The 40,936-nt window shown below is 63.1% G+C and carries 42 protein-coding genes; 28 read left to right on the top strand and 14 right to left on the bottom strand.

Annotated features, from left to right (window positions below; translation table 11 throughout):
* Nucleotides 1-121: 121 nt before the first annotated feature.
* Together preA and ACOZK4_RS02480 are read right to left on the bottom strand one after the other, a co-directional pair.
* A complete protein-coding gene (gene preA / locus ACOZK4_RS02485) occupies nt 122-1,435 on the bottom strand; it encodes an NAD-dependent dihydropyrimidine dehydrogenase subunit PreA (protein ID WP_421590239.1) in 1,314 nt (437 codons plus the stop codon).
* A gap of 11 nt (nt 1,436-1,446) precedes the next feature.
* Entirely contained in the window at nt 1,447-2,808 is a 1,362-nt protein-coding gene (locus ACOZK4_RS02480) for an NAD(P)-dependent oxidoreductase (protein WP_421590237.1), read from the bottom strand.
* A 255-nt stretch (nt 2,809-3,063) separates the two neighbouring features.
* Here ACOZK4_RS02480 and ACOZK4_RS02475 point away from each other — a divergent pair, with 255 nt between their 5' ends.
* From ACOZK4_RS02475 to ACOZK4_RS02435, 9 genes are all read left to right on the top strand, one after another.
* Nucleotides 3,064-4,017, top strand: a complete 954-nt coding sequence (locus ACOZK4_RS02475) for a sugar-binding transcriptional regulator (RefSeq protein WP_421590236.1) — start codon at nt 3,064-3,066, stop codon at nt 4,015-4,017.
* A 181-nt stretch (nt 4,018-4,198) separates the two neighbouring features.
* On the top strand, nt 4,199-5,512 hold the full coding sequence (locus ACOZK4_RS02470; RefSeq protein ID WP_421590234.1) for an ABC transporter substrate-binding protein: 1,314 nt from the start codon (nt 4,199-4,201) through the stop codon (nt 5,510-5,512).
* Between the two features lie 205 nt (nt 5,513-5,717).
* Nucleotides 5,718-6,590, top strand: a complete 873-nt coding sequence (locus ACOZK4_RS02465) for a sugar ABC transporter permease (RefSeq protein ID WP_313524363.1) — start codon at nt 5,718-5,720, stop codon at nt 6,588-6,590.
* A gap of 18 nt (nt 6,591-6,608) precedes the next feature.
* A complete protein-coding gene (locus ACOZK4_RS02460) occupies nt 6,609-7,433 on the top strand; it encodes a carbohydrate ABC transporter permease (protein ID WP_313524366.1) in 825 nt (274 codons plus the stop codon).
* Nucleotides 7,434-7,457: 24 nt separating this feature from the next.
* Nucleotides 7,458-8,459 carry an ABC transporter ATP-binding protein gene (locus ACOZK4_RS02455; protein ID WP_313524369.1) on the top strand — a complete coding sequence of 334 codons (1,002 nt, stop codon included), beginning with the start codon at nt 7,458-7,460 and terminating at the stop codon, nt 8,457-8,459.
* Nucleotides 8,456-9,229: an L-iditol 2-dehydrogenase gene (locus ACOZK4_RS02450; RefSeq protein WP_421590232.1), complete on the top strand. Its 774-nt coding sequence runs from the start codon at nt 8,456-8,458 to the stop codon at nt 9,227-9,229. Before ACOZK4_RS02455 ends, ACOZK4_RS02450 begins: the two co-directional genes overlap by 4 nt.
* Before the next feature lie 62 nt (nt 9,230-9,291).
* Complete coding sequence (locus ACOZK4_RS02445; protein WP_421590230.1) at nt 9,292-10,776, top strand: mannitol dehydrogenase family protein; 1,485 nt, start codon at nt 9,292-9,294, stop codon at nt 10,774-10,776.
* 84 nt (nt 10,777-10,860) lie between these two features.
* Complete coding sequence (locus ACOZK4_RS02440) at nt 10,861-11,553, top strand: HAD family hydrolase (RefSeq protein WP_421590229.1); 693 nt, start codon at nt 10,861-10,863, stop codon at nt 11,551-11,553.
* A complete protein-coding gene (locus tag ACOZK4_RS02435) occupies nt 11,553-13,136 on the top strand; it encodes an FGGY-family carbohydrate kinase (protein ID WP_421590228.1) in 1,584 nt (527 codons plus the stop codon). Before ACOZK4_RS02440 ends, ACOZK4_RS02435 begins: the two co-directional genes overlap by 1 nt.
* A 350-nt stretch (nt 13,137-13,486) precedes the next feature.
* Here the strand turns inward: ACOZK4_RS02435 and ACOZK4_RS02430 are convergent, their stop codons facing one another.
* Complete coding sequence (locus ACOZK4_RS02430; protein ID WP_421590226.1) at nt 13,487-14,281, bottom strand: response regulator; 795 nt, start codon at nt 14,279-14,281, stop codon at nt 13,487-13,489.
* 164 nt (nt 14,282-14,445) lie between these two features.
* Here ACOZK4_RS02430 and ACOZK4_RS02425 point away from each other — a divergent pair, with 164 nt between their 5' ends.
* The 3 genes from ACOZK4_RS02425 (at nt 14,446) to ACOZK4_RS02415 (ending at nt 16,820) form a co-directional block, all read left to right on the top strand.
* Complete coding sequence (locus ACOZK4_RS02425; protein WP_421590373.1) at nt 14,446-14,625, top strand: NepR family anti-sigma factor; 180 nt, start codon at nt 14,446-14,448, stop codon at nt 14,623-14,625.
* A gap of 8 nt (nt 14,626-14,633) precedes the next feature.
* A complete protein-coding gene (locus ACOZK4_RS02420) occupies nt 14,634-15,188 on the top strand; it encodes an RNA polymerase sigma factor (RefSeq protein ID WP_313524389.1) in 555 nt (184 codons plus the stop codon).
* Between the two features lie 126 nt (nt 15,189-15,314).
* Complete coding sequence (locus ACOZK4_RS02415; protein ID WP_421590224.1) at nt 15,315-16,820, top strand: sensor histidine kinase; 1,506 nt, start codon at nt 15,315-15,317, stop codon at nt 16,818-16,820.
* 36 nt (nt 16,821-16,856) lie between these two features.
* Here ACOZK4_RS02415 and ACOZK4_RS02410 read toward each other — a convergent pair whose 3' ends face one another.
* The 6 genes from ACOZK4_RS02410 to ACOZK4_RS02385 all read right to left on the bottom strand — a co-directional run bounded on the left by ACOZK4_RS02410 (nt 16,857) and on the right by ACOZK4_RS02385 (nt 21,801).
* Entirely contained in the window at nt 16,857-17,309 is a 453-nt protein-coding gene (locus ACOZK4_RS02410) for a hypothetical protein (RefSeq protein ID WP_313524394.1), read from the bottom strand.
* Nucleotides 17,310-17,367: 58 nt separating this feature from the next.
* Nucleotides 17,368-17,769, bottom strand: a complete 402-nt coding sequence (locus tag ACOZK4_RS02405) for a glycine zipper domain-containing protein (protein WP_421590222.1) — start codon at nt 17,767-17,769, stop codon at nt 17,368-17,370.
* Nucleotides 17,770-17,895: 126 nt separating this feature from the next.
* Complete coding sequence (locus ACOZK4_RS02400) at nt 17,896-18,684, bottom strand: heme ABC transporter ATP-binding protein (protein ID WP_421590221.1); 789 nt, start codon at nt 18,682-18,684, stop codon at nt 17,896-17,898.
* Between the two features lie 6 nt (nt 18,685-18,690).
* A complete protein-coding gene (locus ACOZK4_RS02395; protein WP_421590220.1) occupies nt 18,691-19,812 on the bottom strand; it encodes a FecCD family ABC transporter permease in 1,122 nt (373 codons plus the stop codon).
* A complete protein-coding gene (locus ACOZK4_RS02390) occupies nt 19,799-20,740 on the bottom strand; it encodes a heme/hemin ABC transporter substrate-binding protein (protein WP_421590218.1) in 942 nt (313 codons plus the stop codon). The genes ACOZK4_RS02395 and ACOZK4_RS02390 overlap by 14 nt, the downstream gene beginning before the upstream one ends.
* Before the next feature lie 14 nt (nt 20,741-20,754).
* Entirely contained in the window at nt 20,755-21,801 is a 1,047-nt protein-coding gene (locus ACOZK4_RS02385; RefSeq protein WP_421590217.1) for a hemin-degrading factor, read from the bottom strand.
* 245 nt (nt 21,802-22,046) lie between these two features.
* Here ACOZK4_RS02385 and ACOZK4_RS02380 point away from each other — a divergent pair, with 245 nt between their 5' ends.
* The 5 genes from ACOZK4_RS02380 (at nt 22,047) to ACOZK4_RS02360 (ending at nt 24,827) form a co-directional block, all read left to right on the top strand.
* A complete protein-coding gene (locus ACOZK4_RS02380; protein ID WP_421590216.1) occupies nt 22,047-22,478 on the top strand; it encodes a hypothetical protein in 432 nt (143 codons plus the stop codon).
* A 54-nt stretch (nt 22,479-22,532) separates the two neighbouring features.
* On the top strand, nt 22,533-23,429 hold the full coding sequence (locus tag ACOZK4_RS02375; RefSeq protein WP_421590214.1) for a TonB family protein: 897 nt from the start codon (nt 22,533-22,535) through the stop codon (nt 23,427-23,429).
* 410 nt (nt 23,430-23,839) lie between these two features.
* Nucleotides 23,840-24,232, top strand: coding sequence for a DUF2325 domain-containing protein (locus ACOZK4_RS02370; RefSeq protein ID WP_313524546.1), 393 nt, complete (start codon nt 23,840-23,842; stop codon nt 24,230-24,232).
* Nucleotides 24,233-24,255: 23 nt separating this feature from the next.
* Nucleotides 24,256-24,498 carry a hypothetical protein gene (locus ACOZK4_RS02365; protein ID WP_421590371.1) on the top strand — a complete coding sequence of 81 codons (243 nt, stop codon included), beginning with the start codon at nt 24,256-24,258 and terminating at the stop codon, nt 24,496-24,498.
* 14 nt (nt 24,499-24,512) lie between these two features.
* Complete coding sequence (locus ACOZK4_RS02360; RefSeq protein WP_313524411.1) at nt 24,513-24,827, top strand: antibiotic biosynthesis monooxygenase; 315 nt, start codon at nt 24,513-24,515, stop codon at nt 24,825-24,827.
* 8 nt (nt 24,828-24,835) lie between these two features.
* On the opposite strand, the gene ACOZK4_RS02355 is transcribed toward ACOZK4_RS02360, so the two are convergent.
* A complete protein-coding gene (locus ACOZK4_RS02355) occupies nt 24,836-25,201 on the bottom strand; it encodes a DUF423 domain-containing protein (protein ID WP_421590212.1) in 366 nt (121 codons plus the stop codon).
* 8 nt (nt 25,202-25,209) lie between these two features.
* Nucleotides 25,210-25,626 (bottom strand): group II truncated hemoglobin, encoded by a 417-nt coding sequence (locus ACOZK4_RS02350; protein ID WP_421590210.1) that lies wholly within the window; start codon nt 25,624-25,626, stop codon nt 25,210-25,212.
* Nucleotides 25,627-25,750: 124 nt separating this feature from the next.
* Here ACOZK4_RS02350 and ACOZK4_RS02345 point away from each other — a divergent pair, with 124 nt between their 5' ends.
* The 4 genes from ACOZK4_RS02345 to ACOZK4_RS02330 all read left to right on the top strand — a co-directional run bounded on the left by ACOZK4_RS02345 (nt 25,751) and on the right by ACOZK4_RS02330 (nt 28,638).
* Nucleotides 25,751-26,311: a TetR/AcrR family transcriptional regulator gene (locus ACOZK4_RS02345; protein ID WP_421590208.1), complete on the top strand. Its 561-nt coding sequence runs from the start codon at nt 25,751-25,753 to the stop codon at nt 26,309-26,311.
* A 38-nt stretch (nt 26,312-26,349) separates the two neighbouring features.
* Nucleotides 26,350-26,691 (top strand): DMT family transporter, encoded by a 342-nt coding sequence (locus ACOZK4_RS02340; protein WP_421590206.1) that lies wholly within the window; start codon nt 26,350-26,352, stop codon nt 26,689-26,691.
* Nucleotides 26,692-26,801: 110 nt separating this feature from the next.
* Entirely contained in the window at nt 26,802-27,587 is a 786-nt protein-coding gene (locus ACOZK4_RS02335) for a ThuA domain-containing protein (RefSeq protein WP_421590204.1), read from the top strand.
* Nucleotides 27,588-27,594: 7 nt separating this feature from the next.
* On the top strand, nt 27,595-28,638 hold the full coding sequence (locus ACOZK4_RS02330; RefSeq protein WP_421590202.1) for a Gfo/Idh/MocA family protein: 1,044 nt from the start codon (nt 27,595-27,597) through the stop codon (nt 28,636-28,638).
* 2 nt (nt 28,639-28,640) lie between these two features.
* On the opposite strand, the gene ACOZK4_RS02325 is transcribed toward ACOZK4_RS02330, so the two are convergent.
* Nucleotides 28,641-29,657, bottom strand: a complete 1,017-nt coding sequence (locus ACOZK4_RS02325) for a LacI family DNA-binding transcriptional regulator (RefSeq protein ID WP_421590200.1) — start codon at nt 29,655-29,657, stop codon at nt 28,641-28,643.
* 284 nt (nt 29,658-29,941) lie between these two features.
* Here ACOZK4_RS02325 and ACOZK4_RS02320 point away from each other — a divergent pair, with 284 nt between their 5' ends.
* The gene (locus tag ACOZK4_RS02320) at nt 29,942-31,102 is read left to right on the top strand and encodes a hypothetical protein (protein WP_421590198.1); all 1,161 of its coding nucleotides are present in this window, start codon (nt 29,942-29,944) and stop codon (nt 31,100-31,102) included.
* Between the two features lie 6 nt (nt 31,103-31,108).
* On the opposite strand, the gene arsC is transcribed toward ACOZK4_RS02320, so the two are convergent.
* Complete coding sequence (arsC, locus tag ACOZK4_RS02315; protein ID WP_421590196.1) at nt 31,109-31,531, bottom strand: arsenate reductase (glutaredoxin); 423 nt, start codon at nt 31,529-31,531, stop codon at nt 31,109-31,111.
* A gap of 129 nt (nt 31,532-31,660) precedes the next feature.
* Between arsC and ACOZK4_RS02310 the strand changes: the two genes are divergently transcribed.
* The 3 genes from ACOZK4_RS02310 to ACOZK4_RS02300 are packed head-to-tail and all read left to right on the top strand — an operon-like array spanning nt 31,661 to nt 33,446.
* Nucleotides 31,661-32,155: a MarR family winged helix-turn-helix transcriptional regulator gene (locus tag ACOZK4_RS02310; protein WP_421590194.1), complete on the top strand. Its 495-nt coding sequence runs from the start codon at nt 31,661-31,663 to the stop codon at nt 32,153-32,155.
* Nucleotides 32,152-32,832 (top strand): GNAT family N-acetyltransferase, encoded by a 681-nt coding sequence (locus tag ACOZK4_RS02305; RefSeq protein WP_421590192.1) that lies wholly within the window; start codon nt 32,152-32,154, stop codon nt 32,830-32,832. The genes ACOZK4_RS02310 and ACOZK4_RS02305 overlap by 4 nt, the downstream gene beginning before the upstream one ends.
* Nucleotides 32,833-32,891: 59 nt before the next feature.
* Nucleotides 32,892-33,446 (top strand): dual specificity protein phosphatase family protein, encoded by a 555-nt coding sequence (locus ACOZK4_RS02300; RefSeq protein WP_421590191.1) that lies wholly within the window; start codon nt 32,892-32,894, stop codon nt 33,444-33,446.
* Here ACOZK4_RS02300 and ACOZK4_RS02295 read toward each other — a convergent pair.
* A complete protein-coding gene (locus ACOZK4_RS02295; protein WP_421590190.1) occupies nt 33,443-36,691 on the bottom strand; it encodes a putative Ig domain-containing protein in 3,249 nt (1,082 codons plus the stop codon). The two genes, ACOZK4_RS02300 and ACOZK4_RS02295, sit on opposite strands and share 4 nt — an antisense overlap.
* A gap of 276 nt (nt 36,692-36,967) precedes the next feature.
* On the opposite strand from ACOZK4_RS02295, the gene ACOZK4_RS02290 reads away from it, so the two are divergent.
* The 3 genes from ACOZK4_RS02290 to ACOZK4_RS02280 form a co-directional block, all read left to right on the top strand.
* Nucleotides 36,968-38,221, top strand: coding sequence for a hypothetical protein (locus ACOZK4_RS02290; protein WP_421590188.1), 1,254 nt, complete (start codon nt 36,968-36,970; stop codon nt 38,219-38,221).
* Nucleotides 38,221-39,321, top strand: coding sequence for a glycoside hydrolase family 5 protein (locus ACOZK4_RS02285; protein ID WP_421590187.1), 1,101 nt, complete (start codon nt 38,221-38,223; stop codon nt 39,319-39,321). The genes ACOZK4_RS02290 and ACOZK4_RS02285 overlap by 1 nt, the downstream gene beginning before the upstream one ends.
* A 207-nt stretch (nt 39,322-39,528) precedes the next feature.
* Nucleotides 39,529-40,936 (top strand): GumC family protein (locus tag ACOZK4_RS02280; protein ID WP_421590186.1); only part of this gene is annotated, 1,408 nt, incomplete at its 3' end.

Raw genomic sequence — 40,936 nt, 5'->3', positions numbered from 1 at the left:
CCTCGGGCTTGAGCCGAGGATGACGGAGGAGAGGGGGCCGGCTAGGAAAAGCGCTTGTGGTTGGGAGACGATGCATTCGCTTGAATAAAAGGCCGGGACGAAAACCCCGGCCTTTTCGTTTTCACTCCGCAGCCTGCTTGGCCATCGGGTTGTTCGGATGGGTCGTCCAGTTCGCATAATTCGGATCGACTACCTTGCCGGTGCGCTGGTCGAGCGTGCCGGGCTCCAGGCCGACCATGGTGATGCAGTTCTCGACGGGGCAGACGTTGACGCAGAGATTGCAGCCGACGCACTCGTCTTCCATCACCTCGAAGTGTCTCACGCCATCGACGAACTGCGTGATCGCCTGGTGCGAGGTGTCCTCGCAGGCGATGTGGCAGCGACCGCATTTGATGCAGGCATCCTGGTCGATATGGGCCTTGGCGATGTAGTTGAGGTTGAGATACTGCCAGTCGGTGACGTTCGGCACGGCGCGGCCGCAGATGTCGTCGAGATTGCGATGGCCCTTGGCGTCCATCCAGTCGGACAGGCCCGTGATCATCTCCTGCACGATCTTGAAGCCGTAGGTCATGGCTGCGGTGCAGACCTGTACGTTGCCGGCACCGAGCACCAGGAATTCCGCCGCGTCGCGCCAGTTGGTGACGCCGCCAATGCCTGATATCGGCAGGCCGTAGGTTTCCGGATCGCGGGCGATTTCGGCCACCATATTGAGCGCGATGGGTTTTACCGCCGGGCCGCAATAGCCGCCATGGGTGCCCTTGCCGCCGACCGTCGGGTTCGGCGCGAAATTGTCGAGATCGACTGACACGATCGAGTTTATCGTGTTGATCAGCGACACGGCATCGGTGCCGCCGGCCTTGGCGGCGCGGGCGGGTTTGCGCACATCGGTGATATTCGGCGTCAGCTTGGTGATGACGGGCATGCGCGTGTATTGCTTGCACCAGCGCACGACCATTTCGATATATTCCGGCACCTGGCCGACGGCGGCACCCATGCCGCGCTCGGACATGCCGTGCGGACAGCCGAAGTTAAGCTCGATACCGTCGGCGCCCGTCTCTTCCACCAAGGGCAGGATCGCCTTCCAGCTCTCCTCCTCGCAGGGCACCATGATCGAGGCGATCAGCGCCCGGTCCGGCCAGTTCATCTTCACCTGCTTCATTTCGCGCAGGTTGGTATAGAGGTCGCGGTCCGTGATCAGTTCGATATTGTTCAAGCCAAGCAGGCGGCGGTCCGCACCCCAGATCGCGCCGTAGCGCGGGCCGTTGACGTTGACGACCGGCGGGCCTTCTTCGCCGAGCGTCTTCCAGACCACGCCGCCCCAGCCCGCCTTGAAGGCGCGCTCGACATTGTAAGCCTTGTCGGTCGGCGGCGCGGAGGCGAGCCAGAACGGATTGGGCGATTTGATGCCGACGAAATTGTTGCGAAGATCAGCCATGTCTCATCTCCTCAAGCGACGGCAACGGCCGGCTGCGCACCGGCGGCCAGCATGCGGTTGATCGAATCGGCCGCATCGCGGCCCTGGGCAACGGAGGTGACCGTCAGGTCCTCGCCCGCCTTCACGCAGTCCCCGCCCGCCCAGACATTGGCGACCGAGGTGCGGCCTTCGCTGTCGATGGCGATGCGGTTGCCGGACAGGGCGAGCGCGCCGAGGCCGGCCGCTTCGAAGGTCTGGCCGATGGCCTTGAAGATCTGGTCGGCGGTGAGAACACCCGTCTCGCCGGTGCCGACAAGCTTGCCGTCCTGCATTTCGGTATATTCCATCTCGATGCCTGCGACCTGGCCGTCACGGGCGATAACCCGCTTCGGCTGCAGCCAGTGGCGGATCATCACACCCTTTGAGGCGGCGAGGTCCTGCTCGAAGGGCGAGGCGTTCATGTGTTCCTTGCCACGGCGATAGCAGATCGTAACCTCCTCGGCGCCGAGCAGCTTTGCCTGCACGGCGGCGTCGATGGCCGTCATGCCGCCGCCGATGACGACGACACGGCGGCCAACCGGAACGGTGGCCTTGTCGGTGGCCTGGCGCAGTTCCGCGATGAAATCGACCGCGTCATAGACGCCGGGCAGGTTTTCGCCTTCCGCACCGAGCGCGTTGACGCCTCCGAGACCCATGCCGAGGAAGACGGCATCGAAATTGGCGGTGAGGTCTGCAAGCGTGAAGTCGCGGCCGAGTTTCAGGCCGTTCTTTACCTCGATACCGCCAATGGCGAGCACGTAATCGACCTCGCGCTGGGCGAACTCATCGACCGCCTTGTAGGTCGCGATGCCGTATTCGTTGAGGCCGCCAGCCTTTTCGCGGGCTTCGAAGATCACGACGTCGTGGCCTTCCACGGCCAGCCGGTGGGCGCAAGCGAGACCGGCCGGGCCGGCGCCGACGACGGCGATCGCCTTGCCGGTACGCGCGGCGCGCTCGTAGAAATGCTGGTTTTCAGTGATTGCGACATCAGTCGCATAGCGCTGAAGGCGGCCGATTTCCACCGGGCGGTGCTCGGCGGTGTTGCGCACGCAGGCCTGTTCGCAGAGCGTCTCGGTCGGACAGACGCGGGCGCACATGCCGCCCAGAATGTTCTGGTCGAAAATGGTCTTCGCCGAGCCGATCGGATTGCCCGTCGAGATCTGGCGAATGAACAGCGGAATGTCGATGGAGGTCGGACAGGCCGTCATGCACGGCGCATCATGACAGAAGTAGCAGCGGTCGGCTGCAACCAGCGCCTCATGGTCGTCGAGGCGCGGGTGGAGGTCAGAAAAGTTCGTCTCGTATTCGGCAGGCGTCAAACGCCCCCGATGGATCCCAGATTGCGTCGTTCCCATGATTATCTCCCATTCGCGTGGGCTTTTTGAATAGGAGAACGGTAACTCAGCTTTATTTTTTTATCAAACGGTAAAACTTCAGAAAAAACGCTGGTTTTTCAGGGCATGCAGCAAAAATAAACATGATAATTCTGGTTATGTTTTCCACTCGCCAAGCAAGGGCGCCGTCTTTGCCTGTCCTTGCTGCGCCATCAGATGACGTTTGACAGGGGAGGGGAAAAGATGCAGCAAATCAGGACAAAGAAGGGGAATGAAATGGCGAAGCGGACGGAGACGGCCGGGCGACTGGACGATGCGGCACGGGCCGGCTGGCTCTACTATGTCGCGGGCCGAACGCAGGACGAAATCGCGTCCGCCATGGGTATTTCCCGCCAGTCCGCACAGCGCCTGGTTTCGCTCGCCGTCGCCGAGCGTCTGATCAAGGTGCGGCTCGACCATCCGATCGCCCAATGCCTGGAGCTGGGCGAGGAGTTGCGCAAGAAATTCGGCCTCGTGCATGTCGATATCGTGCCGAGCGATTCCGGGTCGGGCTCTACGACCGTCGGTATCGCCGAGGCGGGAGCGGTGGAAATCGAACGCTGGCTGAAGAAATCCGAGCCAATCGTGCTGGCGGTTGGCACCGGGCGCACACTGAAGGCCGCTATCGACCAGTTGCCGACGATGGAGTGTCCGCAGCACCGCATCATGTCTCTGACCGGTAATATCGGGCCGGATGGTTCGGCGTCCTACTATAACGTCATCTTTTCGATGGCCGATGCGATCAAGGCGCGGCACTTTCCCATGCCGCTCCCAGTTCTCGTTTCCTCTGCGGAGGAACGTGATCTGTTGCACAAGCAGAGCCTTGTGCAGACGACGTTGCAACTTGGGCGGGAAGCAGACGTGACCTTCGTAGGTGTCGGTCAATTGGGTGAGGATGCGCCTCTGTGCCTCGACGGCTTTCTCAGGCCTGAAGAGGTGAGCCAGGTGATGGACGAGGGAGGAGCCGGCGAGATTTGTGGCTGGATCTTCGACCGTAATGGTAAATTGCTCGGGGGCAGCATCAACGAGCGCGTCGCCTCCGTGCCCTTGCCGCCGCGTGAAACGACGACGGTTATCGGCCTCGCCAAGGGCAAACGCAAATATCTCGCCCTTCTGGCCGCCCTACGTGGCCGCATGATCAACGGCGTCATAACCGACGAAGCGACGGCGCGTTACCTGCTTTCGGCCTGACCTGAGGCGTTTCCGCGTCTTCCTGAACGCGTTCTCCACACAGAAATTTCCCATGCGATTCAATGGTCGCTGCCCTGTCTTGTGCGGTGCAGCAACGATTGGTCGTTGACTCCCTGTGTCAATTTATGGGTAATTGCTCACGAGCGAAGCAAATGCTCATAACTCTTCTGGGAGGAAGATGATGAATTTGAGAACCCTTATGCTGGGCGTCAGCTCGGCTGCTCTCCTGTGCGGTTTCGCCCATGCCGAAACGCTGACCATCGCCACCGTCAACAACGGCGACATGGTGCGCATGCAGGGACTGACGGAAGATTTCACCACCAAGAACCCCGACATTCAGCTCGAGTGGGTGACGCTCGAGGAAAACGTGCTGCGCGAGCGCGTCACGACCGACGTCGCGACGAAGGGTGGCCAGTACGACATCATGACGATCGGCACCTATGAAGTTCCGATCTGGGCCAAGCAGGGCTGGCTGGTGCCGCTCGACAATCTCGGCGCCGATTATGACGTCGACGACCTGCTGCCGGCCATCCGTTCCGGTCTGACCGGCGAGGACGGCAAGCTCTATGCCGCGCCGTTCTACGGCGAAAGCTCGATGGTCATGTACCGCAAGGACCTGATGGAAAAGGCCGGGCTCACCATGCCCGACGCCCCGACCTGGGAGTTCATTGCGGACGCGGCCCGCAAGATGACCGACCGTGCGGCCGGCATCAACGGCATCTGCCTTCGCGGCAAGGCCGGCTGGGGCGAGAACATGGCCTTCCTGACGGCAACCGCGAACGCCTTCGGCGCCCGCTGGTTCGACGAGAAGTGGACCCCGCAGTTCGATCAGCCGGAATGGAAGAACACGCTCGACTTCTACGTCAAGCTCATGAACGACGCCGGCCCGCAGGGCGCTTCCTCGAACGGCTTCAACGAGAACCTGGCGCTGTTCCAGCAGGGCAATTGCGGCATGTGGATCGACGCTACGGTCGCGGCGTCCTTCGTCTCCAACCCGAAGGAATCGACGGTCGCTGACAAGGTCGGCTATGCGCTGGCTCCCGATACGGGCCTCGGCAAGCGCGGCAACTGGCTCTGGGCCTGGAACCTCGCGATCCCGGCTGGCTCGCAGAAGACGGCATCGGCCGAGAAGTTCATCGCCTGGGCAACCAGCAAGGATTACACCAAGCTGGTCGCCGAGAAGGAAGGCTGGGCAAACGTACCTCCGGGCACGCGCTCCTCGCTCTATGCGAACGAAGAGTACCAGAAGGCGGCTCCCTTCGCGAAGATGACGCTCGACTCGATCAACGCGGCTGACCCGAAGAACCCGGCCGTCAAGCCGGTGCCCTATGTCGGCGTGCAGTTCGTCGCCATCCCGGAATTCCAGGGTCTCGGCACGACGGTCGGTCAGCTCTTCTCGGCAGCCCTTGCCGGCCAGATGTCGGTCGATGATGCCCTCGCACAGGCACAGCAGGTCACGACACGTGAAATGACCCGCGCCGGTTACATCAAGTAACCAACCTCCTCCCCCAAGGACAGGCTGCCCGGAATGCGTTCCGGGCAGCCGTGAAAACGGGGTGCTTCTTCCGGCGCGGCGTGGCCCGCCGCCGCCCGCGCCGGATTATCCAAAGCAGTGACGAGATATCTGGGGTTCCATCCATGGGAGGGTGGAAAGCCTGTCCGGCGCCTGACGCGGCCGGCGAAACGGGGAGGTCACGACGATGGCGACGGAGAACACGCGCGGCTTGGCGCGGATGATGCTTGCACCCTCGGTTGGGTTGCTGTTGATCTGGATGATCGTGCCGCTGGCGATGACGCTGTGGTTTTCGTTCCAGAACTACAACCTGCTGAACCCGGCCAATGTCAGCTGGGCGGGCCTGTTCAATTACCAGTATTTCTACACCGATCCCGCCTTCTTCCAGTCGATCTGGAACACGCTTCTGATCGTGGTCGGCGTGCTGTTCATTACCGTCATCGGCGGTGTGGGCATCGCATTGCTGCTCGACCAGCCGATGTGGGGGCAGGGCATCGTGCGCATCATGATCATCTCGCCCTTCTTCGTCATGCCGCCGGTGGCCGCACTCGTGTGGAAGAACATGATCATGCATCCGGGCTACGGGGTGCTTGCTGATATCAACCGGTTCTTCGGCCTCCAGCCTGTCGACTGGTTTGCGCAATATCCGCTGTTTTCGATCATCATCATCGTCGCCTGGCAATGGCTGCCCTTTGCGACGCTCATCCTCTTGACCGCGCTGCAATCGCTCGACGGCGAGCAGAAGGAAGCGGCCGAGATGGATGGCGCGGGCTTCGTGTCGCGCTTCGTCCACCTGACGCTGCCGCATTTGGCACGCTCGATCACCGTGGTCATCCTGATCCAGACGATCTTCCTGCTCGGTGTCTATGCGGAAATCCTCGTCACGACGAATGGCGGACCGGGCTATGCCTCGACCAACCTGCCGTTCCTGATCTATCGCACCGCGCTCCTCGGCTATGACGTGGGCGGCGCCTCGGCCGGCGGCATCATCGCCGTCATCCTCGCCAATATCGTCGCCTTCTTCCTGATGCGCGCCGTCGGCAAGAACCTCGACAAGTAGGGATAGGAGGAAACCACCATGGCTAGAGCCGTTTCGACACGACGCACGGTCGTCTTCACCATCGCCGCCTGGATCGTCGCGCTGATCATCTTCTTCCCGATCCTCTACACGATCATCACCTCGTTCAAATCCGAGACCGAGGCGATCAAGGGCTTCAACATCATTCCCTCGGGCACGATCGAGAGCTATGCCGCCGTGCAGGCGCAGAGCAACTACTTCAAGTTCTTCCTGAACTCGGTCATCCTGTCGCTTGGCTCAACGCTTCTGGCGCTGCTGATCGCGGTGCCCGCCGCCTGGTCGATGGCGTTTTCGCCGACCGCCAAGACCAAGGACATCCTGATGTGGATGCTCTCGACCAAGATGATGCCGGCCGTCGCCGTGCTCGTGCCGATCTACCTGCTGTTCCGCGACTTCGGCCTGCTCGACAGCCGCATCGGTCTCACCGTCATGCTGACCATGATCAACCTGCCGATCGTGATCTGGATGCTCTACACCTACTTCCGCGAAATTCCGGGCGAGATCCTGGAAGCGGCGCGGATGGACGGCGCGTCGCTGTGGGGCGAGATCGTCTATGTGCTCACCCCGATGGCGGTGCCGGGCATTGCGTCCACCATGCTGCTCAACATTATCCTGGCCTGGAACGAGGCGTTCTGGACGATCCGCCTGACGACGACCAATGCCGCACCGCTGACGGCCTTCATCGCCTCGTTCTCCAGTCCTCAAGGGTTGTTCTGGGCGAAACTCTCGGCCGCCTCGACGCTCGCCATCGCGCCCATCCTGATCATGGGGTGGTTCAGCCAGAAACAGCTTGTCCGCGGCCTCACCTTCGGCGCCGTGAAGTAGAAACAGGACGGGGAGGATTATCGCATGGGCAAGATCATTCTGAAGAAAGTCAACAAGTCGTTCGGCGCCACGCAGGTCATTCCGGGCATCGACCTGACCATTAACGACGGCGAGTTCGTCGTCTTCGTCGGCCCCTCGGGCTGCGGCAAGTCCACGCTGCTGCGCCTCATCGCAGGGCTGGAAGACACCACGAGCGGCTCAATCGAGATCGACGGCCGCGACGTCACGGGGGAAGCGCCGGCCAAGCGCGGTCTTGCCATGGTGTTCCAATCCTATGCGCTCTATCCGCATATGAGCGTCGCCAAGAACATCGCCTTCCCGCTAAAGATGGCGAAGATGGATCAGGCGGCCATAGATAAGAAGGTGACGGAAGCGGCCCGCGTGCTGAACCTCACCAACTATCTCGAGCGCCGTCCGGGCCAGCTGTCCGGCGGTCAGCGCCAGCGTGTCGCCATCGGCCGGGCCATCGTGCGCGAGCCCTCGGCCTTCCTGTTCGACGAGCCCTTGTCGAACCTCGATGCGGCGCTGCGCGGCACGATGCGGCTGGAGATCTCCGAGCTGCATCATCAGCTGAAGACGACGATGATCTATGTCACGCACGACCAGGTCGAGGCGATGACCATGGCCGACAAGATCGTCGTGCTGAATGCCGGAAACATCGAGCAGGTCGGCTCGCCGCTCGATCTCTACAACAAGCCCGACAACCTGTTCGTCGCCGGCTTCATCGGCTCGCCGCGCATGAACTTCGTCAAGGGCGAAGCTGCGAAGCCCTACAACGCGCCCACCGTCGGCATCCGCCCGGAACATATCAAGCTCTCCAAGGAGACCGGCAGCTGGAAGGGTGTCGTCGGTGTCGCCGAACATCTCGGCTCCGACACGTTCCTGCATGTCAATGTCGCTGATATCGGCATGATGACCGTCCGCGCCGACGGCGACTTCCCCGTAACGCATGGCGATGCCGTGTGGCTCACACCAGACGCAACACGCATCCATCGCTTCGATGACAAGGGACTGGCAATCCGATGAAAAGACTTGAGGGAAAAAGCGCGCTGATCACCGGATCGGCGCGCGGCATCGGGCGCGCCTTCGCCGAGGCCTATGTGCGGGAAGGGGCGCGGGTCGCGATTGCCGATATCAATCTGGAGCGGGCCAATGCGACCGCACAGGAGATCGGCCCGGCAGCGTATGCGGTGCAGATGGACGTGACGAAGCAGGAGTCCATCGATGCAGCCATCGGTGCCTGCGTGAAGGAGGCCGGCGGGATCGATATCCTCGTCAACAATGCCGCGCTCTTCGACCTTCAGCCAATCGTCGAGATCACGCGCGAAAGCTTCGACCGGCTCTTTTCGATCAATGTCGCCGGCACGCTGTTCACCCTGCAGGCGGCGGCAAAGCAGATGATCGCGCAGGGCCGTGGCGGCAAGATCATCAATATGGCGAGCCAGGCCGGGCGTCGCGGCGAGGCGCTGGTCGGCGTCTACTGCGCGACCAAGGCGGCGGTGATCAGTCTCACCCAGTCGGCGGGGCTGAACCTCATCAAGCACGGCATCAACGTCAATGCGATCGCGCCCGGTGTGGTCGATGGCGAGCACTGGGACGGCGTGGACGCGCTCTTCGCCAAATATGAAAACCGACCGCGCGGCGAGAAGAAACGGCTGGTCGGCGAAGAGGTACCCTTCGGCCGCATGGGAACGGCCGACGACCTGACGGGCATGGCGATTTTCCTGGCCTCGCAGGAGAGCAACTACATCGTCGCGCAGACCTACAATGTCGATGGCGGCAACTGGATGAGCTGAGCGCGCAGCTCGCGCGCCCGGCACAGGCATAGACCGGAACAAACCGGAAGGGAATGGACCACATGACCACGAAACTGTCGCTCGCCACTCTTCCGGCGGTCTCGAAGACCGCCAGCATCCCGGCCTATGCACGTGAAAATCTCGCGGCGGGCATCGTCCATTTCGGCGTCGGCAATTTCCACCGGGCGCACCAGGCGATCTATCTCGACGACCTCTTCAATCTCGGCCTCGACCATGATTGGGCGCTGATCGGTGCGGGCGTTCTGCCCTCCGACGCAGCGATGCGCGAAAAACTTGCCGGCCAGGACTTTTTGACCACCGTGGTCGAGCAGGACAACAACCGCGCCGGCGCGCGGGTCACCGGCGCGATGATCGACTATCTCGCGCCCGGCAACGCGGCGGCGACCGTCGCCCAGCTTGCAGATCCCGCCATCCGCATCGTCTCGCTGACGATCACCGAGGGTGGCTACTTCATCAATCCGGCCTCTGGCATCTTCGATCCGGCCCATCCGGCGATTGCCGCCGATGCTGCCAATCCGTCCGATCCGAAGACGGTCTTCGGCCTCATCCTCGCTGGTTTGAAGGCCCGCAGGGACAAGGGCACCGCACCCTATACGGTGATGTCCTGCGATAACATTCCGCACAACGGCAAGGTGACGCATGCGGCCGTCTCCGGCCTCGCGCGCCTGTCCGATCCTGCCCTTGCCGACTGGATCGACGCGAATGTCGCCTTCCCGAACGGCATGGTCGATCGCATCACCCCGGCGACGGGATCGCGCGAGATCGGCATCGTTGCCGACGATTACGGCATTGACGATGCCTGGCCGGTGTTCTGCGAAGAGTTCAAGCAATGGGTGCTTGAAGACAATTTCCCCGAGGGCCGTCCGGCGCTGGAAAAGGTCGGCGTGCAGTTCGTGCCCGATGTCGCGCCCTATGAGCATATGAAAATCCGCATCCTGAACGGCGGCCATGCGGCCATCGCCTATCCGGCGGCGCTGCTCGACATTCATTTCGTGCACGAGGCGATGGAGGATCCCGATATCCGCGCCTTCCTCGCCAAGTTGGAACTGGACGAGATCGTGCCCGTCATCCCGCCCGTGCCGGATACGGACCTGCGCGACTATTTCGGCCTGATCGAGCGCCGCTTCTCCAACCCCAAGATCGCCGATACGATTCCGCGTCTGGCGCAGGACGGTTCCAACCGCCAGCCGAAGTTCATCCTGCCCTCGACCGCCGACCGGCTGTCGCGCAAGGAGGACGTCACCGGCCTCGCGCTCGTCTCCGCACTCTGGTGCCACTATCTCGCCGGCATGACGGACAGCGGCAAGGCGATCAGCTTCAACGACCCCAATATCGACCGCATCCACGCGGCGGCCGTGGCGGCGAAGGCCGACCCCGAGGCCTTCCTCGACCTCAAGGACATTTTTGGCGCGGTGGCGGAGTCGGATCTCTTCCGCAGGCGCTTCGCCAATGCCCTGACATCGCTGCAACAGAAGGGCACGCGGGCAACATTGAAGCGCTATCTGGAGAGCACGCTCGAAAATTAAGGAGATCCCAAAAAATCCGGGGCTTTCCATTGCGCGTGCGAGGCAGTACGACGGGGGCCTGAACACGGAATGGAGCGGAGCGCCATGGCCGCCAAAGCGACTGAACTCGTCATCTTCGATTGCGACGGTGTGCTTGTCGATAGTGAGCCTATCTCGCTTACCGTTCTGGTCGAAGCCCTTGCCGCCGCCGGCGTTGCAATGAGCGAGGCGGAAGCGCATGAGCGCTTTCTCGGCCGCAGCCTGAAAAGCACGTCGGAAATCCTGCATGATGAATATGGGCTGGCGATCGATGCAGCCTTTCTGGAGTCAATGCGAAAGGTACTCTACGAGCGTTTCCGTACGGAGTTGCAGCCGATTGATGGCATTGCCGAGACGGTAGACCGGCTTGGCATCGCCCATTGCGTGGCGTCATCGAGCCAGCCGGAGCGTATCCGTCTGTCGCTTTCCGTTACAGGCCTCATCGATAAGTTCGAACCCAATATTTTCAGTGCCAGCATGGTTTTGCGCGGCAAGCCGGCGCCCGATCTTTTTCTGCATGCGAGTGCAGCAATGGGGGTTGAGCCCGGGTTTTGCTTGGTCGTGGAAGACAGTCCGGCCGGTATTGAGGCGGCAAAATCCGCAGGCATGCGGGTCGTTGCCTTCACCGGCGGCTCCCATGCACGTACGCCGCGCCATCGCGAGACGCTGCTCGACCTGAAACCCGATGCCTTGTTTGACGACATGCGGGATTTGCTCCAGTTTGTCCGCAGCGACAAGGCGGGCGGGAAAGAGTATTGATGCGTGATCTGATCGTTGCGGTGGACATCGGCACGGGCAGCGCCCGAGCCGGCGTATTTGATCGGAGCGGTGCGTTGCTCGGCCGGGCCGAGCAGGCAATTGCGATGCGCAGGCCCAGCGCCGACCGTGCCGAGCATGATTCTGAAAACATTTGGGAAGCGGTCTGCACGGCGGTGAAGGCGGCCTGCGCTATCGCGGGCGCGCCACCGGCGCGTGTTGCGGCACTTGGCATAGATGCGACCTGTTCGCTGGTGGTGCGTGATAAAGCCGGGCAGCCGCTCGCCGTCTCGGCCGGCGAGGACGCGCGCTGGGACACGATCGTCTGGCTCGACCATCGCGCCGTGAAGGAGGCGGAAGTTTGCACGGCGACGGGCCATCCGCTGCTTGCCCATTCCGGCCGGGTCATGTCGCCGGAGATGGAAATGCCTAAGCTGATGTGGCTGAAGCGCAAGCGGCCGGACGAATGGGAAAACTCCGGCTACTTCTTCGATCTCGCCGACTTTATCACCTGGCGTGCGACGGGTTCGAATGCCCGCTCTCGTGGGACGTTAACGGCAAAATGGAACTACCTTTCGCATGAGGAGCGGCCGTGGAATGAAAGCTTCCTCAACGCGATCGGGCTTGAAGATGTACGTGAACGCGGATCCCTTCCAACGGAAACGGTGGCTGTCGGCGACCCGATCGGCCGATTGACGCCGGAGGCGGCGGTAGCTCTCGGGCTTGATAAGGACTGCATCGTTGGCGCGGGTCTTATCGATGCTTATGCTGGCACCTTTGGTGTGCTCGGCCCATTCGCCTGCGAACCGGAAACGCTCGAGCGGCAGCTGGCGCTGATCGGCGGCACGTCGAGCTGCATCGTCGCTTTCTCGCGTGAAAAGCGCTTCGGCTTCGGTATGTGGGGACCTTACTACGAGGCTGTGTTGCCAGGCTGGTGGTTGGCCGAGGGCGGGCAGTCGGCGACGGGTGCGCTGCTCGATCATCTCCTGCGCACCCACAGCGCCGGCGGTGAACCGACGGCGGCGAACCATGCCCGCGTTATCGCGCGCATCCGCGAGCTTCAGGCGGAAGAGGGCGAGGATTTCGCCGCGCGCCTGCATGTCCTGCCGGATTTTCACGGCAACCGCTCTCCGCTTGCCGATCCGCACGCGCTGGGTGTGATCAGCGGCCTTGCGCTCGACGCCTCCTTCGACGGGCTCTGCCGTCTCTATTGGCGTGCCTCGGTCGCCATCGCGCTCGGCATCCGTCATATCCTCGATAAGCTCGGCGAGGGCGGCTATCCGCTCGATACGCTGCATGTCACCGGCGGCCATGTGCGCAACCCGCTGCTGATGGAGCTTTACCGCGATGTCACCGGCTGCCGTGTCGTGGTGCCGGAGACCAATGATGCGGTGCTGCTCGGCACGGCCATGGTAGCGGCGGTTGCCGGCGGGCTGTATCCGGACCTGCCGGCTGCGGGCGCCGGCATGTATCCGGGCGGCAGCGAATATGCGCCGGACCCCGCGCGAAAGGCGGGCTACGACCGCGACTATCGCCGATTCCTCGCCCTCTACCGGCACCGGGCGGAACTCGAAGCGATCCTCTGAAAAATATTTTGAAAAAATTTGCAACCGCTGGAACCAATTTTGGGTTCGCGTGTTTTTCAGGCGTCACCGGTCTGCGCATATCCCCCAAGATGCGAGGCCCTCGATCGGTGATCGACCACGATACCGTGTCCCCCTCCGGTCCGTGGATACTCAAGCAGCCAGTGCCTTTCGAAGGCGCTGGCTGTTTTCTTTTGTGCCCTGTGTTTTTGTTTTGCCGCATTGTCCGACACCGAAGCGGGATCGCTTCGGCTGGAAATACTCCAGCCATCTCCAGAAATGGAAAGGCAGCGGTGGGCGTGCCGTCCCACCGCTGCCTGCCGCGCCGCCGCCGCGGCTATCCGGGAGCGAGATCAGGCCGCTGCGCGGGTCTGCGGCGTGAAGAGAAGGGCCTGGTTGATCAGGACCTTCACTTGTTCCGGGTTGAAGGGCTTAGACACGAGGAAGGCCGGTTCCGGCCGTTCGCCTGTCAAAAGCCGTTCCGGATAGGCGGTGATGAAAATGACCGGGATATCGGTGCGCGACAGGATCGTGTTGACCGCGTCGATGCCAGAAGATCCGTCGGCGAGCCGTACGTCGGCCAAAACGAGGCCCGGCCGGCTGTCACTCCACAGAAGTTCGGCTTCAGCTTGCGTGCGGGCGATGCCGGTGACACGATGGCCCATGCCGCTCACCATATGGGCAAGGTCGAGCGCGATCAGCGGTTCGTCCTCGATGATCATGATGCCGGTTTCCGTCTGTGCTGCAATTTCGGCGAAGGCCGCATCGAGCAGGGCGCGGATGACGCTGATTTCCGCTTCGAGGATTTCCGCCGTCTTGTCGACGGCAAAACCTTCCACGGTGGCGAGCAGTAGGGCCTGGCGGCCGAGCGGGGGAACGCCGGAAAGGTCGAAGGGCGCCTCGACACCGGGTCTGAGCGAACCCGCGCCGCGGCTCATCGAGACGGGAAGGGAGGAGATAATGCGGCTGAGCAGGCCGAAAAGCGTCGCCTTGTCGTCCCCGCCTTCGGGCATGGCCGAGGGATCTATAAGGATGGTTTCCAGCGTGGCGGCGACATAGGCGTCGCCGGAGGATTGGGTGCCCGTGAGCGCGCGCGAATAGCGGCGCAACGCCGGAAGGTGTGGCCCGATGCGGTCGGAAATCGGCATGATGTGTCCCCTGTTTTCGATTTGCTGCAATGGCAGTTGACGATTTGAACGCGGGAACCAAATTTAGGTTCCGGGGACGGGAACTTTTTTTGCTGCGGGGCATTTCCAAGCCGAAATCGATCTGTGGCGCATAGCAACGACGAAAGTGGCCAAGAGTGAATAGTTTGGACAGTCAAAAGACCGGGAGAAAATCTCCCAAGAGGGCGGATGATCCCAATGCGCAGATCGCAACGAAGCTGCGCGCTTTTTATCATTCCGTACAGGATGAAACGCTTCCACAGCGCTTCCTCGATCTTCTCGAAAAATTGGATGCTGTCGAAAACAGCGTTCAGCGGGCAGAGTGAGGAAAACGATGGAACAGGGACAGACGACTTTCAAGCGCGAACTCCTGGCGGTACTGCCAAGCCTGCGCGCCTTCGCCATTTCCCTCATCGGCCGCCACGACCAGGCCGACGATCTCGTTCAGGACACGATCATGAAGGCCTGGGCGAAGCAGGAACAGTTCGAGATGGGCACCAACATGAAGGCCTGGCTCTTCACGATCCTGCGCAACGAGCTTTACAGCAAGATGCGCAAGCGCGGGCGCGAGGTGCAGGATAGCGACGGTCTCTTCACGGAGAACCTCGCGCAGCATCCTTCGCAATACGGTTCCCTCGACATGCAGGACTTCAAGAAGGCGCTGGAAAAGCTGCCGGACGAACAGCGCGAGGCCATCATCCTCGTCGGCGCGTCGGGTTTTTCCTATGAAGAAGCGGCGGAAATCTGCGGCTGCGCGCTCGGCACCATCAAGAGCCGTGTGAATCGTGCCCGTCAGCGCCTTCAGGAGCTCTTGCAGGTCAGCGGTGAAAGCGACTACGGTCCGGACGCCGTCTCGGCGCCGATCACCTCGCGCGCCTTCGCCTCCTGACGGAATAAAATAAAGAGCCGCCCGCCATCATGGCGGGCGAGCCATAAGGTGAGGGGATTGCGGCGAGGAATGCGTCTGCCGGCGGAGCTGGACCGAAACGGACGCGGAATCGCCGGCCGAAAGCGCATGAAGGACAATGTTCAGCCACTTCCGTCCGATATCGCCGCGGTTCTGGGAGCACCAGACCGGCTTACGGCGCTCGACGCCGCCATGCCGACTTTTACCGGCCCCGATTCCGATTTCGACGATATCGCCGGTCTTGCCGCACAGCTTTTTGCCGCACCGATTTCCCTCGTCACCATCCTCGGTCGCACGGACCAATGGTTCCTCGCACACGAGGGCACGCGGGAAATCCGCGCGCCCTCGGAAGATTCATTTTGCGCGCGCATGATTGCGGAGGGCGACCTCGAGCCGATGGTCGTGGGCGATGCCACCGGAGATCCGCGTTTTGCCGATCTTCCCAGCGTGGTCGGCGAGCCGCATCTGCGCTTTTATGCCGGCGCACCGATCATGGTGGACGGCCAGCCGATCGGCACCGTCTGCGTCTTCGACGTGAAACCGCACGGCAAAACCGCGCCGGACCTTCTGCCGCGGCTGAAGCGGCTTGCCTCGCTTGCCGCCTCACTGCTCAAGCTCAAGGAAGAGGCCCGACGGCGCACGCTGGCGGCCGAGATGCTGTCGCGCGACGAAAAGCGCCATGCGCTGGCGCTCGATGCCGCCAATGTCGCGAGCTGGCTCTGGGATATCTCGGCAGGTGTCGTGTCCGGCAACGAGACCTTCTACCGCATGCTTAGCATCAAGCCGGCAATGCCGATGAGCGCGCGAAAATTCTTCGCCGCGGTTCACACGGCCGACCGCAAGGCCACCATCGATCGCCTGCGCAATGCGCTTTCCAGCGGCAAGGAATATGATGGCCTGTTCCGTGCTGCCAATTCCGGCCGCTGGCTGCTCGGGCGCGGACGTGTGCATGAATGGGATGCCGAAGGGCGTCCGACGGTGTTTCTCGGCATCAATGTCGACGTGACCGACGGGCAGCTTGCCTCCGAGCGCACGCGCCTTTTGCTGCGCGAATTGAACCACCGGGTCAAGAACACGCTCGCCATGCTGCAATCGCTGGCGCGCCAGACGCTGCGCCAGACGAGCGATCCCGTCGAATTCATGGATGCCTTCGCCGGCCGGCTGCAATCGCTTTCCGAGGCGCATGGCCTGCTGTCCGATCACGAATGGGGCGTCATCCATCTGAAGATGCTGCTGCAAAAGCAGATCATGCCCTATGCGATGGATTACGAGGGGCAGATCGAAATCCACAAGGACGAGGTGGAGCTTGGGCCAGACCAGGCCGTCGGCCTCGGCCTCGTGCTGCATGAACTGGCCACCAATGCCCGCAAATACGGCGCGCTTTCGGTGCGCAGCGGTAAGGTGGTCATCACGGCGCGGGTGATGAACGAAGACGGTCAACGCGTGCTCAACATGACCTGGCATGAGGTCGGCGGACCGCCGGTCGAGCGGAGCGGACGTCGCGGTTTCGGTTCGGTGCTAATCGAGCGCAGCCTCGACAAAATCCTCGGCAGCAGCGTGCATGTCGAATATCTGCCGAAGGGCGTGACCGCCGTTATACGGATGCCGCTGTAAAGCGACACCGCTGTTCATTTCATAAGAAGGATTGGATCAGTCATCGTCGCGGCGGGATCTTTTCGGCGCGAGCAGGAAGCCCAGCGCGAGTGCTACGCCTGTGGCGGCAAACGGCCGTTTCGTGGCGACTGCGGCAGCCGCCGCCATCATGTCGCGCCGGGCGGTAAGCTGGTCGCGGCGGATGCGGCGCAGTTCCCGTTCCCGCTTGTTGCGCATGGCAACGACGGCAAACACGATCAATGCGAGCAGCAGGAAACCGCCGGCGAGGCCGAAGAGCGCCGGGATGGTGCCGTAACGCTCGGCAAGCCACAGGGCCGTCGCGACGATCGCAAGCCCGTAGGCGGTCGCGACAAGGACGCCGATGATCAGGCCGGCTATGGCGCTGCGCTTGGCGGCGTCGACGGTCTCGTCCACCCGGTCGGTGACACGGGTGACGAGGTTTTGCAGGAGGATGGCTCCCAGTGAAAGCATGCCGTTCGTGCTCCGCATGAGGGGCGCTCCATGGCGCCCCATTCTATCGAGAGATCAATTCCTATCGAGGGATCGATCAGCGCCGAAGCAGGGCGGCGAGCACGAAGCCGGCGGCAGCGGCGATGCCGAGCGTCGCCAGCGGGTTGTCCTGAACGGCCTTGCGCGCCTTGCGGCCGCTGTCGCGATAGCGGTCCTGGAAATCGGCAAGCAGGTCTTCACCGGCCGCGATCATGTCGCGGATATCGGTTTCGGCCCGGCCCTTGAGGTCATGGGCGGCGTCGCTGACATCCGCCTTCACGGCGCGGGCCTTCTTGCGGATGCCGCTGGCGCCGCTTGTGGCATCATTGGCGAGCACGCGCGCCAGGGCTGCGATCTCGTCGCGCAGATCGGCAATCTGGTCCTCGACGGCCTGTGCATTGTCTTGCAGTCCGTCGCGGAGGCTCTTCTTGTTGCGGGTCGAAAACAATCCGTTGGCCATGCCGTTTCTCCTTTTGCGTGTCGGCCGCGCCATCGCGCGGATCGAACGTCGCTCCACCCCCTTGGCGGAACGGTTTTCCGGACAATAAACGCGGTGCGGTGCAAAAGGTTCCGTAACGCCGGAAAGTCAGGCCGATGCGGTGTGGGGCAGCACGAAGGGCACACCGGAAGCCGGCACGCCGTTGATGCGCATCCGGCAGCCGAAGACGGCCTCCATGGCGTCGTCGGTCATGACGTCTCCCGGTGCGCCGGACCGTTCGATCCGGCCGCCCTTCATCATCACCATATGGTCGGCGAACATGGCGGTGAGGTTGAGATCGTGCATGACCGCGATCACTCCGCCGCCGCCTTCGCAATAGCGCCGGGCGAGCGTCATGATGGTGAGCTGGTGGCGGATGTCGAGGGCGGAAACCGGCTCGTCGAGCATCAGGAAGCAGGGCTCACCGTCGAGCACGGGCTCCCAGATCTGCGAGAGCACGCGGGCAAGCTGCACGCGCTGCTGCTCGCCGCCGGAAAGTTCCTGGTAGAACCGGCCGGCGAAACCCGAAAGATCCACGGCGGCCAGTGCCTCGGCGGTGATCGCCTCGATACGTTCGGCATGGCGGTTCGGGCCGACGGTGAGGCCCATGCGCACGATCTCGCGCACCGTGAAGGGAAAGGCGATGGTTGCCGCCTGCGGCAGCACGGCGCGCTTGACGGCGAGCTGCCAGGGTTCGAGCGCGCCGAGCGCATGGCCGTTGATGGTGATATCGCCCTTGCTCGGCAGTTCGCCGGCCAGCGCCTTCATCGTCGTCGTCTTGCCGGAGCCGTTCGGGCCGACGATGGCGGTGAGTTCGCCGGCCTTGGCGGTGAGCGACACGCCATGCACGATGGTTTTGCTGGAGAGGGCGACCGTGAGGTTCTTTGCGGTGATCATTAAAGCCTACCAGCCGTTGCGCGTGCGGTCGCGCAGGAGAACCCAGAGGAAGAAGGGCGCACCGGCGAGCGCGGTGATGATGCCGATCGGCAGTTCGGCGGGTGCGACGATGGTGCGCGCCAGCATGTCCGCACCCAGCATCAGCACGCCGCCGAACAGGGCGGAGGCGGGCAGTAGATAGCGATGATCAGGGCCGATGACGATGCGCAGGAGATGCGGCACGACGATGCCGACGAAGCCGATGCCGCCACTGACGGCGACCGAGGCGCCGACCGCACCGGCAACCACGACGACGGCGATATATTTCAGCCGCTGCACTTTCACGCCCATATGGAAGGCTGCCGCCTCGCCGAGCGTGATGGCGTTCAGCCCGCGCGACAGGAAGGGCACGACGAGGAGGGCCAGCAGAATGATCGGGCCGGCGGCAAACAGCTTTGCCCAGGTCATGCCCGAGAGCGAGCCGAGGCTCCAGAAGGTGATGTCGCGCAGTTGCTTGTCATCGGCCATGTAGATGAGGATGCCGGTGACGGCGCCGGCAAGGGCGGCGATCGCGATACCGGCAAGCAGCATGGTCGCGACGGAGGTCTGCCCGCTGCGCGTGGCGATGCGGTAGAGCAGCAGCGTCGTCAGGAGGCCGCCGATGAAGGCGGCGAGCGGCAGGGCGAAGGCGCCGAGCGTCAGCATCAGGCCGGCTGGCAGGCTTGCACCGAGCACGATCATCAGCACCGCGCCGAGCGCCGAGCCGGAGGAAATGCCAACGAGACCGGGATCGGCGAGCGGATTGCGGAACAGGCCCTGCATGACGGCACCGGACATGGCGAGCGCCGCGCCGATCAGGAAACCGAGCAGCGCGCGGGGCATACGGATATCGACGACGATGATGCGGTCGCGCAGGCTGAGCGCCGTCTCTTCCGCGCCGCTGAACAGCGCGCCGATCACGTTGATCGCTGAAGCATCGGAGGCGCCGGTCGCAATGGACATCGCCAGCGACAGGATCGAGGCGAGCACCAGGACGGCGAGCGTCAGGCGGGCGATCGCCGTCCGGTCGCCGGCAGCCGATGACTGGACGGGGCGCATCAGGGAAAGACCGCGCGCGCTATCGCCGCGCACGGCATCATTGAGAGACATTGCCGTAGAGTTCTTTGTTGAGATCGCGAATGGCGGAGGCCGTGCGGGGGCCGAAGCCGAGCAGATGCAGGCTGTTCATGCGCAGGATCGCCTTGTTGGCGGCGGCCGGCGTGACGGAGATGGCGGGGTGCGCCAGGATTTCCGCATCACTGCTGCCGGCACCGGGACGGGTCATGACCATCACGACATCGGGCTTGGCCTTGATGATCGCCTCGTCGGTCAGCGGCTTGTAGCCGTCGAAAGCGCCTTCCGTCGCATTGATCGCGCCGGCAAGCCCGATGATGCCGTCGGCCGCCGTGTGGCCGCCGGCCGCCATCACCCGGCCGTTCTGGAAGGAGAGGATGAACAGCACGCGCTTGCGGTCGCTTTCCGGCCGCTTGGCGGCATCGGCAATGGCCGCATCCAGATCGGCGCCGACCTGCGCTTCCAATTCTCTAGCCTTGTCTTCCACGCCGAGGAATTTTCCGACGACGTCGATCTTCTTCAGGATCGCCGCGCGATCATACCCTTCCGGAACGGTCTCGAAGGGAATGCCGGCGCTCTTCAGCACGGCCAGCGCATCCGGCGGGCCACTGCCTTCGACGGCGAGAATCGCGGTCGGGTTGACGGCGATGACGCCCTCCGGCGAGAGCTGGCGCATATAGCCGACGTCGGGCAGCTTGGTTGCCTCCTCGGGGAAGGTACTGGTGCTGTCGCGGGCGACCAGCCGGCTGCCTTCGCCAAGCGCATAGACGATTTCCGTCACCGCGCCGCCGATCGCCACGAGCTTCGAGCTGTCGACCTTCTGCATGTCCTCGGCCACGGCCTTGCGGATGAAGCCGCCCGCACCAGGTGCTGCGAGCGGCAGGAGCAGGGGGGCGGAGAGGGCGAAGACGGTCAGCGCCAGTTCCCACGGGCGGGCGCGGCGGAAATCGAAGCTCTTGCTCATGGGGCGTTTCCTTCTTATGCGGCGACGCTATCGGGGCGCGGCAGGCTGTCGAGGATTTCGCGCCAGTCGGCGCGCTCCGTCATGCCTTCCTTCCGCTTGCCGAAGAACTGGATGATCATCTCACCGCTGGCGTCATAGGCTTCCAGCGAGGTGACGAAACCGTCGACGGTCGGCTTGCGCACCACCCAGCACTCGGCGATGTGGTCCATGCGCAGGTGCATGTGGAAGGTCGGGTCCATCACGTTGAGCCACGGGCCCATCGGCTGGACGGTCTTCACGGTGCCGGTATGGATTTGGATCGTGCCGTGATTGCCGACGAAGCACATGATTTCGGCATCGCGCTCGGCGGCACCACGCAGCAGGTCGCCGACGGCATCCGCGCGCACTTCATTGGCAAAGTCCTCGCCGACGCTGCGCACGGCATCCTGGCGGGCGATCTTCAGCTTGCGCAGCAGGCCGAAGAACTGGTGCGTATCGGTCATCGCCGCCCAGTTTTCGCGCAGCGCCGCGACGTCGACCGGGCCGGTCTCCTCGACCTTGTTGGAGACGATTTCGACGAAATCCTGCGACTGGTCCTCCAGGCGGAAGTCGGCGACGATCGCCTCATAGGCTTCGAGATTGGAGGCGGGGCGCAGGTGTACCTTGTGCACGGCCATGCCGGCCTTGTCGAAGAACTGCAGGCTGCGGCGGACCTGATCGCCATCCGTCTTGGTGACGGCAAAGCCGTGCGCCCAGGTGCCGGGGAAAATGCGCAGGTCGATGTTCTCGCCGAGCACGATCGAGGCGTGCTTGCCGGTGGTGATCTTCTCGAAGACGCCGATCTTCTCGTGCACGACGCTCTCGTTGCGGGTCAGCGCCATGATCTCGCCGAGCGCCTCGGCGCGTTCCAGAAAGCGGTTGGCATCGGCATCGATGCGGATCGCGGTCAGGCCGACTTCGGCCGCGACGAGGGCGGCTTCCGAGATGTTGAGCTGGGCGGCGATATCGCGCTCGCGCATCTTGGGGTTCTCGGCGCGGAAGGCGCGGATTTCGGCGGGGGTCGGTCGTGTCGTTTCGGTCATGGGCTCGGCCTTCGTCGCAATACAGGGTGCCTTCCCATATCCAATCTTTTCCGCTGGAAAATTATCGAGGCGGAACAGTGGTTTGCCGGGAAATTGGCGATTACTATCTTGACTTCATTACTCATATTTATCTATGCACGCAATACCGGTGCGTAAAACTCATGTTAATTCTTCCGACGCGCCGGTGATGATCGTGGCCGTGACCGTCGGCCGGCACCCGAACCGTATTCGAACAGGCGACCCCCATGACCGTACGCACGCTTCTGCTTTCCGCCCTCCTGTCCGTTGCCGCCGTTTCCGGCGCTGGTGCCCAGGAGGCTTCGGCCCCCAAGGGGCTGGATGTGGAGCTGAATGCGCTGGCGAGCTCGCAGAAGGGTTGCCTCTTCACCTTCGTCGCCGGCAACGGGCTGGCGCAGGATCTGTCCAAGGTCTCCTTCGAATTCGTGATCTTCAACGACAAGGGCACCGTCGAGCGCCTGGCGCTGCTCGACTTCCGCGACCTGCCGGCCGGCAAGTCCAAGGTGCGCCAGTTCGACGTGCCGGGCATCAAGTGCGAGGGCGTGAAGAACCTGCTGATCAACGATGCCCCGGTCTGCGAGGGCGCGGGCGTGGAGAAGGGCCGCTGCATGGATGGTATCGTCACGGGCAGCAAGGCGGCGGCCGGCCTGGAAGGCTGACACTCTCGGGCGCAGGACGCGCCGAATGCGTAAACGGAATGACGGGTGAGTACGATGTCTGGTAGCAAGTGGCTTTGGGTCGGCGGCGGTGTGCTTTCCCTAGTGGCCCACGCAACGGCGGCAGCCATCCTGACCATGGCGCCGGTGCCTGACGAGGAGCAGGCTCTGATTGCCGGTGGCGTCGTCGCGGAAGTGGCGATGCTGGGCAATGGCGCCTTCGAGGCCGTGGAATCCGGCAATCCCGAGGATGTCATCAAGCCCGAGACGATCGAGCCTGACGTCACCGAGCCAGAGCCGCAGGAAGTCGCGGAAATCCAGCCGACCGAGATCCAGTCCGAGACGACTGAGATCGTTTCGCCGATCGATCCCGTCGTATCCGAGCCGGTGCAGGAACTGATCGTCCCCTCCGCCGAGGTGGAGATCGCCGCTGTTCCGGTTCCCGAGATCAAGCCTGAGATCGAGCCTGAAGAGGAGATCAAGCCGGTTCCCGAGGTGAAGAAGGAAGAGCCGGTCAAAAAGGTCGAGCGCAAGAAGCCGAAGGAAAAGCCGGTCAAGAAGGCCGGCGAAAAGGGCAAGGCCAAGCAGAACGCCACGCGCGGCGAGGTGGATGGCTCGGCGGATGTAAAGAGCGCGGCCGTCGGCGGCCAGAAGAAGGGCAATTCCTCATCAGCCGGCAATGCTGCTGTCAGCAACTATCCGGGCAAGGTGCGCAACAAGATCAATCGCGCCAAGAAGCGTGTTTCGGGCGGCGAGCGCGGCAGCGTGGTGGTGAGCTTCACCGTCAGCTCCGGCGGGCAAGCGAGCGGCATTCGCGTCGCGCGCAGCTCCGGCAGTGCTGCGCTGGACAAGGCGGCGCTCGATTCGGTGCAGCGTGCAGCTCCTTTTGCGAAGATCCCGGAGGCCGCCGGGCGCTCGTCCTGGGCCTTCAACGTGCCGATCGTCTTCAACTGAGGCGTCAATTCCCGTCGGGTGCGCAGCGGCGGGAATTTTTTGCGCTAAAATATGACTTTTATGGTCATGTTTATACTTTACTCTGAAACTCATGTTTTGTAGGTTGCAGCCGAACTGAGGCTCCGCCGATGCGGAGTGCCAAAGGGGAATGCTGCATGAATGGAATGACAGCTGGCCGCATCGAAGCGGTCTTGAAGGCGGCGATTGCCGAGCGCGACCGGCGGATCGCCGATCTGGAGCGTCAGCTCAATGCGCTGAAGAAGCAGATGGCGGCGGCAGCGCAGAATGCCCCCGTGGTCGCACCGGCCGTTCAAGCGGCTGTGCCTGTCGAAGTGAAGGCAGCGCAAGCGCCGCGCGGTGTCGAAGTCAGCAAAGTCAAGCGCCGGACCGGCGAAGCGGAGAGGAAGGCAATGCGCGAGAAGCACAGGCAGCAGCAGGCCCGCCGTGAGGCAGAAACCGACGACAAGGCCGATGCCAAGGCGGGGCTCGAAGGGCGCAGCTTTCTCTATGTCGGCGGCCGGGATTGCCAGGTGGCGCATCTGCGTCAGATCGCCAGTTCCTACGGCGCCAACCTCATCCACCACGACGGCGGCCTGCGCGAGGCGGTGTCGCGCATCGACAACGTGCTGCCCTCGGTCGACTGCGTCTTCTGCCCCATCGACTGTATCAGCCATGATGCCTGCATCCGCGTGAAGACGGGCTGCAAGAAGTGGGAAAAGGCCTTCGTGCCGCTGCGCAACGGCAGCAAGTCGTCCTTCGAGCGCGCCCTGCAGAGCATGAGCCAGGGAGACACTGCGCAGTGAGTGACGAAAGACCCGAAGCCTTCATGATGATCGGCCTGCACAAGCTGGCCGCACAGAACGGCGACGGCCTGGTGCCGGAATTGTATGCCCTCCTGACCCGCCGCGCGGACATGCTGGAAAGCGAAAATGTCACGGAATTTCCGCTGGCGAGCGCCCGTCCGCCGGCGCGGCCGGCAAGCTTCGAGGGCACGCATGGGCTTGAAGCGCGCAACGACAATGTCGTAGCCTTCCCGGCACCGCGCCATGTCCGGCGGGATTCCCTCTAACCTCAGGGTCTTCCATGTTCTTCGCCATGAACCGCTTCCGCATTGCCATCGGCCACGAAGAGGCTTTCGAGGCCATCTGGAAGGGGCGGGATTCGAGCCTGGCCGAGATGCCGGGCTTCCAGTCCTTCCACCTGCTGCGGGGCGATACCAATGCCGAGGAGGGCTTTACCCTCTTCGCCTCCCATTCGGTCTGGGCGAGCAAGGACGATTTCGTCGCCTGGACGAAATCGGAGAATTTTCGCGCCGCGCACAAGAATGCCGCCGACAACAAGGCCATCTATCTCGGCCCGCCGAAATTCGAAGGTTTCAGCGTCGTCGAAGGTGCCTGAGGTTCGTCTCAGCCGTCTTTTTTCGGCAGGAACGGCGCGAGCGCGACCGTCAACCATCCCGCCATCATGATCACGCCACCCGTGGGCGCCGACATCGGAAAGAGCCCGTATCCCGTTGAATGGCGGAAGACGAGATCACCGGCGAAAAGCGCGGTCCCGAGCGCCAGCAGGAGCGCGGCGAAGGGCGCGGCGCGCATCGATGGCCATGCTGCATAGAGCGCGATCAGCGCCGGTGCATGGGCAAGGCACATGGCCGACGCGCCCGCCATCAGGCGCGGATCGCTGCCATGGGAGGCCGCAGCCGCGGTGACGACGCCGGTCAGGCCCATCAGGCCGGCGACGAGAAGGCTGGCGGAGCGCAGCGAAAACGACATGGGGTTTCCTATTCCTGGTTCTGCATATGGTGCGCGAGCCGCGTGACGGGCTCGAGAATGATCTTGCGCAGCCCTTCGCTCGGCACCGTCTCTTCCAGCGCCCGCACGAAGCAGAGCAGCCATTCGTCGCGCTCGGCCGGGCCGATCGGAGCCGCGAAATGGCGGCGGCGCAGCATGGGGTGGCCGCGTTTGTCCGTATAGAGCGGCGGACCTCCGAGCCAGCCCGTCAGATATTCGTAGAGCTTTTCCTCGCTGCCGGAGAGATTCGGCGGGTGAATGGCGCGGCAGCGCGCGGCTTCCGGCACTATGTCCATCAGTTCGTAGAAGCGGCGCGTCAGGGCACGCACAGCCGCATCGCCGCCGATCGCCTCGTAAAGCGTGACCGTCTCGCCCTGTTGGCTCTGGTTCTCGTTCGTCTCCGTCATGGTTCAGGTCTTAGCGCCGTGGTCTGCCGCAGGCAATGCCGCGCCAGCCCGGTGCGACGAAGCGTGTCAAAGGCCGGTATTTCCGCTCATTGACAAGAAACCGTCCAGACGGTATGTTTTATGAATGAGCCAGGCACATCACCGCAAGAAACACCCCGAAGCCGTCCGCCAGCAATTGCTGGAGGTCGCGGCGAAACTGTCGCTCGAGAAGGGGCCGGGGAGCGTAACGCTCGACGCGGTCTCGCAGGCCGCAGGGGTCAGCAAGGGCGGGCTGCTGCATCACTTTCCCAACAAGCTGTCGTTGCTCGATGGCCTCTTCGCCGATCTCACCGACAAGCTCGACCAGGCGTTGGCGGAGAAGATGCGCGACGATCCCGAGCCGAAGGGCCGCTTCACCCGCGCCTATATCGCGGTGTTCTTCCAGCCCGAGGGCATGGCGGATGGCGAGAAGTGGCAGGTGCTGACGATCGCGCTGATTTCCGAGCCGCATCTGCGCGAACGCTGGCGACAATGGGTGGACCGCCACCTCCAGGAAAATGTCGGCACGGACTCGGCGCTCGATACGATGCTTGTGCGCTATGCGGTGGATGGTCTCTGGCTTGCCGATCTGCTCGGCTCGCCGAGCATGGATGCCGCAACGCGCGCCGCGATGATGGACAAGCTACTGGCGATCTCACGCCTCTGACCGGATTTTTTGGGCGCCGCCGCGCCGGAGACAGACCCATGAACCTCACCACCGTCTATGCCGTCCTCGTCGTTGCCATCGTCTTCGAAGTGCTCGGCACCTCCGCCATGCAGGCCGCACAGCATTTCACGCGCATCGTGCCGACCACGATGATGGTCGTCTGCTATGCCATCGCCTTCTTCTTCCTGTCGTGGAGCCTGCGCTATGTGCCTGTCGGCATCGCCTATGCGATCTGGAGCGGCCTCGGCATCGTGCTGATCTCGGTCGTCGGCTACTTCGCCTTCGGCCAGAAGCTCGATTTCGCCGCCATTGCCGGCCTCGGCTTGATCATATCGGGCGTGCTGGTGCTGAACCTTTTCTCCAAGTCGACTTTTCATTGAAAGAGGCTGAAATCGAAGCGGACCCCGCTTGCCAAAAGCGGGGCCGGGCCTTATCGATTCCGTCGAATTGAAACCGCTTTCAATTTTACGGCTTCGAGAGGTGAAGACCCATGGCAATCCGCACCATCGTATGGGGTGAGAACATCCACGAGCAGACGAACGAGATCGTCCGCTCGATCTATCCGAACGGCATGCACAACACGATCGCCGACGCGCTGAACACGGACCCCGCAATTTCGGCGACGACCGCGACCTTGCAGGAACCGGAACACGGCCTGACGGAGGCGCGCCTTGCCGAGACGGACGTGCTCATCTGGTGGGGCCACAAGGATCACGGCGCCGTCGACGACGCGGTGGTCGAGCGTGTCGCAAAGCGCGTCTGGGAGGGCATGGGCCTTCTCGTCCTGCATTCCGGCCATTTCTCGAAGATTTTCAAGCGGCTGATGGGCACGCCCTGCGCGCTGAAATGGCGGGAGGCCGGCGAGCGCGAGCGTCTGTGGAACATCAATCCGCGCCACCCGATTACCGAAGGCCTCGGCGACAATTTCGTTCTCGAAAACGAGGAAATGTACGGCGAGCAGTTTTCCGTTCCCGAGCCGCTGGAGACAGTGTTCATCTCGTGGTTTGCCGGTGGCGAGGTGTTCCGTTCGGGCCTGACCTGGCGCCGCGGCGCCGGCAATATCTTCTACTTCCGTCCTGGCCACGAGACCTATCCGACCTACCACGATGCCAATGTGCAGAAGGTCCTGGTCAACGGCGTGAAATGGGCCTTCAACCCGCGGGGCACCTATACGGCAATCCACGACGCACCGAACGTACCCGTCGAAGCGGCGCTGGAGCCCATCGTCGAGCGCGGCCCGAGACTCCACCAGGCCGGCGAAGCCGGGTATCGCTGAGGTTTTCATGCGTCTTCTCGTTCTTGGAACCGGCGGCATGGCCAACAGCCATGCCCAGCATTTTGCCGCAATCGACGGCGTCGAACTGGTCGGCGCGGTCGATGTCGATCCGTCGCGGGCGAAAGCCTTCGCCGAGACACACGGCATTCCCAACGTCTTCACCTCGCTGGAAGAGGCGATCGCCTGGGGCGATTTCGACGCGGCGACCAATGTGACGCCCGACCGCGCGCACCACCCGACGACGCTGGCGCTGCTGGCGGCGGGAAAACATGTCATGTGCGAAAAGCCGCTGGCGGAAAATTACGCCAAGGCCGACGAGATGGCACGGGCAGCGGAAGCCTCCAGCCTCGTCACCATGGTGAACCTCACCTACCGCAACGTCGCGCCCTTGCAGAAGGCACGCGAAATGGTGCTGGCGGGCGAAATCGGTCGCGTGCGGCATGTCGAGGCGTCTTATCTGCAAAGCTGGCTCGTTTCCAAGGCCTGGGGCAACTGGGCGACGGAGAGCCAATGGCTCTGGCGGCTCTCCACCCGGCATGGCTCGAACGGCGTGCTCGGCGATGTCGGCATCCATATTCTCGACTTTGCCAGCTACGGCGCCGGCAGCGATGTGGAGCACGTCTTCGCCCGGATGAAGGCTTTCGACAAGGCGCCAGACAATCGCATCGGCGAATATGATCTCGATGCCAATGACAGCTTCACCATGACCGTCGATTTCGCCAATGGCGCGCTCGGCGTCATCCATTCCAGCCGCTGGGCGACCGGCCATCTCAACGAGCTTCGCCTGCGCATGCATGGCGACAAGGGCGCGCTGGAGGTCATCCATTCGACCGAGGGTTCGCAGTTGCGCGGTTGCCTGGGCGAGGATGTCGAGAAGGCCATATGGCGAGACCTCGATGCCGGCACGGTGCCGACGAACTACCAGCGTTTCGCGGCGGCGGTTTCGGCCGGCGAACAGGTCGAGCCCGGCTTCCGCCATGCCGCGGAACTGCAAAAAATCCTCGATCTCGCCATCGAGACCGAGAAGGAGCGCCGGGAAATGAAGGTCTGAGATCAGCCCGGCGCCGGACCTGTCGAGCCGCGGATGATGAACTCGACGGGCCATACCTCCTGCAAGGTCTCGACCGCTTTCCCCCGCAACAGCTGCAAGACCATGTCGCCGATCCGCTCGCCCGCCGCGCGGATCGGCGATTGCGTCGTGGTGACACCGGGCACGAGATTGTCAGGGCTCAGATAGGGGAACACATCGTCATGGGCGATGAGCGAGACGTCGTGCCCGACGGTCAGTCCCGCAATACGGATCGCCCGCATCGCGCCGAGCGCCGACATCATCGAGCCCGCGATGACCGCGGTGGGCGGGGCGGGCAGGGTGAGGAAGGCCTGCATCAGACGGAAACCGGTCTCGTCGGTGAATTCGCCATGGCCTGTCAGATCGGGATCGAACGGCAGGCCGCGAGCGGCAAGTGCCGCGTGAAAACCGTTGCTCCGGTCGCGCGCATAGGTGCTGACGGTGTCGCCGTTGATCAGAGCAATGCGGCGGTGGCCGAGATCGGCAAGGTGGCGGGTCGCCGTTTCGATGGCGCCGAAATTGTCGATGTCGAGAAAGGCGAAGGGTTTTTTGGCCTCGCTGCGCCCGTGCACCACGAAGGGCAGGCCGAGTGTTTGCAGAAGCGCGATGCGGGCATCCGTGCAGGCGGGCGTATGCACGATCACCGCATCCACGCGCTTGCTGGCCGCGAGCCTTCGATAGGCGGCGGCCTCGTCCTCGTCCGTCTCGACGGTCGAGACGAGAATATCGATGCCGTCTTTCTGAAGCCGTGTCGAAAGGCCGCCCATGAATTCGCTGGAATGCGGCCCGAACCGCCCGCCGCCCTGAAAAACGATACCGATCGCGCCGGCCCGGCCGGTTGCCAATCGCTGCGCGCTGTTATTCGGCCGGTAGCCCAGCCGTTCGGCGGCGTCCAGCACACGGGTGCGCGTCTCGGGTTTCACCTCCGGATATCCGCTCATTGCACGGCTTACCGTCGTCTGGGACAGGCCGATGCGAGCGGCAAATTCCTTGAGGTTCATCCTTCGTCCTTGGTGGTCGGTTCCCGGCCTTTATGAACCCTCGGCGCTGGAGCGGCAAGCGATGGGGTGGGGTGGCTCAAAAATCTATCTGCGGATGTCCATCGCGTTTTCAAAACGTGACGCGAGGTTGCATGCCCCCGCTTGTATTCTCAAATAAGCACGCTAAGGTTAATATTATTAACGATTAGGTTGTGTTTCCGGGCGGTTTTCGACCCGACGCGCATGCGGATTTGAGAACGCGCGGGCGCAATTGCGCCTGCGGCAAGAAACGTCTTTCCGGGCAGATGAGCACGGAACGCTTTGCAGTCATCTTCGGGGGAAGACCCATGCGGGCAGGCACAAATGGGCCGGTCGCAGCAGGTCCGTCTGTGCGAACGGATCTGGCGGCGGAAGACGGACGGAAGCCGGCAAACAGCTGGTTCCGTTGGGCGTGGACGGCTCGGCCGGCGCAGCGGCCTGAACCGCTACGGGTTTACGGCGCCGCGCCAGCCGGCCGCCGGCCCGCCTATCTTCGCACATTGGATCGGTTGTTCGGTACCCGGCGGGCTGGTCTGGGTGAGATCCTTCTGTCGCGCGGCCCCGTGCTTTTCCTGATGATCGAGGAGGCTTTCCTTTCCTATGTCGTCCTCTGCCTGTTGCGTGCGGTCGTTGGCAGGCGGACGGCGGGATTGCTTTTGCGTCCCCTGCCGCTTGTCGCGTCAAAGCGCTGGCGCTGCCGGATCAAGCGCAGACTGCTGCACGGGCTCAAGCGGCTGGATGCGGTTCAGACGCTGACGATCCTTCCCTTCACGGTGCTTCCGGCGGCCGCTTTCGTTGCAAAGGACTGGATTTACGATATCGAACTCTGGGATCTTACGGATGAAGAGCGTGAGGCGGTGGACCACCTGCGGCGCGAACGGCAGCCGGGTGACCGTCTGGTCCTGACGTCCCTTGGCCGGCAAAGCGCGCGCAAGGGGTTTGCGCTTTTCAGTGAAAGTTATGGATGTTGTGCGGCGCTGCGCGACCGTTTCCGCTTCATCGCTTGCGGCCGGGTGGAACGGGGACTGGCCCATTGCGCCGACGCGTTCCGCGCGGCGGGCGGGGTGGTGGTCGATAGGGCCCTCTCGGATGCCGAGCTACTCGGCGCCTATGCGGCGAGCGATGCGGTCTGGTGCCTCTATCCGCCGTCAGGCGATCACGCCACCGGGGTTTTGGGGCGGGCGGCGCAGCTCGGCATTCCCGTCGTCGTGCGGGAGGGATCGTTGGCGCACCGCCTCGCGGTCATCGAAAACATCCCGCATGTCGCCGCGACGGCGGAGGGTGTCGCCTTGCGCCTCGCCGGCCCGTTGCCGCCGCGCGATGCGCAGCGGGGGCGGCGCATGGCACAGGATTTCGCGCGGCAAAGCGAGGCCCGGCTGCGCAGGGCGTTCGGGCTTGCCGTCAACAGGCTGCCCGCCGAGGTGTGAGCAGTCTTAGACCAGACGCTTACCGTCTTCGCCAATGACCTTCTCGCCGTCTTCTTTCGCGAAGGGGCCTTTGTGTGTGTCCGGAAGGATGTCCAGCACCTTTTCGGACGGCCGGCAGAGCCGTGTACCCAGCGGCGTCACGACGAAGGGCCGGTTGATGAGGATCGGTTGGGCGATCATGTGGTCAAGCAGGGCATCGTCGGAGAGGGCAGGGTCGGCAAGGCCGAGCGATGCATAGGGCGTGTCTTTCTCGCGCAGCGCCGCGCGGACGGTCAGTCCTGCCGCTGCGATTATTGCCGACAGCTCCGTCTTGGATGGCGGGGTCGCGAGATAGTCGATGACCTTCGGCTCCAGGCCGGCATTGCGGATGAGCGCCAGCGTGTTGCGCGAGGTGCCGCATTTCGGATTGTGATAGATCGTTGCGTCCATGGTCGCCGGCCCTTTCTCAAGCACTTGTGTGGGAAGGCATAGGCGTCGTGCGGCAATCGTCAAGCAGGGTACGTCTTGACGAGTCGCATAAGCAGTAATATAACTTGTTATATAAATGGGAATGAAGTTATGACGGACGATATTGTAAGGGCGCTTGGCTATCTCTGCCTCGGCAGCCGTCTCAAGCGCATCGGCGAGCAGGTGCAGGCGGATACCCAGCGTATCATGGAACATATGGACGTAGACCTGCAGGCCGGGCAGTACCCGTTGCTCGCGGCCATCGATCGGCTGGGGCCGCTGTCCATCGGCGATCTCGCGGAGGCGCTCGGCGTCACCCAGCCGGGCGTCACCCGTGCGGCGGGCCTGCTGGCGGAGGCCGGCTACCTCACCGCACGGAAAGAAAAGGGCGACCAGCGCATTCGCCGTCTCTCGCTGACACCGGAAGGGGCGGCGCTGATCACCCGCTCGAAACGGGAAATCTGGCCGGCGATCGAGGCAGCGGTGCGCGAGGTCTGCGACGCCCTCGATGGCAGCCTTCTCGACCGGCTCGATCAGATGGAGGATGCATTGCAAGAAAAGCCGCTGCACCGCCGCGCCCGCGACAAGGAGGGAAACCGCCCATGAACACCTTGCTCGACCGACCGATCTGGAGCGCGCTTTCAACCGTCCATGCACCGCTTGCCGAAGGCGACGGCCTTGCTCGCCGCTATGCGCCGGGGTTCCTGTCGCTTGCGGGAACGGCGGAGGACACGCCGCAGGCCGCAGCCGATTTCGCGTCCCTCGTGCGGCCCGGTGAAACGCTCTATTTTCTCCAGGCTCATCCTGTCCTGCCGCCCGCCGGCTTCGAAACGCTGGTCGCGACGGAGGCCGTGCAGATGATCGCACAGGATGTCCCGGTCATTGCGCCGGACGAGGCCATCGTTGCGCTCGGCGCTGAGGATGCCGAGGAGATGATGGCGCTCGCCACATTGACCAAGCCCGGCCCCTTCTCGCTGAAATCACAGGCGCTCGGCCGTTTCTGGGGCGTGCGCGAAGGTGGACGCATCGTCGCCATGGCCGGCGAGCGCATGAAGCAGCCTGGCTACACCGAGCTCAGCGGCGTCTGCACGCATCCCGACCATCGCGGCAAGGGCTATGCGCGGCGCCTGTCGCTTCATGTCGCCGCTAAGATCGTGGAGGCCGGCGCACAGCCCTACCTGCATGCCTTTGCCAGCAATACGGCCGCCATCGGTCTTTACGAGACGATCGGCTTTTCGCTGCGCCGGTCCATGCATGTGGCGGCGCTACGCCGGCCTGACTGACGTTCAGCGCCCTGTCAGCCGCATCATCGATTTTGCCGCCAACAATGGCAGGATCGCAGATGAACGGTTTTCTCAAAAAGGCGGCGCTCGTCCTCGGCATCGGCGCCGCGGTGGCCGGCAGCTATCTCGTAGGCATTCAAGTGACGGGCAATTTCGCCCCCGTTGTGCCGGGCGAGGTCTATCGCTCGAACCAGCCGACGGCCGCCGACATCGCAGGCTATGCCGGACGCTACGGCATCCGCACGATCATCAACCTGCGCGGCCGGCACGAAAAGGAGGCCTGGTACGACGAGGAGGCGGCAACGGCAAAACGCCTGGGCATCGGGCTCGTCGATTTCCCGATGGTCGCCGACCAGCGTTTGGACGCGAACGGTGCGGCGCGGCTCGTGGCGATCCTGCAGGATGCGCCGCGGCCGATCCTCATTCATTGCCGGTCGGGTGCCGACCGCACGGGCCTTGCCTCCGTCATCTATCTCGCCAAGATTGCCAAGGTGGACGAGGAGACGGCCGAGCGGCAGCTTTCCGTGCGCTACGGTCATATCGGCATCCCGTTCCTGTCGCCGACTTATGCCATGGACGAAAGCTGGGAGGCGCTTGAAACGGCCGGCAGCTAGAGCAGAAAATCACCCTTCGTCAGGATGATGGGGTCGTCGAGATGGATGGCGAAGTCGGCAAGGCCGTCGCCATTCGTATCGCCGTAAATATAGGTGCCGGAGAGCGCCTTGTCGTAACGCAGCTCGCCTGCTTCCTTGTGAAATTTCTCCGTGCCGATGAAGACGAAAGCCTGATCGGCGGCGATCTTCAGGTTCGCATCGAGGGAGCGCAGGTCGATCCTGTCGCCCTTGGTAAAGTCGAAAATCGTGTCGCGCCCGCTCGCCGCGACGGTGGAATCTGCTGTGGTGAGGAACACGAAGACATCCTTGCCCGCTCCGCCATAGAGGGAATCGGCACCTCGGCCGCCCGTCAGCGTGTCGTCGCCGGCGCGCCCGTCGAGCACGTTGTTGCCCGCATTGCCGAGAAGCTTGTTTGCGAGCGTGTTGCCCGTCCCGTTGATGCGGGCCGTACCCATCAGCGTCAGGTTCTCGGTGTTCGCGGCAAGGGTCCAGCTGACGGAGGCCTTGATGAGGTCGATGCCTTCATTGGCGTTTTCAACCGTCAGGTCCTTCAGATTGTCGATGATGTAGGTGTCGTTGCCGGTCGCGCCATAGAGTCGATCGGCGCCCGCGCCGCCATCGAGCGTATCATGGCCGGCATAGCCATAGAGAATGTCGCCGTCCTTGCTGCCGCGCAGCATGTCGTTTCCCGCACCGCCCTTGAAGATGTCGGGCGAAATGCCTTTGACCGTCAGGGTGATATCGCCCGTCGCTGTGCCGCCCTTTCCATCGGAAACCGTATAGCGGATGACGACGGCCTTGGCCTCGCCGGTGCCGATATTCTGGTTGGCGGCAAGCGTCGGATCATACAGCAACCGGCCGTCCTTGGTGATGGATACGCTGCCGAAACCGGAGCGGACGGATGCGGCGGTGACTTTGAGCACGTCGCCATCGTCATCATGCGCGCGCGACAAGACATCGAGGGTCAGCGGCGCATTTTCGAAGGTGGTTGCAGCGATGGTTGCGGGTAGGGTTGGCCCGTCGTTCACATTGGCGACGGTGAGCGTGAAGGTGGCTTGCGCCGTGCTTCCGCTCAAGTCCGTGGCGACCATGCGGATGATCAGAGTGCCCACGGCGCCGTTGTCGGGCGTGCCGGAGAAGGTGCGGGTGGCGGCGTTGAATTTGAGCCAGCCGGGCAGGGCGCTGCCGTTTGCGAGCTTGGCACTATAGGTGAGCACGTCGGATTTGTCGGGATCGATGAAGGTGCCCGAGGGAATGGTGTAGGAAAAGGCCTTGTCCTCGGTCGCAACCCGTGCCGGAATGGTGGTGGCGACCTGAGGGGCGTCGTTCACATTGGCGACGGTGAGCGTAAAAGTGGTTTGCGCCGTCCGCCCGCTCAAGTCCGTGGCGACCATGCGGATGTTGAGGGTACCGACGGCGTCGTTGTCGGGCGTGCCGGAAAAGGTGCGTGTCGTGGCATTGAAGGTGAGCCAGCCGGGCAGGGCACTGCCGTTTGCGAGCTTCGCGCTATAGGTGAGCACGTCGGATTTGTCGGGATCGATGAAGGTGCCCGAGGGAATGGTGTAGGAAAACGCCTTGTCCTCGGTCGCGGTCTTCACGGGTATAGCAGCCGCGACCTGCGGGTCGTCGTTCACGTTCTGCACGAGGAGCTTGAGAACCGTCGACCCGGTTGCGCCGCTCGTATCGGTCGCCGTCACGCGGATGAGCAGGGTGCCGACATCGTCATTGCCAGGCGTTCCGGAAAATTTTCCCGTCGCCGGATCGAAATGCAGCCAGGCGGGAAGCGATGCTCCGCTCGTCAGTTTGGCGCTGCGGATGAAGGTGTCGAACGTATCCGGATCCTTGAACGTATCTGCCGCAAGCGTGAAGCTGAAGGCTTGCTCCTCTGTCGCAGTCTGCTGTGGAATTGCCTTTGCCGTCGGCGCATCGTTGATCCAGAAGATGCGTTGGTAGACACCCTTGTTGGAGCCATCCTGGTCCCCGGATTCCCAGACGACGACCCAGGCGTCGTTTGCAAGCGCTCTTATTTCGGGCAAGAGCTGGCTTCCGGCCATATAAATGTTGACGCGGATTTCGCCGCCGATGGCCTCGCCATCAGCGTTGAAGGCCTGCTGATAGACGCCTCCGCCATCGCCGTCCTGCTGGAAGGATGTCCAGGTGACGACCCATCCGCCGCCCGAAAGCGTGGTGATCTGCGGTGCTGCCTGATCGGAAGGTGTATAGGTGTTGACCTGCCTCTCCGCGCCGACCGCATTACCCCCGATGTCGAAGACCTGCTGGTAGATGCCGGTGCCGAACTCCTCGTCCTGACCCGCGGATTGCCAGGTGACAACCCATCGGCCGTTGGCAAGCGCGGTGATCTGCGGCAGGGTCTGGTCGCCGGCCTCGTGGCTGTTGACGCGGATATCCTGGGTGCGGGCCGTCCCATCGGAATTGAAGACCCGCTGGAAAACGTCAAGGCCGGAAGCGCCGGGCGATTGCCATGCGACAACCCATCCGCCATCCGGAAGCGGCATGATCTGCGCATCCGTCTGGTCTCCGGCATTCGCGAGATGGACACGCGTTTCGGATGTGACGGTGCCGTCGGCGGCAAAAAGCCGTTGGTAGATCTCCCAACCAGCCAGGTTCTGGCTTTCCGATTGCCAGATCACCACCCAGCTGCCGTCCTCGAGAGCGGCAATACGGGCGCCGGATTGATCGCCGCGATGCTCGACATTGACCCGCGTCTCGGCGTCGATCGGCTGATGGTCGGCGCCATAGGCCTGCTGGTAGATACCCCAACCGGCGCCATCCTGCCCGTAGGACTGCCAGGTGACGACCCAGCCGCCGCCGGGAAGGGCGGCAATCTCAGGCGAAATCTGGCTGTTGACTACCGTCCCGTTGATCCGGGTTTCCGGGCCTGCCGCATTGCCCGCCGCGTCAAAAACCTGCTGGTAGATGCCGTTGCCGGAGCCGTCCTGCCCATAAGATTGCCACACCACAACCCAGCCGCCGCCATCCAGCGGCGCGATCTTCTGCCCGAATTGCCTGTTATCTATCGTCGAATTGACCTGGGTTTCGGTGCCGGCCGGCTGTCCGTCGGGGGAAAAGGCCTGCTGATAGACGCCGAGCTCCGATCCGTCCTGGCCTTCGGAAGTCCAGGTCACAACCCAGCCGCCATCCGCCAGCACCGCGGTGCGCGAACCGACCTGCTCACCGTCGACATAGCTGTTGACGCGGATTTCGTCAGTGCCTGCGACTGCCATATCCTGTCCCCCAAAGGCAAGATCACGCCGCAAGCATCCAATCCCGGCAACGAAGTCGCCGGGTGCGTGTCATTCCGTTCTGGTGCAGTCCGCGCCTTCCCCGTGCGGCGACAGAGCACTCCTACCACCTTGTACAGGGGCGTGCAATCTTATGGCGATGAACATAAACGTATCGGTTGTTTTGGATTGCAGTCTGACTTCGCAGCCGGCATCGCTTTTTTGCGATGCGCGGCTCTGTTATCGTGCGTGCATAGCGATTCGTCGGCATCGGGTGCAGTGACAGACAACAGACCCTTGGAGACGCGCGATTTTATTATAATCGCCGTCGCGGTTTCTTCCGTGCTCTACAATGGCGTGCTCGCGTTGATCAACGCGCACGTGATGCCGCTCGGTTTTGCCCATGTGGCGCTGACGGAAATCCTCATCCTCTTTGCCGGCCTTCTCTATATCCTGCGCAAAGGGCTTTACGAGGAGGACATCGGCGTTCTTCTCTTCACCGTCTTCACGCTGGTGATGGCGATCTATATGTCAGCCATCAACCGCATGGTTTTCGTCGACTATTTTCGCAATATCCTGATCATCTTTTGTTTCGCTACGCTCGGCACCTGGTCGAACCGGGCGACAGTGAAGGCCGCCTTCCTGCTGTCGCTGGCGGCTGTCATGGCGGTGCTGCTGTGCGAGATTTTCTCGCTGACGCTCTATGCCGATCTCTTCAAGCCCGGCTATTACTTCCTGACAACGCGCGGGCTCGAGCCGCCGGAATGGGACAAGACCGGTCTGTTCGGCAATGCGCTCGGTTTCAAGGGACGGCTCAGCTTCGGCCTGATCGGTCACCGCGCCTCCTCGCTGTTTCTGGAGCAAGTATCGCTATCGAACTTCGGCGGCGTGATGATGATGTACACGCTGTTCTTCTGGGACGAGATGAAGCGCGGGATGAAACTGTGGCTTGTCGCCTGCATCGTGCTGATCCTGCTCACGACGGCCTCGCGCACCATGCTGACCTTTGCCGCCGTCTGCGTAGGCGGATATTTTGTCTTCCCGCGCGTGCCGAAGCTGGTGAGCCTTGTGACCATGCCGCTGATCCTGCTGGCCGGCACCGCGATCTTCCTGCTCAATCCCAACGCGACGGGCGACAATCTGAACGGTCGCATCGTGGTGACCATGCGCCACGTCTCCGAGATGGATGTTTTCGGCTTCCTTGGCTTCTATGCCACAAAGGCCGCGTATTATGCCGACAGCGGCTATGTCTATATCATCTATGGCGGCACGATCTTCGCGATGATTGCTTTCTGGCTGTTTGTATCGCTGTATCCGGCGGGCGACACGCCCGCGCAACGCCGGCTGGCACAGGCTTTGCCTATCTTCCTGTTCTTCAATCTGATGATCGGTGCGACGCCGGTCTTCACCGCCAAGATCGCCGGATTGATGTGGCTGCTGGTGGGCTATGCCCGTCAACAGACGGCGCCGCGTATGATGCCCACGGTGGTACCCGCCAGCACCGCTGCCCTGCCACGGAAAAGCCTGTCGTGATGTCTTGCCAGAACCCGCACCAACGTTTCTCTGTGAAAATCGGCGGGCCCAAGGCGCTGTACCGCCATGCGTTTGCGGGCCTGCTTTTTGCCGCTGCCGTTGCAGCGCAGCCTGCGGCGGCGGCCGGCGTGTGCTTCAAGGGCATCAACCTCTCGGGCGCCGAATATGGTGACCGCGACGGCGTCGAAGGCAAGAACTTCATCTACCCCTCGGAAAAGACCGTCGCCTATTTTGCCGGCAAGGGCATGAATATCGTGCGGCTTCCCTTTTCCTGGGACCGGCTCCAGCCGACGCTGAACAGCCCGCTGAGCGCGGCCGAGGTCGACCGGCTGAAGGCGGCCGTGCAGGGGCTGCGCGACCATGGGATGACCGTGCTGCTCGATCCGCACGCCTTCGGCTATTACGACAAGGCCCGGCTTGGCACGCCCGACGTGCCGGCCTTCGCTTTTGCCGACCTCTGGATCCGCCTTGCCGCGGAATTCGCCAACGAGCCCGACGTACTCTTCGGCCTGATGAACGAACCCTACGATATTCCCGCCTCCGAATGGCTCGGCATGGCAAACGACGCTATCGCCGGCATCCGCAGCGTCGGTGCACGCAACCTCGTTCTCGTGCCGGGTACACGTTGGAGCGGCGCGCATAGCTGGCGGGTGGAAAGTCCCGGCGGTTCGAATGCGGAGATCATGCGCGGTGTGAAGGATCCGATCGACAATTACGCCTACGAGTTTCATCAGTATCTGGATGCCGACTCCTCGGGCACCGCTGCCGGCTGTGTGGCGGCGGAAGCGGCAAATGCCGCCCTGGTCGACGTCACGGCCTGGCTGCGCGAAACCGGCAAAAAGGGGTTTCTCGGCGAGTTCGGCGGCTCGCAGGATGCAGCCTGTCTGGCCGGCCTCAAGGCGATGACCAGAACGCTTGACGACAATGCCGATGCCTGGCTCGGCTTCAGCTATTGGGCGGCGGGAGATTGGTGGTCACCGGAGGAGATCAACAATGTGCAGCCGACGGCGAAGGGCGAGCGCAAGCAGCTTTCCGCTTTGCCGCTGACACCGGGCAAACAACCGGATGCAAAAGCCTGCTCGACCCTGCCGCCGGCCTGACGGCTGAACGGTCGGAAGTCCCCTTGAGTTACGTCTCGTTAACTATAAGGCAATAGATTCCAGACCGGATCGCGACTCGGCCCCGCCGACGAATCGACTGGATTTTTGATGAGCCGAGCTGGAAAAAACGACGACCTGAAAGGGCTTCCGGGCAGACGCCGGGGCAGTCCCGTGCTGTCAATTCATACGACCGCGCGGCGTGGTTTCGTGAGTGACGGTTCTCTTGCGCGCGGTATTCATGATGCCGTGCCGCGGCGGGCAGGGGGCCTCGAAACGCCGCTTCCATCCGCTGAGAAGGATGTGCCGCCGCAGATCGTGCGGGAAACGGTGGTCGAAGAGCACGAGAATGTCGCAGCGGCGCCAGACCCTGACACCCGCGTCGCGCTGCTCGATGCTGGCACGATCCTGCGTGCCGCCTGGAGCCATCGCCTGTTGATCCTGGCCCTTATGGCGCTTTTTGCGGTGGTTTGTGGCGTTCTGGTCCCGACGATGCCGCGGAAATACACCGCGCAGACCAGCCTCTATTTCGACCCGCGCCAGATCGAGCTCAGCGATACGAATGCCCAGAGCAGCGCGTCCCCCGACGTCATCGTGTCGATGATCAACAGCCAGTCGAAGATCCTGACCTCGCCGAAGGCGATCGGGCAGGTGGTCGACAAGCTGAAGCTTCTGGACAGCCCGATGTTCTCCGGCGTTTCCGGCGATCCGGCATCGCGCAAGACGGCGATCGTCGCGGCGTTGCAGCGTGCTGCGGCGGTGGAGCTGGAATCCAGTTCCTATGTCGTGACGCTCTCCGTGACGACCGCTGACGGCGGGGTTTCCGCCGATATCGCCAACGCGCTCGTCGATGCCTTCCTCGAAGAAGAGAACCAGGCCTTTTCCTCGATCTATCAGCGCACGAATTCCGCCCTCGACAGCCGTCTGCGCGAGCTCAGCGAAGAGGTGCAGCAGGCGGAAGAGGCGGTCGAAACCTACAAGGCCAGCAATGGCATGGTCACCGCCGACGGCAACCTGATCGCCGACAAGCGGCTGGTGCAGCTCAACGAACTTTTGACCACCGCACAGAAGGCGTCGATCGAGGCCAAGTCGCGGGTGGATGCGGCCGTGAACTTCAAGCTTGAAGACGCGATTTCGGCCAATGGCCAGCAGGATCAGGCGTCGTCCGCCCTGACCGACCTGCGCCGGCAATATGCCCAGCAGGCCGCAACGGTCGGCAGCCTTGAAAGCGCGCTCGGCGCCCGTCACCCGCAATTGCTGGCCGCCAAGGCCTCGCTGAAAGGGCTCCAGGCGGAGATCCAGGCCGAGCTGCAGCGCAATCTCGCGCGCGCCCGCTCCGATCTCGCCCAGGCCCAGCAATCCGAGCAGCAGGTCGCCAAGGAACTGTCGATCCAGAAATCGCTGCAGAACAACACGCAGCAGCGCCAGGTCGGCCTCAACGATCTCCAGCGCCGCGCGACGGCTGCCCGCGAGATCTACGAAGCCGTGCTGAAGCGTGTGCGCGAGACGAGCGAGGAAAAGAACCTCGCCCGCAGCAATATCCGTGTTCTCTCGGAAGCCTCCATGCCGCAAAAGGCCGATGGTCCCGGCCGCAGCATGCTGCTGGTCGCCGGCCTCG

It is taken from the genome of Shinella sp. M27 (assembly GCF_049199905.1).
GTDB lineage: Bacteria > Pseudomonadota > Alphaproteobacteria > Rhizobiales > Rhizobiaceae > Shinella.
The sequence above is the reverse complement of the archived record's forward strand: the minus strand, read 5'-3'. Positions and strand labels throughout refer to the sequence as shown.

Bases quoted from the DNA above. Each gene is read 5' to 3' on its own strand.
- ACOZK4_RS02450 (WP_421590232.1), top strand. From the start codon at position 8,456: ATGAAAAGACTTGAGGGAAAAAGCGCGCTGATCACCGGATCGGCGCGC.
- ACOZK4_RS02350 (WP_421590210.1), bottom strand. From the start codon at position 25,626: ATGACGGAGACGAACGAGAACCAGAGCCAACAGGGCGAGACGGTCACG.
- ACOZK4_RS02460 (WP_313524366.1), top strand. From the start codon at position 6,609: ATGGCTAGAGCCGTTTCGACACGACGCACGGTCGTCTTCACCATCGCC.
- ACOZK4_RS02380 (WP_421590216.1), top strand. From the start codon at position 22,047: ATGACCGTACGCACGCTTCTGCTTTCCGCCCTCCTGTCCGTTGCCGCC.
- ACOZK4_RS02465 (WP_313524363.1), top strand. From the start codon at position 5,718: ATGGCGACGGAGAACACGCGCGGCTTGGCGCGGATGATGCTTGCACCC.
- preA (WP_421590239.1), bottom strand. From the start codon at position 1,435: ATGGCTGATCTTCGCAACAATTTCGTCGGCATCAAATCGCCCAATCCG.
- ACOZK4_RS02345 (WP_421590208.1), top strand. From the start codon at position 25,751: ATGAGCCAGGCACATCACCGCAAGAAACACCCCGAAGCCGTCCGCCAG.
- arsC (WP_421590196.1), bottom strand. From the start codon at position 31,531: ATGGACGCAACGATCTATCACAATCCGAAATGCGGCACCTCGCGCAAC.
- ACOZK4_RS02475 (WP_421590236.1), top strand. From the start codon at position 3,064: ATGGCGAAGCGGACGGAGACGGCCGGGCGACTGGACGATGCGGCACGG.
- ACOZK4_RS02410 (WP_313524394.1), bottom strand. From the start codon at position 17,309: ATGCGGAGCACGAACGGCATGCTTTCACTGGGAGCCATCCTCCTGCAA.
- ACOZK4_RS02420 (WP_313524389.1), top strand. From the start codon at position 14,634: ATGGAACAGGGACAGACGACTTTCAAGCGCGAACTCCTGGCGGTACTG.
- ACOZK4_RS02375 (WP_421590214.1), top strand. From the start codon at position 22,533: ATGTCTGGTAGCAAGTGGCTTTGGGTCGGCGGCGGTGTGCTTTCCCTA.
- ACOZK4_RS02440 (WP_421590229.1), top strand. From the start codon at position 10,861: ATGGCCGCCAAAGCGACTGAACTCGTCATCTTCGATTGCGACGGTGTG.
- ACOZK4_RS02470 (WP_421590234.1), top strand. From the start codon at position 4,199: ATGAATTTGAGAACCCTTATGCTGGGCGTCAGCTCGGCTGCTCTCCTG.
- ACOZK4_RS02370 (WP_313524546.1), top strand. From the start codon at position 23,840: ATGCGCGAGAAGCACAGGCAGCAGCAGGCCCGCCGTGAGGCAGAAACC.
- ACOZK4_RS02400 (WP_421590221.1), bottom strand. From the start codon at position 18,684: ATGATCACCGCAAAGAACCTCACGGTCGCCCTCTCCAGCAAAACCATC.
- ACOZK4_RS02455 (WP_313524369.1), top strand. From the start codon at position 7,458: ATGGGCAAGATCATTCTGAAGAAAGTCAACAAGTCGTTCGGCGCCACG.
- ACOZK4_RS02435 (WP_421590228.1), top strand. From the start codon at position 11,553: ATGCGTGATCTGATCGTTGCGGTGGACATCGGCACGGGCAGCGCCCGA.
- ACOZK4_RS02445 (WP_421590230.1), top strand. From the start codon at position 9,292: ATGACCACGAAACTGTCGCTCGCCACTCTTCCGGCGGTCTCGAAGACC.
- ACOZK4_RS02295 (WP_421590190.1), bottom strand. From the start codon at position 36,691: ATGGCAGTCGCAGGCACTGACGAAATCCGCGTCAACAGCTATGTCGAC.
- ACOZK4_RS02330 (WP_421590202.1), top strand. From the start codon at position 27,595: ATGCGTCTTCTCGTTCTTGGAACCGGCGGCATGGCCAACAGCCATGCC.
- ACOZK4_RS02285 (WP_421590187.1), top strand. From the start codon at position 38,221: ATGTCTTGCCAGAACCCGCACCAACGTTTCTCTGTGAAAATCGGCGGG.
- ACOZK4_RS02390 (WP_421590218.1), bottom strand. From the start codon at position 20,740: ATGAGCAAGAGCTTCGATTTCCGCCGCGCCCGCCCGTGGGAACTGGCG.
- ACOZK4_RS02430 (WP_421590226.1), bottom strand. From the start codon at position 14,281: ATGCCGATTTCCGACCGCATCGGGCCACACCTTCCGGCGTTGCGCCGC.
- ACOZK4_RS02320 (WP_421590198.1), top strand. From the start codon at position 29,942: ATGAGCACGGAACGCTTTGCAGTCATCTTCGGGGGAAGACCCATGCGG.
- ACOZK4_RS02365 (WP_421590371.1), top strand. From the start codon at position 24,256: ATGATGATCGGCCTGCACAAGCTGGCCGCACAGAACGGCGACGGCCTG.
- ACOZK4_RS02385 (WP_421590217.1), bottom strand. From the start codon at position 21,801: ATGACCGAAACGACACGACCGACCCCCGCCGAAATCCGCGCCTTCCGC.
- ACOZK4_RS02335 (WP_421590204.1), top strand. From the start codon at position 26,802: ATGGCAATCCGCACCATCGTATGGGGTGAGAACATCCACGAGCAGACG.
- ACOZK4_RS02305 (WP_421590192.1), top strand. From the start codon at position 32,152: ATGAACACCTTGCTCGACCGACCGATCTGGAGCGCGCTTTCAACCGTC.
- ACOZK4_RS02355 (WP_421590212.1), bottom strand. From the start codon at position 25,201: ATGTCGTTTTCGCTGCGCTCCGCCAGCCTTCTCGTCGCCGGCCTGATG.
- ACOZK4_RS02360 (WP_313524411.1), top strand. From the start codon at position 24,513: ATGTTCTTCGCCATGAACCGCTTCCGCATTGCCATCGGCCACGAAGAG.
- ACOZK4_RS02310 (WP_421590194.1), top strand. From the start codon at position 31,661: ATGACGGACGATATTGTAAGGGCGCTTGGCTATCTCTGCCTCGGCAGC.
- ACOZK4_RS02340 (WP_421590206.1), top strand. From the start codon at position 26,350: ATGAACCTCACCACCGTCTATGCCGTCCTCGTCGTTGCCATCGTCTTC.
- ACOZK4_RS02300 (WP_421590191.1), top strand. From the start codon at position 32,892: ATGAACGGTTTTCTCAAAAAGGCGGCGCTCGTCCTCGGCATCGGCGCC.
- ACOZK4_RS02405 (WP_421590222.1), bottom strand. From the start codon at position 17,769: ATGGCCAACGGATTGTTTTCGACCCGCAACAAGAAGAGCCTCCGCGAC.
- ACOZK4_RS02480 (WP_421590237.1), bottom strand. From the start codon at position 2,808: ATGGGAACGACGCAATCTGGGATCCATCGGGGGCGTTTGACGCCTGCC.
- ACOZK4_RS02395 (WP_421590220.1), bottom strand. From the start codon at position 19,812: ATGTCTCTCAATGATGCCGTGCGCGGCGATAGCGCGCGCGGTCTTTCC.
- ACOZK4_RS02415 (WP_421590224.1), top strand. From the start codon at position 15,315: ATGAAGGACAATGTTCAGCCACTTCCGTCCGATATCGCCGCGGTTCTG.
- ACOZK4_RS02325 (WP_421590200.1), bottom strand. From the start codon at position 29,657: ATGAACCTCAAGGAATTTGCCGCTCGCATCGGCCTGTCCCAGACGACG.